The organism is Streptomyces sp. A0592 (assembly GCF_004795115.1).
GTDB classification, from domain to species: Bacteria; Actinomycetota; Actinomycetes; order Streptomycetales; family Streptomycetaceae; genus Streptomyces; species Streptomyces erythrochromogenes.
Genome location: NZ_SSBM01000047.1, coordinates 1 through 43,608 on the forward strand (window position 1 = coordinate 1; position 43,608 = coordinate 43,608).

At 71.7% G+C, this 43,608-nt stretch carries 45 protein-coding genes; 24 read left to right on the top strand and 21 right to left on the bottom strand.

Going from position 1 to position 43,608, the window contains the following annotated elements:
* Window positions 1-43 precede the first annotated feature (43 nt).
* The gene (locus tag E6U81_RS35285) at window positions 44-538 is read right to left on the bottom strand and encodes an inorganic diphosphatase (protein WP_008742522.1); all 495 of its coding nucleotides are present in this window, start codon (window positions 536-538) and stop codon (window positions 44-46) included.
* Between the two features lie 163 nt (window positions 539-701).
* On the opposite strand from E6U81_RS35285, the gene dacB reads away from it, so the two are divergent.
* The 6 genes from dacB to folE all read left to right on the top strand — a co-directional run bounded on the left by dacB (window position 702) and on the right by folE (window position 8,282).
* On the top strand, window positions 702-2,144 hold the full coding sequence (gene dacB / locus E6U81_RS35290) for a D-alanyl-D-alanine carboxypeptidase/D-alanyl-D-alanine-endopeptidase (protein ID WP_346766196.1): 1,443 nt from the start codon (window positions 702-704) through the stop codon (window positions 2,142-2,144).
* Between the two features lie 38 nt (window positions 2,145-2,182).
* Entirely contained in the window at window positions 2,183-3,334 is a 1,152-nt protein-coding gene (locus tag E6U81_RS35295) for a zinc-dependent metalloprotease (RefSeq protein ID WP_136234092.1), read from the top strand.
* Between the two features lie 310 nt (window positions 3,335-3,644).
* Window positions 3,645-4,715 carry a tRNA lysidine(34) synthetase TilS gene (gene tilS / locus E6U81_RS35300; protein WP_136234093.1) on the top strand — a complete coding sequence of 357 codons (1,071 nt, stop codon included), beginning with the start codon at window positions 3,645-3,647 and terminating at the stop codon, window positions 4,713-4,715.
* Window positions 4,716-4,780: 65 nt separating this feature from the next.
* Window positions 4,781-5,341, top strand: a complete 561-nt coding sequence (gene hpt, locus E6U81_RS35305) for a hypoxanthine phosphoribosyltransferase (protein WP_030228417.1) — start codon at window positions 4,781-4,783, stop codon at window positions 5,339-5,341.
* A 202-nt stretch (window positions 5,342-5,543) separates the two neighbouring features.
* Window positions 5,544-7,568: an ATP-dependent zinc metalloprotease FtsH gene (gene ftsH / locus E6U81_RS35310; RefSeq protein WP_136234094.1), complete on the top strand. Its 2,025-nt coding sequence runs from the start codon at window positions 5,544-5,546 to the stop codon at window positions 7,566-7,568.
* A 105-nt stretch (window positions 7,569-7,673) separates the two neighbouring features.
* Window positions 7,674-8,282: a GTP cyclohydrolase I FolE gene (gene folE, locus E6U81_RS35315; protein WP_136234095.1), complete on the top strand. Its 609-nt coding sequence runs from the start codon at window positions 7,674-7,676 to the stop codon at window positions 8,280-8,282.
* A 21-nt stretch (window positions 8,283-8,303) separates the two neighbouring features.
* On the opposite strand, the gene E6U81_RS35320 is transcribed toward folE, so the two are convergent.
* The 6 genes from E6U81_RS35320 to E6U81_RS35345 form a co-directional block, all read right to left on the bottom strand.
* Window positions 8,304-8,792 carry a DUF3180 domain-containing protein gene (locus E6U81_RS35320; protein ID WP_136234096.1) on the bottom strand — a complete coding sequence of 163 codons (489 nt, stop codon included), beginning with the start codon at window positions 8,790-8,792 and terminating at the stop codon, window positions 8,304-8,306.
* Between the two features lie 52 nt (window positions 8,793-8,844).
* Window positions 8,845-9,453, bottom strand: coding sequence for a 2-amino-4-hydroxy-6-hydroxymethyldihydropteridine diphosphokinase (folK, locus tag E6U81_RS35325; RefSeq protein ID WP_136234097.1), 609 nt, complete (start codon window positions 9,451-9,453; stop codon window positions 8,845-8,847).
* On the bottom strand, window positions 9,450-9,809 hold the full coding sequence (folB, locus tag E6U81_RS35330; protein ID WP_030010912.1) for a dihydroneopterin aldolase: 360 nt from the start codon (window positions 9,807-9,809) through the stop codon (window positions 9,450-9,452). The genes folK and folB overlap by 4 nt, the downstream gene beginning before the upstream one ends.
* 131 nt (window positions 9,810-9,940) lie before the next feature.
* Window positions 9,941-10,384 (bottom strand): nuclear transport factor 2 family protein, encoded by a 444-nt coding sequence (locus E6U81_RS35335; RefSeq protein ID WP_136234098.1) that lies wholly within the window; start codon window positions 10,382-10,384, stop codon window positions 9,941-9,943.
* Between the two features lie 25 nt (window positions 10,385-10,409).
* On the bottom strand, window positions 10,410-11,210 hold the full coding sequence (folP, locus tag E6U81_RS35340; RefSeq protein ID WP_136234125.1) for a dihydropteroate synthase: 801 nt from the start codon (window positions 11,208-11,210) through the stop codon (window positions 10,410-10,412).
* 180 nt (window positions 11,211-11,390) lie between these two features.
* On the bottom strand, window positions 11,391-13,241 hold the full coding sequence (locus E6U81_RS35345) for a phosphatidylglycerol lysyltransferase domain-containing protein (protein WP_136234099.1): 1,851 nt from the start codon (window positions 13,239-13,241) through the stop codon (window positions 11,391-11,393).
* 152 nt (window positions 13,242-13,393) lie between these two features.
* Here E6U81_RS35345 and E6U81_RS35350 point away from each other — a divergent pair, with 152 nt between their 5' ends.
* Window positions 13,394-14,503 (top strand): alpha/beta hydrolase-fold protein, encoded by a 1,110-nt coding sequence (locus tag E6U81_RS35350; RefSeq protein WP_136234100.1) that lies wholly within the window; start codon window positions 13,394-13,396, stop codon window positions 14,501-14,503.
* Between the two features lie 74 nt (window positions 14,504-14,577).
* On the opposite strand, the gene E6U81_RS35355 is transcribed toward E6U81_RS35350, so the two are convergent.
* Window positions 14,578-15,540, bottom strand: coding sequence for an ATP-binding cassette domain-containing protein (locus tag E6U81_RS35355; protein WP_136234101.1), 963 nt, complete (start codon window positions 15,538-15,540; stop codon window positions 14,578-14,580).
* A 150-nt stretch (window positions 15,541-15,690) separates the two neighbouring features.
* Here E6U81_RS35355 and E6U81_RS35360 point away from each other — a divergent pair, with 150 nt between their 5' ends.
* From E6U81_RS35360 to E6U81_RS35375, 4 genes are all read left to right on the top strand, one after another.
* Window positions 15,691-16,389 carry an ABC transporter permease gene (locus tag E6U81_RS35360; protein ID WP_136234102.1) on the top strand — a complete coding sequence of 233 codons (699 nt, stop codon included), beginning with the start codon at window positions 15,691-15,693 and terminating at the stop codon, window positions 16,387-16,389.
* Between the two features lie 4 nt (window positions 16,390-16,393).
* Window positions 16,394-17,062 (top strand): ABC transporter permease, encoded by a 669-nt coding sequence (locus E6U81_RS35365; RefSeq protein ID WP_136234103.1) that lies wholly within the window; start codon window positions 16,394-16,396, stop codon window positions 17,060-17,062.
* A gap of 32 nt (window positions 17,063-17,094) precedes the next feature.
* Complete coding sequence (locus E6U81_RS35370; protein ID WP_136234104.1) at window positions 17,095-18,075, top strand: ABC transporter substrate-binding protein; 981 nt, start codon at window positions 17,095-17,097, stop codon at window positions 18,073-18,075.
* A gap of 97 nt (window positions 18,076-18,172) precedes the next feature.
* Window positions 18,173-19,168 (top strand): hypothetical protein, encoded by a 996-nt coding sequence (locus E6U81_RS35375; RefSeq protein WP_136234105.1) that lies wholly within the window; start codon window positions 18,173-18,175, stop codon window positions 19,166-19,168.
* Between the two features lie 11 nt (window positions 19,169-19,179).
* Here E6U81_RS35375 and E6U81_RS35380 read toward each other — a convergent pair whose 3' ends face one another.
* The 3 genes from E6U81_RS35380 to E6U81_RS35390 all read right to left on the bottom strand — a co-directional run bounded on the left by E6U81_RS35380 (window position 19,180) and on the right by E6U81_RS35390 (window position 21,323).
* Window positions 19,180-19,773, bottom strand: coding sequence for a TetR/AcrR family transcriptional regulator (locus tag E6U81_RS35380; protein ID WP_136234106.1), 594 nt, complete (start codon window positions 19,771-19,773; stop codon window positions 19,180-19,182).
* 82 nt (window positions 19,774-19,855) lie between these two features.
* On the bottom strand, window positions 19,856-20,065 hold the full coding sequence (locus tag E6U81_RS35385) for a hypothetical protein (RefSeq protein WP_031147780.1): 210 nt from the start codon (window positions 20,063-20,065) through the stop codon (window positions 19,856-19,858).
* Window positions 20,066-20,180: 115 nt separating this feature from the next.
* Window positions 20,181-21,323, bottom strand: coding sequence for an NADH-quinone oxidoreductase subunit D (locus E6U81_RS35390; RefSeq protein ID WP_136234107.1), 1,143 nt, complete (start codon window positions 21,321-21,323; stop codon window positions 20,181-20,183).
* A 31-nt stretch (window positions 21,324-21,354) separates the two neighbouring features.
* On the opposite strand from E6U81_RS35390, the gene E6U81_RS35395 reads away from it, so the two are divergent.
* From E6U81_RS35395 to E6U81_RS35405, 3 genes are all read left to right on the top strand, one after another.
* Window positions 21,355-21,846: a PH domain-containing protein gene (locus tag E6U81_RS35395; RefSeq protein ID WP_136234108.1), complete on the top strand. Its 492-nt coding sequence runs from the start codon at window positions 21,355-21,357 to the stop codon at window positions 21,844-21,846.
* Window positions 21,843-23,195 (top strand): PH domain-containing protein, encoded by a 1,353-nt coding sequence (locus tag E6U81_RS35400; RefSeq protein WP_136234109.1) that lies wholly within the window; start codon window positions 21,843-21,845, stop codon window positions 23,193-23,195. The genes E6U81_RS35395 and E6U81_RS35400 overlap by 4 nt, the downstream gene beginning before the upstream one ends.
* Window positions 23,196-23,546: 351 nt before the next feature.
* Window positions 23,547-23,726: a hypothetical protein gene (locus E6U81_RS35405; RefSeq protein WP_136234110.1), complete on the top strand. Its 180-nt coding sequence runs from the start codon at window positions 23,547-23,549 to the stop codon at window positions 23,724-23,726.
* Window positions 23,727-23,769: 43 nt separating this feature from the next.
* Here E6U81_RS35405 and E6U81_RS35410 read toward each other — a convergent pair whose 3' ends face one another.
* Window positions 23,770-24,444: a response regulator transcription factor gene (locus tag E6U81_RS35410; protein ID WP_136234111.1), complete on the bottom strand. Its 675-nt coding sequence runs from the start codon at window positions 24,442-24,444 to the stop codon at window positions 23,770-23,772.
* 17 nt (window positions 24,445-24,461) lie between these two features.
* On the bottom strand, window positions 24,462-25,664 hold the full coding sequence (locus tag E6U81_RS35415; RefSeq protein ID WP_136234112.1) for a sensor histidine kinase: 1,203 nt from the start codon (window positions 25,662-25,664) through the stop codon (window positions 24,462-24,464).
* Between the two features lie 106 nt (window positions 25,665-25,770).
* Here E6U81_RS35415 and E6U81_RS35420 point away from each other — a divergent pair, with 106 nt between their 5' ends.
* Window positions 25,771-26,790: an SAM-dependent methyltransferase gene (locus tag E6U81_RS35420; protein WP_136234113.1), complete on the top strand. Its 1,020-nt coding sequence runs from the start codon at window positions 25,771-25,773 to the stop codon at window positions 26,788-26,790.
* A gap of 98 nt (window positions 26,791-26,888) precedes the next feature.
* On the opposite strand, the gene E6U81_RS35425 is transcribed toward E6U81_RS35420, so the two are convergent.
* Window positions 26,889-28,442: a M28 family metallopeptidase gene (locus tag E6U81_RS35425; protein ID WP_136234114.1), complete on the bottom strand. Its 1,554-nt coding sequence runs from the start codon at window positions 28,440-28,442 to the stop codon at window positions 26,889-26,891.
* A 260-nt stretch (window positions 28,443-28,702) separates the two neighbouring features.
* Window positions 28,703-29,827, bottom strand: coding sequence for a DUF5937 family protein (locus tag E6U81_RS35430; RefSeq protein WP_136234115.1), 1,125 nt, complete (start codon window positions 29,825-29,827; stop codon window positions 28,703-28,705).
* A gap of 197 nt (window positions 29,828-30,024) precedes the next feature.
* Here E6U81_RS35430 and E6U81_RS35435 point away from each other — a divergent pair, with 197 nt between their 5' ends.
* Window positions 30,025-30,234 (top strand): hypothetical protein, encoded by a 210-nt coding sequence (locus tag E6U81_RS35435; protein WP_136234116.1) that lies wholly within the window; start codon window positions 30,025-30,027, stop codon window positions 30,232-30,234.
* Between the two features lie 66 nt (window positions 30,235-30,300).
* Here the strand turns inward: E6U81_RS35435 and E6U81_RS35440 are convergent, their stop codons facing one another.
* The 5 genes from E6U81_RS35440 to E6U81_RS35460 are packed head-to-tail and all read right to left on the bottom strand — an operon-like array spanning window position 30,301 to window position 35,718.
* Window positions 30,301-31,110, bottom strand: coding sequence for a type III pantothenate kinase (locus E6U81_RS35440; RefSeq protein WP_136234117.1), 810 nt, complete (start codon window positions 31,108-31,110; stop codon window positions 30,301-30,303).
* Window positions 31,111-31,113: 3 nt separating this feature from the next.
* Window positions 31,114-32,082: a carboxylating nicotinate-nucleotide diphosphorylase gene (gene nadC / locus E6U81_RS35445; RefSeq protein ID WP_136234118.1), complete on the bottom strand. Its 969-nt coding sequence runs from the start codon at window positions 32,080-32,082 to the stop codon at window positions 31,114-31,116.
* A 2-nt stretch (window positions 32,083-32,084) separates the two neighbouring features.
* Window positions 32,085-33,821, bottom strand: a complete 1,737-nt coding sequence (locus E6U81_RS35450) for an L-aspartate oxidase (protein ID WP_136234119.1) — start codon at window positions 33,819-33,821, stop codon at window positions 32,085-32,087.
* Window positions 33,818-34,810, bottom strand: coding sequence for a pantoate--beta-alanine ligase (gene panC, locus E6U81_RS35455; protein ID WP_136234120.1), 993 nt, complete (start codon window positions 34,808-34,810; stop codon window positions 33,818-33,820). The genes E6U81_RS35450 and panC overlap by 4 nt, the downstream gene beginning before the upstream one ends.
* Window positions 34,807-35,718 carry a DUF2520 domain-containing protein gene (locus E6U81_RS35460; protein ID WP_206310104.1) on the bottom strand — a complete coding sequence of 304 codons (912 nt, stop codon included), beginning with the start codon at window positions 35,716-35,718 and terminating at the stop codon, window positions 34,807-34,809. The genes panC and E6U81_RS35460 overlap by 4 nt, the downstream gene beginning before the upstream one ends.
* A 108-nt stretch (window positions 35,719-35,826) precedes the next feature.
* Between E6U81_RS35460 and E6U81_RS35465 the strand changes: the two genes are divergently transcribed.
* The 7 genes from E6U81_RS35465 (at window position 35,827) to E6U81_RS35490 (ending at window position 40,023) form a co-directional block, all read left to right on the top strand.
* Window positions 35,827-36,963: a beta-eliminating lyase-related protein gene (locus E6U81_RS35465; RefSeq protein ID WP_136234121.1), complete on the top strand. Its 1,137-nt coding sequence runs from the start codon at window positions 35,827-35,829 to the stop codon at window positions 36,961-36,963.
* A 229-nt stretch (window positions 36,964-37,192) separates the two neighbouring features.
* Complete coding sequence (locus tag E6U81_RS35470; RefSeq protein ID WP_030817586.1) at window positions 37,193-37,378, top strand: DUF397 domain-containing protein; 186 nt, start codon at window positions 37,193-37,195, stop codon at window positions 37,376-37,378.
* 84 nt (window positions 37,379-37,462) lie between these two features.
* The gene (locus E6U81_RS35475; RefSeq protein ID WP_136234122.1) at window positions 37,463-38,047 is read left to right on the top strand and encodes a hypothetical protein; all 585 of its coding nucleotides are present in this window, start codon (window positions 37,463-37,465) and stop codon (window positions 38,045-38,047) included.
* A gap of 86 nt (window positions 38,048-38,133) precedes the next feature.
* Window positions 38,134-38,301: a hypothetical protein gene (locus E6U81_RS40240; RefSeq protein WP_030961778.1), complete on the top strand. Its 168-nt coding sequence runs from the start codon at window positions 38,134-38,136 to the stop codon at window positions 38,299-38,301.
* A 115-nt stretch (window positions 38,302-38,416) separates the two neighbouring features.
* Entirely contained in the window at window positions 38,417-38,977 is a 561-nt protein-coding gene (locus E6U81_RS35480) for a BlaI/MecI/CopY family transcriptional regulator (RefSeq protein ID WP_276615839.1), read from the top strand.
* An 11-nt stretch (window positions 38,978-38,988) separates the two neighbouring features.
* Complete coding sequence (locus E6U81_RS35485) at window positions 38,989-39,519, top strand: amino-acid N-acetyltransferase (RefSeq protein ID WP_031147806.1); 531 nt, start codon at window positions 38,989-38,991, stop codon at window positions 39,517-39,519.
* 165 nt (window positions 39,520-39,684) lie between these two features.
* The gene (locus E6U81_RS35490; protein ID WP_037921217.1) at window positions 39,685-40,023 is read left to right on the top strand and encodes an Lsr2 family protein; all 339 of its coding nucleotides are present in this window, start codon (window positions 39,685-39,687) and stop codon (window positions 40,021-40,023) included.
* On the opposite strand, the gene E6U81_RS35495 is transcribed toward E6U81_RS35490, so the two are convergent.
* Window positions 40,002-40,586, bottom strand: a complete 585-nt coding sequence (locus tag E6U81_RS35495) for an SCO3374 family protein (RefSeq protein WP_136234124.1) — start codon at window positions 40,584-40,586, stop codon at window positions 40,002-40,004. The two genes, E6U81_RS35490 and E6U81_RS35495, sit on opposite strands and share 22 nt — an antisense overlap.
* Window positions 40,587-41,048: 462 nt before the next feature.
* Here E6U81_RS35495 and E6U81_RS35505 point away from each other — a divergent pair, with 462 nt between their 5' ends.
* Window positions 41,049-43,574, top strand: a complete 2,526-nt coding sequence (locus E6U81_RS35505; RefSeq protein ID WP_033219171.1) for an ATP-dependent Clp protease ATP-binding subunit — start codon at window positions 41,049-41,051, stop codon at window positions 43,572-43,574.
* The last annotated feature ends 34 nt before the right edge of the window (window positions 43,575-43,608 follow it).

Here is a 43,608-nt window from a genome sequence, read left to right on the forward strand (position 1 = left end):
GGGCGCGGGGGAGTGCCCCGGCCCGTCACCGCCGAGCGTCAGCTCAGTGGTGGCCGCCCTGCGCCTCAAGGCGCTTGTAGGAGGCCTCGATCTCGGCCTCGGCCTCGGTGCGGCCCACCCAGTTCGCACCCTCGACCGACTTGCCCGGCTCCAGGTCCTTGTAGACCTCGAAGAAGTGCTGGATCTCCAGGCGGTCGAACTCGGACACGTGGTGGATGTCGCGCAGGTGCTCGACACGCGGGTCGGAGGCCGGCACGCACAGCAGCTTGTCGTCGCCGCCCGCCTCGTCCGTCATGCGGAACATGCCGATGGCGCGGCACTTGATCAGGCAGCCCGGGAAGGTCGGCTCGTCAAGGATGACCAGCGCGTCCAGCGGGTCGCCGTCCTCGCCGAGGGTGTTCTCGACGAAGCCGTAGTCGGCCGGGTAGCTGGTCGAGGTGAAGAGGCGACGGTCCAGACGGATCCGGCCGGTCTCGTGGTCCACCTCGTACTTGTTCCGCGAACCCTTGGGGATCTCGATGGTGACGTCGAACTCCACGTCCTGCTCCTCCATGATCAGCTTCATTGCTTCGAGACGGCATTGATTCAACTGCGTGCGCGTCCGGCCCGTCCCTGTCGGGTGGGGTGCCATGCTCGCGGCAAGACGCAGTGGTTAAGTGTCCCTCACGCATATGTGTGATCGCGAAAGGGGCTGGTCCGAGGTGCCATTGGTCAAGACGTGGCAGCTCACCGCGGGTGCGGCCGTCGCCGGCCTCGCCCTGTCGGTGGCAGCGGTGACCGCCGCCGGTCCATGGGACTCCGGCCAGCGTAAGGCCGAGCGGGACAGGGCCGCCTCCTGGGGCCGTACGGGTGGCGCAGATCACGGTGGCACGACCGGCGCCGGGTCCCTTCCGCAGGCCGCGCCCAGCGCCCCCGGAGTGCTCGGCGCCGTCGGCCCCGGCGTCCCGCGGGGGCAGGCCGCGGCGGCCACGCCGTCCGACACGCTGGCCGCCAGGCTGAAGCCGCTGCTGGCCGACCCGGCGCTCGGCACCCTCCGTACCGCCTCCGTCGTGGACACCGCCACCGGGCAGGTCCTCTACGCGTCCGGGGCCCGTGACGCCATGACCCCCGCCTCCACCGTCAAGATCGCCACCGCGGCGGCCGTACTGGCCGCCCTCGGACCCGAGCACCGGATCAGGACCACCGTCGTGCCCGGCGCCGCCCCCGGCCAGGTCGTCCTCGTCGGCGGCGGGGACCCCTCCCTCACCGCGAAGAAGAAGAGCCCCGCCGGATCCGGCGGCAGCCTCGTCGCCCTCGCCGCCGACGCCGCCCAGGCCCTCAAGGCCGCCGGCACCGACACCGTGACCCTCGGGTACGACGACAGCCTCTACAGCGGCCCCGTCCGGCACCCGATCGGCGTCAACCCCAACATCGCCCCCGTGACCGCCCTGGCGGCCGACGAGGGCCGCCCCGACGACTCCACCTCCGGGCCGGTCGACCGCGCCGACGACCCGGCCAGGGCGGCCGCCCGCGCCTTCCGCACCCTGCTGACCGAACGCGGCATCAAGGTCACCGGGGAACCCGCCCGGGCCAAGGCGGCCGCCGACGCCCAGCCGCTGGCCGTCACCCAGTCCACCCCGGTGGCCGGGCTCGTCGAGCGGATGCTGACCAACAGCGACAACGACATCGCCGAGGCCCTCGCCCGGCAGACCGCCCTCGCCTCCGGACAGCCCGCCAGCTTCGAAGGAGCCGAGAAGGCCGTCGCCTCCCGGCTCGCCGGCCTCGGCATCGACATGACCGGCTCCCGCTTCGCCGACGGCAGTGGCCTGAACCGCGCCGACAAGGTCAGCGCCGGCCTGCTGACCGGCCTGCTCGCCAAGGCCGCCGACCCCCGGCACCCCGAGCTGCGGCCGGTCCTCACCGGGCTGCCCGTCGCCGGATTCACCGGGACCCTGCGCGCCCGCAACGCGGGCACCTCACCGGCCGCCGGCCTGGTCCGCGCCAAGACCGGCACCCTCACCGGAGTGAACTCCCTGTCCGGCACCGTCGTCGACCCGACGGGCAGGCTCCTCGCCTTCGCCTTCCTGACGGCCAACAGCCCCGGCCCCGAGGGCGCCGAGAAGGGCCTCGACAAGCTGGCCGCGGCCGTCGCGGGCGCTCCGTAGGGGGTCCGCCGGACGGCTCGCCCACGTACGGTTGACGCATGACGAGCATCAGTGGTGCGGAGATGGTCGACTGGAACCTCGCGGTGGCGACCGCGACCCGGCTGGTACGGCCCGGCCCGGAGGTCACCCGGGACGAGGCGCGGGCCGTCGTCGCCGAGCTGCGCGGGCACGCCAGGACCTCCGAACGGCATGTGCGCGAGTTCACCCGGATGATCCCCGAGGGGGCCTCCGTCCCCGACACCCCCGTCCTGGTCGTCGACCGGGCCGGCTGGGTCAAGGCCAACGTCGCAGGATTCCGGGAGCTGCTCATGCCGCTCCTCGGCAAGATGCAGGACCGCCGCGCGAGCGCCCCCGGCGGAGCCGTCCTCGGCGCGGTCGGCGGCAAGGTCACCGGCGTCGAGCTGGGCATGCTCCTGAGCTTCCTGGCCTCCAGGGTCCTGGGACAGTACGAGACCTTCGCCCCTGTCTCCCGCGACCTGCCGGCCTCCGCGGCGGGCGGCCGGCTGCTGCTCGTCGCCCCCAACATCGTGCACGTCGAGCGCGAGCTGGAGGTGGCCCCGCACGACTTCCGGCTGTGGGTGTGCCTCCACGAGGAGACGCACCGTACCCAGTTCACGGCCGTCCCGTGGCTGCGCGCCCACCTCGAAGGCGAGATCCAGACGTTTCTCGGCGCCACCGAAGTGGATCCGACGACGGTCCTCGAACGGATCCGGGAGGCCGCCCAGTCCTTCGCCGGCGCCCGCCCGGACGCCGAGCGCGGGGACGAGGGCCGCTCCCTGGTCGAGCTCGTACAGACCCCCGAGCAGCGCGAGATCCTCGCCCGCCTCACCGCCGTCATGTCCCTCCTGGAGGGACACGCCGACTTCGTCATGGACGGCGTCGGCCCCCAGGTGGTCCCCTCGGTCGCCGAGATCCGCGAGAAGTTCCAGCAGCGCCGCGCCAGCGGGGCCGGCCGGCTCGACGCCGCCCTGCGCAAGCTGCTCGGCCTCGACGCCAAGCTGCGCCAGTACCGCGACGGCGAGCGCTTCGTGCGGGCCGTCGTCGGCCAGGTCGGCATGGACGGATTCAACCGGGTCTGGACCTCCCCGAACACGCTGCCCACCAAGGCGGAGATCGACCGGCCCGCGGACTGGGTGGCCCGGGTCCACGGCAAGGGGAGCGAGGGGGGCGGAGAGAACCGGGAGGGGTGACGCCGGGAGCACGGGTCCGCCGCACACCGGCGGGCCGGTCCGGCACGGCCCCGGCGCTTCCCTCGCGTTCACCCGCGCCACACGTGACGGAGAGGCCTAAACATGTCTCACTGGGGGAAGCAGCATCACCCGTCCGAGGGACCGTGAGCCTGAGAAGGGCGTGCGATGCTCGGGGAACGGCTCGGCTCTGTCACCATCAACGCACTCTGAGTGACATCCTCTCCGTTTCGCGGGGGCGGCCGGGCGAGCGCCTCCCAGCGCACCACCCGAAGCCTCCGAGGCATCCGAACTCCATCGAAGGGCACCGGACATGGGTCCCCATCCTGCGGTCGCGGCGATACGCCTGGCGGTCCGCCGCGTACTCCACGACGTCCTCACCGAGCTCACCGACCACCCCCGGACCCCCTCCGGAGGCATCCCCCGTGCCGACCGTCGCACCGGCGCGGGCACCCCGCCACTCGTGCTCGTCGCCTGCTCCGGCGGCGCCGACTCCATGGCCCTCGCCTCGGCCCTCGCCTTCGAGGCCCCCAAACTCGGCCTCCGGGCCGGCGGCATCACCGTCGACCACGGACTGCAGGACGGCTCCGACCAGCGCGCGGCCGAGGTCGTCACCCGCATGACCGCCCTCGGCCTCGACCCGGTGGAGTCCGTCGCCGTGCGTGTCGGCCGTGACGGCGGACCCGAAGCCGCTGCCCGCGACGCCCGCTACGGCGCCCTGGACGATGCCGCCGCCCGCCTCGGCGCCGCCGCCGTGCTGCTCGGCCACACCCGGGACGATCAAGCGGAAACCGTCCTGCTGGGCCTCGCCCGCGGATCGGGCATCCGCTCGCTGTCCGGCATGCCCGAGGTGTCGGGCGGACCCGGCGGCCCCGGCCGCAGCCACCGCTACCGCCGCCCCTTCCTCCAGGTCGACCGGCAGACCGCCCGCAAGGCGTGCATGGTCCAGTCCCTGGCCGTCTGGGACGACCCGCACAACATGGACCCCGCCTACACCCGCTCCCGCCTGCGCCACGAGGGACTGCCCGCCCTGGAGAAGGCGCTCGGCAAGGGCGTCGTCGAGGCCCTGGCCCGCACGGCCCAGCTCTCCCGCGACGACGCGGACGCCCTGGACGCCTGGGCCGCCGAGGCCGACCGCGGCGTACGCGACGAGGACGGCCGCCTGGAGTGCGCCAAGCTGTACGCCCTCCCCCCGGCCGTCCGCCGCCGCGTGCTGCGCCGGGCCGTCGTCGCCGCCGGCTCCCCCGCGGGCTCCCTCTTCGCCCGCCACATCGAGGAAGTCGACCGCCTCATCACCGGATGGCGCGGTCAGGGCGCCATCAACCTGCCCGGCCGGGTGGAGGCCCAGCGGCAGGGTGGCAGACTTGTCATCCGGCAGGGCTGATTGGTGCTGAAACACGGCTGAGTCCTCCGGGGGGCACCCCGGAGCCCCGGCCGACAACGAAAGTGATGCGGGTGGACGAGAAGGACATGGGCAGCGACCTCCAGTCGGTGCTCATCACCAAGGAAGAGATCGACGCGAAGCTGGCCGAGCTGGCCGCGAAGATCGACGCGGAGTACGCGGGCAAGGACCTGCTCATCGTCGGCGTGCTCAAGGGCGCCGTCATGGTGATGGCGGACCTGGCGCGCGCCTTGTCCACCCCGCTCACCATGGACTGGATGGCGGTGTCCTCGTACGGCGCCGGAACCCAGTCCTCCGGTGTGGTGCGGATCCTCAAGGACCTGGACACCGACATCAAGGACAAGCACGTCCTGATCGTCGAGGACATCATCGACTCCGGTCTGACGCTGTCCTGGCTGCTGTCGAACCTGGGCTCCCGCCAGCCGGCCTCCCTCGAGGTCGTCACGCTCCTGCGCAAGCCCGAGGCCGCGAAGGTCGCGATCGACGTGAAGTGGGTCGGCTTCGACATCCCCAACGAGTTCGTCGTGGGCTACGGCCTCGACTACGCGGAGAAGTACCGCAACCTGCCGTTCGTCGGCACCCTCGCCCCGCACGTCTACGGCGGCTGACCCCGCCCGCCCCCGGGAATCCCCGGTCCGACCGGGGAACCTGGGGGCGATTCCCGCCGTTGGAGCAGGGGAAGGCGGGTCTGTCACCCGTCCCACGGGCCGCGGGTGACAATTCAGGGGTACATTCCGAAGAACAGTCTTTACTCACACAGCAGCATTTACCTACGGGCAGGAGGGACGGGGTGCCTGGCGCCCCGTATGGATGGACGTGAAGCGATACTTCCGTGGGCCGGTCATGTGGATCGTGCTGGCCGTCCTCGCCGTGGTCGTGTTGATGAATGTCGTCGGCTCCGGCGGCGGCTACAAGTCGGTGGACACCAGCGAGGTCATCAAGGCGATCAACACTGGCCAGGTGGAGACAGCCAAGCTGACCACCGGCGACAGCCAGATGATCAAGATCGAGCTGAGCGAAGGCCAGAAGCTCGGCAAGCATGACGGCACCAAGTTCCAGGCCAACTACATCGGGGATCAGGGCGTCCAGCTCGCCCAGAGCCTCCAGACCAAGTACGACGCCGGTCAGATTCCGGACGGGTACACCGTCACCCCGGACAAGACCAGCCCGTTCCTGAGCGTGCTGCTCTCGCTCCTGCCCTTCGTCCTCATCGTCGTTGTCTTCCTGTTCCTGATGAACCAGATGCAGGGCGGCGGCTCCCGAGTCATGAACTTCGGGAAGTCCAAGGCCAAGCTCATCACCAAGGACACACCGAAGACGACGTTCGCCGACGTCGCGGGCTCGGACGAGGCCGTCGAGGAACTCCACGAGATCAAGGAGTTCCTCCAGGAGCCGGCGAAGTTCCAGGCCGTCGGCGCCAAGATCCCCAAGGGCGTGCTCCTCTACGGCCCGCCCGGCACCGGAAAGACCCTGCTGGCGCGTGCCGTCGCGGGCGAGGCCGGTGTCCCCTTCTACTCGATCTCCGGTTCCGACTTCGTCGAGATGTTCGTCGGCGTCGGCGCCTCGCGTGTCCGTGACCTGTTCGAACAGGCCAAGGCCAACGCCCCGGCGATCGTCTTCGTCGACGAGATCGACGCCGTCGGCCGGCACCGCGGTGCGGGCCTCGGCGGCGGCCACGACGAGCGCGAGCAGACCCTCAACCAGCTGCTCGTCGAGATGGACGGCTTCGACGTGAAGGGCGGCGTCATCCTGATCGCCGCCACGAACCGGCCCGACATCCTCGACCCGGCGCTGCTGCGCCCGGGCCGCTTCGACCGGCAGATCGCGGTCGACCGTCCCGACATGCAGGGCCGTCTGGAGATCCTCAAGGTCCACCAGAAGGGCAAGCCGGTCGCCCCGGACGTCGACCTGGGCGCGGTCGCCCGTCGCACCCCCGGCTTCACGGGTGCCGATCTCTCCAACGTCCTGAACGAGGCCGCGCTCCTCACGGCCCGCTCGGACAAGAAGCTGATCGACAACCACTCGCTGGACGAGGCGATCGACCGTGTCGTGGCGGGCCCGCAGAAGCGGACCCGGATCATGTCGGACCGCGAGAAGAAGATCACCGCGTACCACGAGGGCGGACACGCCCTGGTCGCGGCGGCTTCGCCGAACTCCGACCCGGTCCACAAGATCACGATCCTGTCCCGCGGCCGGGCCCTGGGCTACACCATGGTCCTGCCCGACGAGGACAAGTACTCGACCACGCGCAACGAGATGCTCGACCAGCTGGCGTACATGCTGGGCGGGCGCGCGGCCGAGGAGCTGGTCTTCCACGACCCGACCACGGGCGCGGCGAACGACATCGAGAAGGCCACCGCCACGGCGCGGGCCATGGTCACGCAGTACGGCATGACCGAGCGTCTCGGTGCGATCAAGTTCGGCGGCGACAACACCGAGCCGTTCCTGGGCCGCGAGATGTCGCACCCGCGGGACTACTCGGAAGAGGTCGCGGCGCTGGTCGACGAAGAGGTCAAGAAGCTCATCGAGACCGCGCACAACGAGGCCTGGGAGATCCTCGTCGAGAACCGCGACGTCCTCGACAACCTGGTCCTCGCGCTGCTGGAGAAGGAGACGCTGGGCAAGGAGGAGATCGCCGAGATCTTCTCGACCATCGTCAAGCGTCCGGCCCGCCCCGCGTGGACCGGATCCTCCCGCCGTACCCCCTCCACCCGCCCGCCGGTGCTCTCCCCCAAGGAGCTGCAGCTGACGAACGCCGCGAACGGCACGTCCGCCGTCGCGCCGGTCTCCACGGAGAAGGGCATCGAGGTGGCTCCGGAGGACCGCCCCGAGTAACCGGAGGGTCGCCCCACCCGGAATGGAAGCCGCGCCCCCCAGGTTCTAGCCTGGGGGGCGCGGCACATTTGTATGACCGCGTGTGCGGACAGGAACGAGGATGAGATGACCGACCCAGTGACCCTGACCGGCGACGAGGGCACGATCGGCGTGTTCGACGAGAAGCGCGCCGAGGCGGCGGTCCGTGAGCTCCTGATCGCGGTCGGCGAGGACCCGGACCGCGAAGGTCTCCTGGAGACGCCGGCGCGCGTGGCGCGCGCCTACCGGGAGATATTCGCCGGCCTGTACCAGAAGCCCGAAGAGGTCCTGACGACGACGTTCGACCTGGGTCACGACGAGATGGTCCTCGTGAAGGACATCGAGGTCATGAGTTCATGTGAACATCATCTGGTTCCGTTCCACGGGGTGGCGCACGTCGGCTACATCCCGTCCACCGACGGCAAGATCACTGGCCTTTCGAAGCTGGCCCGCCTCGTGGACGTGTTCGCCCGCCGCCCCCAGGTGCAGGAACGCCTGACCACGCAGATCGCGGACTCCCTGATGGAGATCCTGGACCCGCGCGGCGTCATCGTGGTCATCGAGTGCGAGCACATGTGCATGACCATGCGCGGGGTCCGCAAGCCCGGCGCGAAGACCATCACCTCGGCGGTCCGCGGCCAGCTCCGCGACCCCGCCACCCGCAACGAGGCGATGAGCCTGATCATGGCCCGCTGACCGGCGCCGGCCCCGCCCGGGTCAGGCCCGGGCGGGGGTTTCCGCGGTGGGGTCCTCGTCCTCGGGGAGTTTGAGGACGCGCTCCAGGAAGAGCGCGGCGGCGATGACCGCGATGCCCGCGAGGACCGAGAAGCCGGCATACCAGGCCTGGTCGCGGCGGGCTGGGACGTCGAGGGCGTCGGTCAGCAGGAAGACCCCCACACCGCCGTACATGCCCGCCACCAGCGCCGCCACCAGCGCGCTGGCCTGGCCGAAGACCACCGCGCGGGCGGCCATCAGCGGCTCCACGCCCTTCGCGCCCGGGCGGCGCTCCCGCTGGGCCTTGAGACGGGCCTTCAGGGACAGCGCGGTGGCCAGCAGCACCACGGCGATGACCCCCAGGACGATCGGCGCGGCCAGCGGAACGCCCGGCAGGGTGCCGTACGCGTTCCACAGCCGGGCGCCGGCCCAGGACAGGACCCCGGCGACCACGAAGATGCCCGCCAGGACCCCCGGCCTCAGTTGCTTCACTTGCCCGCTCCCCGCCTTCCGCACAGTCCGTCAGCAGTCCACAGGCTAACGACTAGTCGGGGAGGTGGAGTTCCAGGTCGGGGCGCGGCGTGACGCCGCTCAGGCCGATTCCGGCCAGGAGGGTGGAGACCGGGCCCCGGCCCGGGAGCTGGGCCTCCGGGTCGATGTCGTGCCACGGGGCCAGCACGAAGGCGCGCTGGTGGGCGCGGGGGTGCGGCAGGGTGAGGACCGGGTCGTCGGAGACGCGGTCGGCGTACGCGACGATGTCGACGTCGATCGTGCGCGGGCCCCAGCGCTCCTCGCGGACGCGGTCGAAGGCCTCCTCGACGGCGTGCGCGCGCTCCAGGAGCGAGGACGGCGGCAGGGTGGTCTTCACGGCGACGACCGCATTGAGGTACGAGGGCTGCGAGCCGGGCTCGACGCCCCACGGCTCGGTCTCGTAGACGGGGGAGACGGCCTTGACCCGCATGCCCGGGGTGTCGCCGAGGGCGTCGATGGCGCCCTGCAGGGTCTCCAGGCGGTTGCCCAGGTTCGCGCCGAGCGCGATGACGGCCCATTTCGGGTTGGACAGGGTGACGTCCGCGGCGTCGACCGCCTCCACGACGGAGGCGGGTACCGGCTGGACCGTGGGGTCGCTCTGGGCGTTCAGTCCGTTGTTCATGCGCGGCTCCGGGTGATCGTGATGGTCACGTCGTCGAAGGGGACGGTGATGGGCGCGTCCGGCTTGTGGACGACGACCTCCACCTGCGCCACCGCTTCGTGCTTGAGGCACTGCTGGGCGATTCGCTCGGCCAGGGTTTCGATCAGGTCGACGGGCTCACCCTGGACGACGTCGACGACCTCTTCGGCTACTACCCCGTAATGCACGGTCTTCGCCAGGTCGTCACCCGCCGCTGCGGGACGGGTGTCGAGGTGCAGCACGAGGTCGACGATGAAGGTCTGGCCCTCCTCGCGTTCCCGGGGGAAGACGCCGTGGTGCCCGCGAGCCTTGAGGCCGCGCAGCGCGACACGATCCACGCGAATCACTCCTGCTTTCGTAGGTGCATCCGGTCCCGGGGCTCCCCGGGGCCATGGGCCTGCGCCGAGTGCGGTCGGCGTCGTCCGACTTCGAATTTACCTGCGAAACAGTCGGGTACCCGCCGTAGGGGTCAGGAGGAGGGGTCCTCGTCGTCCTCGTCGGACTCCGTGAGGACGGGAGAACCGTGGTGGGACCAGAGGAGCCAGCCCTCGGATGTGCGTCGGAACACATTCGTGGCGACGACCAGCTGGCCGACGAGCGGGCCGAGCTCTCCGCCGTCCTCGGCGGGTCCGCCGCTGAGGATGTTCTCCGTGCACGTCACCAGTGCCGTGTCGCCTATGACGGCCACCTTGGTGTCGGTGAGGAAGAACTGGATGTAGTCGGTGTGGGACATGATCAGCGCGTACGAGCGCAGTACCTCGCCCCGGCCCGAGAGCACCGGCCAGCCGGGGTGCACGCAGGAGATCTCGTCCTCCAGCCAGAGCGCCGACAGAGCGTCGAAGTCCCCCCGCTCCATTGCCTCGTAGAAGGCCGTGTTGACCTCTTCGACCGCTTCGATGTCGGTTCTGCTCACTGTTCTCCTTGTCGGTCGATGAAAGTCAGAGTGCCCCTTCCACGGCGCGGGCCACCCGAACCGCGTCGGCGGTCGCCCGTACCTCGTGGACCCGTACGGCCCAGGCGCCCTGGTGCGCGGCGATGGCGGAGACGGCGGCCGTGGCGGCGTCGCGTTCGCGGGCCGGGGGCGGGGTGGCGTCGGTCCCGCCGGCCAGGACCCGGCCGAGGAAGCGCTTGCGGGAGGCGGCGACCAGCAGCGGGAAGCCGAGGGCGCGCAGGTCGGCCATGTGCGCGACCAGGGCCAGGTCGTGCTCGGCGTTCTTCGCGAAGCCGAGGCCCGGGTCGACGAGGAGCCGCTCGGGGGCGATGCCGCCGGCGACGACCGCGTCGATGCGGGCCCGGAGCTCGGCGGTGACCTCGGCGAGTACGTCGTCGTAGACGGCGAGGCTGTTCATGTCGGCGCTGAAGCCGCGCCAGTGCATGACCACGAAGGGGACCTCGGCCGCGGCGACGGCCGGGATCATGCCGGGGTCGGCGAGGCCGCCGCTGACGTCGTTGACCAGGGCGGCGCCGGCGTCGACGGCCCGGGCGGCGACGGCCGCGCGCATCGTGTCGACGGAGACGGTGACGCCCTCGGAGGCCAGGCCGCGCACCACGGGCACGACGCGGCGCAGCTCCTCCTCCTCGTCGACGCGGGAGGCGCCGGGGCGGGTGGACTCGCCGCCGACGTCGACGAGGTCGGCGCCCTCGGCGACGAGGTCCAGCCCGCGCTTGACGGCAGCGGTGGTGTCGAACCAGCGGCCGCCGTCGGAGAAGGAGTCGGGGGTCACGTTGACGACGCCCATGACCGCGCAGCGGTCCCATTCCGGCAGACCTGCGACCCGGCCCCTGCCGGTGGCTCCGCGCTTCGTGTTCATGGCTCAAGGGTAGGGCTGACCTGGATATGACAGCTCCCTGCGGGGTACGCCGAAGGCCCGGCCGGGGTGACCGGCCGGGCCTTCGGGGGTGTCGCGGGAGCGGTGGGCCTACGCGGGCTGGACCTCGCGCTCGGCCTGCTTCGGGACCGACGCCACCAGGTTGTGCGAGCAGGTGCGGACCGGCTTGGGACGGCGGCGGCTGGCGAACAGGCGCGGCAGGGCCAGCGTCACGAAGCCCTCGGCCTGCATGGCGGCGAAGCCGATGCGGGGCAGGTCGCGGGTGGTGCGGAAGACCACGAAGCGCGGCTCCCAGCGGGGGCGGAACTTCGCGTTGAACTTGTACAGCGACTCGATCTGGAACCAGCGGGAGAGGAAGACCAGCAGGCTGCGCCACATCCGCAGGACGGGGCCGGCGCCGATCTTCTCGCCACGGGCCAGGGCCGAGCGGAACATCGCGAAGTTCAGGGAGACCTTCTCGATGCCGAGGGCCGGGCAGGCCTCCAGGGAGGCGACGATCAGCAGCTCGTTCATGCCGGGGTCGGCGCCGCGGTCGCGGCGCATCAGCTCCAGCGACATGCCGTCCTTGCCCCACGGCACGAAGTGCTGGATGGCCTTCAGGTCGCCGAAGGGGCTGGTGTCGCCCTCCTCGACGCGGTGGGCGGTGGCGATGAAGCAGTCGCCGTCGCCCGGGTCGCCGACCCGGCCCAGCGCCATCGAGAAGCCGCGCTCGGTGTCGGTGCCGCGCCAGGCCTCGGCCGCGCCGCGGACCTGCTCCAGCTCCTCCGCGGTCAGCTCGCTGACCCGGCGGACCTTGGTGGTGTAGCCGTTGCGCTCGATGCGCTTCACCATCTGGCGGACATTGCGCATGGCTCGGCCCGAGAGGGAGAAGTCTTTGACATCGACAATCGCCTCGTCACCCAGCTCCAGGGCGTCGAGACCGGTCTCGCGGGTCCAGACCTCGCCGCCGGTCTCGCTGCAGCCCATGACGGCCGGGGTCCAGGAGTGGGCCTTGGCCTCCTCCATGAACCGCTCGATCGCGCCGGGCCACGCCTCGACGTCGCCGATCGGGTCGCCGGAGGCGAGCATCACGCCGGAGACGACGCGGTAGGTGACGGCGGCCTTGCCGCTGGGGGAGAAGACGACGGCCTTGTCGCGGCGGAGCGCGAAGTGGCCGAGGGAGTCGCGGCCGCCGTGCTTGGCGAGCAGCTCGCGCAGCTTGCCCTCGTCGTCGACGGTGAGGCGGGCGGCCGGGTGCTCGGGGCGGAAGGCGAGGTAGATGGTGGTGAGGGCGGTCAGCATGCCGAGGGCGCCGAGGGAGTATCCGACGGTCCAGGACACCCGGCCGGCGTAGGCGACGGGGCCCTCGTAGCCGAAGAGGCCCTGGATGACGTGGGAGAGCTGCTCGGACAGGCCGGGCTTGCCGACGACCTTGCCCGGGTGGACGTTGACGATGACCAGGCCCAGGCCGATGGAGCCGGCGCTCATGAGGACGAAGTTCGCGAGCGCCTTCCAGCGGCTGCGCGGGTCGGGCAGCGCCTTGAACTCGCTCTGGTGGCGCAGGAGCAGCGCGAGGAGCGCCGCCGCGATGACCACGCCGATGATCGAGTTGCGGTAGATGAACTGCGCTGCCGCGCCCGCGGGCAGCAGGACGACGGCGGCCCGCCAGGCACGCCGCTTGTGCCGCTTGAGGCCGTGGGCGAGCAGCAGCAGCAGTACGCCCGCGCTGATGGACAGGGCGGCCGCGAACGGGCCCAGGGACCCCGGCAGCACCTCGGTGACCGCGTGGATCCGGCTGTGCCGGAAGCGCGGGAAGACACCGGCCGCGATGTCCAGAAGGCCGACGATCATGACGGCCGTACCTACCAGGCCGGGCACCGACTCCGGCTGTGGGCCTCGGAGGATTCGGCGGACCCTGCTCGGAACCTGTCCCGACTTATCGCCATCTATCCTGCTAGACATCGCTTCCCGTTGCTCCGCGAGAGATCATGTGGCCGAAGGCCGCGACAGCCTCCGGTGTGTGGTGCGTCCCTTAGGACGACATCGACGGACAGCGGGTTCACTCTTCCGTCGGAAATTTCCAGTCCTGCCATCAGAAAGTCGACTGACTGCTCATGGGTCTCACCAGTAATACGGTCCTGGCGCTGGCCGTCCTCGCCGGTGTGCTGCTGTTCGCGGCCACCATCTGGTTCTGGCCGAAGCTCTCCGGCCGCACCTGGCGGGCGTTCGCCGGCCGTATCGGGCTCCTGCTGGCGACCCAGCTGGCGCTGTTCTCCGCCGTGGGGCTCGCGGCCAACAAGTCGTTCCTGTTCTACGGTTCGTGGGCCGATCTGCTCGGCCGGGAGACGTCGATGGGCAAGGTCGTCGACCACTCGATGAGCAGCAAGGACATCAAGGTCGTCGACAAGCAGAAGCTGGACGTCCCCGGTGGCGCCAAGCCCCAGGTGGGCGGTCAGATCCTGAAGGTTGCCATATCCGGGCAGAAGTCGAAGATAACGAGCCCCGGCTACGTGTGGCTCCCGCCGGAGTACTTCCAGCCGCAGCACAAGGACGAGAACTTTCCGGCGTCCGTCGTCCTGACCGGCTACCCGGGCACCGCCGAGAACCTGATCAAAGGGCTCGACTACCCGATGAAGGCCTTCAGCCTGTCCAAGTCGGGCAAGATGAAGCCGATGATCCTGGTCATGCTGCGCCCGACGGTGGCGCCGCCGCGTGACACCGAGTGCGTCGACGTCCCCGGCGGCCCGCAGACCGAGACCTTCTTCGGGGTGGACCTCCCGCAGGCCATCCAGGACACCTTCCGGGTCGGCAAGAAGCCCGAGAACATGGGCTTCATCGGCAACTCCACGGGTGGTTACTGCGCCCTGAAGATCGCCGCGCACTACCCGCAGACCTTCGGTGCCGCCGCGGGCCTGTCCGCGTACTACGACGCTCCGGACGACCCGACGACCGGTGACCTCTTCCACGGCGACGAGAAGCTGAAGAAGCGCGCGGACATCCTGCACGTCATGGAGAACAAGAAGCCGGCCGGTACGTCCTTCCTCGTCACCAGCAGCGAGAAGGGCGAGCCGAACCTCTCGGACACCAAGAAGTTCATCAAGAAGGTGCAGGGCCCGGACCGGGTCTCGTCCATCATCCTCGACAGCGGCGGCCACAACTTCAACACGTGGCGCCGCGAGATCCCGCCGATGCTGGTGTGGATGAGCGGCCGCATCCAGGCCTGACGGCCGTGCGGTGCGACGGCAGGACCAGGGGCCCGACCGGCAGGTCGGGCCCCTTTCCCGTGCCCGCCGCCTTCTCAGGCCTCCTGCAACTCGGCCCGGCGCAGTGCCCGGTGGACGCCCTCGGGAGTCAGTACGCCGGCCAGCTCGCCGGTGTCCGGGTCCGTGACGCCGATCCGGCCCGAGTCCTCCTGGAGCAGTGCGGCGAGCGCCTCGCGCAGCGTCGCGCCGAGCTCCACCGACGCACCGGGCGCCGGGCCCTCGGCCGGTGCCAGGTCGTCGGTTCCGAGGGTGGTGACGGCGAGCCGCTTGAGTCCCCGGTCGGCGCCGACGAAGGAGGCCACGTAGGGGGTGGCCGGGGCTCCCAGTACCGCCGCCGGCCGGTCGAACTGCTCGATGGTGCCCGTCCCGTACACCGCGATGCGGTCGCCGAGCCGGATCGCCTCCTCCAGGTCGTGCGTGACCAGCAGGATCGTCTTGCGCACGGTCCGCTGCAGGGCCAGGAACTCGTTCTGGAGCCGCTCGCGCACCACCGGGTCCACGGCGCCGAAGGGCTCGTCCATCAGCAGCACCGGCGGATCGGCGGCGAGCGCGCGGGCGACGCCGACGCGCTGGCGCTGCCCGCCGGACAGCTGCTCCGGGTACCGGCTCCCGTACACCGACGGGTCCAGTCCGACCAGTTCCAGCAGTTCGGCCGCGCGGGCGCGGGCCGCGGCCCTGGGGGTGCCGATCAGCTGCGGCACGGTCGCGGTGTTCTCCAGCACGGTCTTGTGCGGGAAGAGCCCGACCTGCTGGATGACGTACCCGATGCGGCGGCGCAGCTCGACCGGGTCGGCGGCCGCGATGTCCTCGCCGCCCAGCAGGATCCGGCCGGACGTCGGGTCGATGAGCCGGTTGACCATCTTCATGGTGGTCGTCTTGCCGCAGCCGGACGGTCCGACCAGCGTGACCAGTTCTCCCTCCGCCACCTCGAAGGACAGGTCCTCGACGGCCGTCGTCCCGTCGGGGTAGCGCTTGGTCACATGCTCGAATCGGATCACGCACCCATCTTTCCTCACCGGCGCCGCGCGATTGTGAAGGGCGTGTTGCCCCCGTGCGAAGGATTCCGGCCATCGGCGGTGATGGGGGTTAGGGTCGTTCGAGGCCGGGTGATCGAGCATGTGTACGTTTGAGGACGGGGGGTGAGGCGCGTGTCGGGGCAGAACTGCCTGGTGGCGAACGACTGGATCTGCTGGGACTACGTCACCTCCCGCTCCCAGGAGCTCACCGACGCCACCGTCGAGCACGTGTGGATCACCGGTGCGTCCGTCCTGATCGGCCTGGTCGTGGCCGTGCCGCTCGCCCTGCTGGCCCGCCGCGGCCGGCGCTGGTCGGCTTCCGTGCTCACCTTCACCACCCTGCTCTACACGGTCCCCTCACTGGCCATGTTCTCCCTGCTCCTGCCCGTCTTCGGGCTCTCGGCGGCGCTGGTCGTGACCGGTCTGGTGCTGTACTCGCTGACCATCCTGGTCCGCAACGCGCTGGCCGGCCTGGAGGCCGTCCCCGAGGAGGTGCGGGAGGCCGCGCGCGGCATGGGATACGGCCCGGGGAGGCTGCTGTGGCAGGTGGAACTGCCGCTGGCGCTGCCCACGCTGCTGGCCGGCGTACGGATCGCCACGGTCTCGACGGTCGCGCTGACCACGGTCGGCTCCATCGTCGGCAAGGGCGGCCTCGGCAATCTCATAGCGCCCGCGGTGAACAGCTCCTTCAAGGCGCAGGTGCTCACCGCCTCGGTGCTGTGCGTGCTGCTGGCGCTCGTCGCGGACCTGCTGCTGCTGGGCCTGCAGCGGCTGCTCACGCCGTGGACCCGGGCCGGTGGCCGGCCCTCCGGCCGGGCGAAGGGGGCCTGAGGGCATGGGTGTGGCGGGAGGGGCCTGGGACTGGCTCGCGAACGGCGCCAACTGGGCCGGGGAGAACGGCGTCTGGCACCGGCTCGGCGAGCACGTCTACGTCAGCGGGCTCGCGCTGGCGATCGCCTGCGCGATCGCGCTGCCGGTCGGCCTGTACCTCGGCCACCTCGGCCGGGGCGGCACCCTCGCGGTCAACGTCTCCAACGTCGGCCGGGCTGTTCCGGTCTTCGCGGTGCTGGCGCTCTTCATGGTCTCCCCGCTGCGCAACGCGGGCTACCTGCCGACGGTGGCCGCCCTCGTGCTGTTCGCTGTCCCGCCGCTGCTGACCAACGCGTACGTCGGTATGCGCGAGGTGGACCGCTCGGTGGTCGAGGCGGCCCGCGGGATGGGCATGTCCGGCGGCCAGCTCTTCTGGCGGGTGGAACTGCCCCTCGCGCGCGGCCTGGTGATGACCGGGCTGCGTTCGGGATCCGTGCAGGTCATCGCCACGGCCACGATCGCCGCCATGGTCGGGCAGGGCGGTCTCGGCCGCATCATCACCGCCGGCTTCAACACCTACAACACCCCGCAGGTCGTCGCCGGGGCCCTGCTCGTGGCCGCCCTGGCCCTGCTGGTGGAGGGCGTGCTGGTGGCGGCCGACCGGCTGCTGCCCCGAGCCGGCGCCCACCGCTGATTCCCGTCCCCCTTCTCGAACGGAGCAACTCCATGACCAAGACCACGCGCGTCCTCGGCGCGTCCCTGGGCGCCCTGGCCCTGACGGTGTCGCTGGCCGCGTGCGGCGGTGACAGCCTGGAGAAGAGCAAGGACGGCGGCTCCTCCGCCGCCCCGGCGGCGGAGGGCAAGGGCAGCCTGGTGATCGGCGCGGCCGGGTTCACCGAGTCGAACGTGCTGGCGGAGCTGTACGCGCAGGTCCTGAAGGACGCGGGCTACAGCACGTCCGTCAAGACGGTCAACAACCGCGAGCTGTACGAGCCGTCGCTGGAGAAGGGCGAGATCGACGTCGTCCCGGAGTACGCGGCGACGCTCGCGGAGTTCCTGAACGCCAAGGTGAACGGTCCGAAGGCGCCCGAGGAGAAGCCGGTCGCCTCCAGCGACGTCGCCGCGACGGTGGCGGGCCTGGAGAAGCTCGCGGGCCCGCTCGGGCTGAAGGCGCTGCCCGCCGGCTCCGCGGTCGACCAGAACGCATTCGCGGTGAGCAAGGAATTCGCCGAGAAGAACAACCTCAAGTCCCTTTCCGATCTTGGCAAGTCGGGGCTGAAGGTGAAGATCGCGGCGGGCGACGAATGCTCGGTCCGCCCCTTCTGCGGGCCCGGACTGACGAAGACGTACGGAATTCAAGTTTCCGGTATTGACCCGAAGGGCGTCGGCACCCCGCAGGCCAAGCAGGCGGTCAAGGACGGCGTCGACCAGCTCGTGCTCACCACGACCACGGACGCCACCCTCGACAGCTTCGGCCTGGTCCTGCTGGAGGACGACAAGAAGCTCCAGAACGCGGACAACGTGCTGCCGGTGGTCAACGCCAAGGACGCCGGAGCCCCCGAGGTCGCGGCCGCGCTCGACAAGCTGACCAAGGTGCTCACGACCGCCGACCTCGTCGACCTGAACCGGAAGGTGGACGCCGAGCGCGCCAAGCCGGCCGACGTCGCGAAGGCCTACTTGGAGTCGAAGGGCCTCGTGAAGAAGTAGTGCCTACTGGTTGATGGAGAAATGTGGGGTAACTGCCCGGGAACAGATTGCCGGGTGGGTACCCCACACGACCTCTACGCCCTGTAAATTTCAGGCCATGCCCCGTGGACGCCACCGCAATCCCGAACCCCTGCACCGGCTGCTCACGCCGACGGCCGTTGCCGGTGTGTCCGTCACCAGCGCCGGCGCCGCCTGGCTGCTCGCCGGCCCCGACGACGGAACTGCGCTGAGGCTGCTCGCGGCACTCGCCGCGGCCGCCGGGATCGCCGGCGCCGTCGTGATGCGCGCCTGGGACCGCAGTGCGGGCCGCCGGGTCGCGGAACTCGCCCGCGAGCGGGTCAAGGACGAGTGGCGCACCGACGAGCGCATAGCCGAGCTGGAGTCCGACCTCGAGGAGGCCCGGATGCTGCGGGCCCGGCTCGATGCCAAGCTCCGCGCCAAGCGCGTCGAACTGGCGGGCCTGCGGGGCGAGCACGCGGCGCTGCTGCGCCGGTACGCCACGGCCGAGACCGAGCGCGCCAGCGCCCTGGAGAAGCGCCGGCTCCTGGCCATCGAGGCCTCGTCGAACACCGCTCCGGCCGACCCCAAGCAGCTTCCGGCCGTCTCCGAGGAGCGCACCTCGGCGGGCGCGCCCACCTCGGTCGGCTACGCCAAGGCCCACGCGGCCATGGCGGCGCTGGCCCGCAAGGCGCAGGAGCGTGCGCTGCCCAAGGCGCGGGCCGTGGGGGAGCTGCCCGTGGCCGCCACCGGCGCCACCTCGGTCCCGGCCCGCCGTCCCGCGGCCGCCGTGGCCCCGTACGCGGCTCAGCGGCGTACGGCCTCCCGTGTCGAGGGCGGCTTCGACTTCTTCGGCACCAAGAACTCGGCGCAGGCCCGTGCGGCGATCGAGGCGGTGCAGAACGAGGACCTGGCCGACGTGGTGGGTGCCGAAGCCCTCGCCGTGCACAAGGCGGAGTCGGCGCAGCAGAGCACCGAGCCGCAGTTCAAGCCGCCGACCGACGAGACCCGCGCGGTGGGCCAGGTCATCGACCTGACGGCCCACGACGAGACCGAGCCGATCGACGTGGTCCGCCTGCGCACCGCGATCTCCTAGGCCGTGTCCGGTCAGGGGCCGTACGAGGCCACCAGCCGGGCCAGGTGCCGGCCCGCCACCGTGAGCGGGGTCCGGCTCCGGGTGACCTGCGAGGTCATCTCCGCGCCCTCCAGGGTGTTGACCACGGTGATCGCCAGATCGCGCGCCTCCTCCTCCGGGTAGCCGGAGGCCAGGAGCTTCGCCGCGACCAGCTCCTGCCAGTGGGCGAAGGCCCGGGCGCAGGCCGCCTGCAGGTCGGGGAGGCGGCCGACCGTCTCCAGGGCGGTGGCCGTCACCGGGCAGCCGTCGCGCCAGTCGGAGGCCTCCAGGGCCTCCGCGAGCAGGCCGGTGACCGCCTCGACCGCCTCCGCCGGGTCCGGGCGGGCGGCGAGTCCCGCGCGCAGGAGCGCGGCGAACTCCTCGTCACCGAAGTGGATCGCGGCCACCGCGAGCTCCTGCTTGCCGCCCGGGAAGAAGTGGTAGAGCGAGCCCAGGGTGGCCTCCGCCTCGCGGACGAGCTGTTTGACCGGGGTGTTCTCGTAGCCGCCGTGCTGCATGAGGCGGGATGCGGTGCGGACCAGCCGCTCGCGCGTCCCCGGTCCCGTCTTCGTCCCTGTCGCTGCCATGGCCGGATTCTATCCGCAGAATTGGATAGAGCGTTCGTTCCAGTCCGGTGCTGCGGGCGCACGGCCGTGTACGCGCGGCGCCTCAGAACAGCGGCAGCTGCCCCGGCACTTCGGGCAGGACGAAGCCGTCCAGCGTCGGTGCGGAGGCGCCGAGCACCACCCGGGCCCGCGACCCGGGGCAGGACACCAGGTCGCCGCGGGATGCGGGCGGGTCGTGGCGGGCGATGCGGCCCGCCGTGACGGCGCAGTCGCGGCCGCAGGCGGGGCAGGCCCGGCGGGGGGAGTGGGACATGCCGCCAAGTCTGCCCTGCCGCACCGACATCAGTCCCGCACCGGTTCCGCCGCGGCCCGCCGCCGGGCCGACCGCGCCTCGCGCACCCGCTCCGCCTGCTCCCTCTGCATCACGGCTACTTGTCGATGTCGCCGACGACGAAGAACAGCGAGCCCAGGATCGACACCATGTCCGCGACCAGCTGCCCCGGCAGCAGCACGGCCAGCGCCTGGATGTTGTTGTAGGAGGCACTGCGCAGCTTCAGCCGGTACGGGGTCTTCTCGCCCTTGGACACCAGGTAGTAGCCGTTGATGCCCAGCGGGTTCTCGGTCCAGGCGTAGGTGTGCCCCTCGGGCGCCTTCAGGACCTTGGGCAGGCGCTGGTTGACCGGACCCGGCGGGAGGTCGTCCATCCGGTCCAGGCAGGCCACGGCGAGGTCGAGGGCGTTGTGGGTCTGCTCCAGCAGGCACTCGAAGCGCGCCAGGCAGTCGCCCTCGGTGCGGGTGACCACCTTCAGGACGTCCTGGAGTTCGCCGTAGGCCAGGTACGGCTCGTCGCGGCGCAGGTCGAAGTCGACGCCGGAGGCGCGGGCGATCGGGCCGGAGACCCCGTACGCGTGCACCGCCTCGGCGGACAGGACCCCGACGCCGCGGGTACGGCCGCGGAAGATCTCGTTCCCGTGGACCAGCTTGTCGTAGACGTCCATCCGGGTGCGGACGTCGGCGATCGCGGCGCGGGCCCGGCCGAGCCAGCCGGCCGGGAGGTCCTCCTTGAGGCCGCCCACGCGGTTGAACATGTAGTGCATGCGGCCGCCGGAGATCTCCTCCATGACGGCCTGGAGCTCTTCGCGCTCGCGGAACGCGTGGAAGATCGGGGTGATCCCGCCCAGTTCGAGCGGGTACGAGCCGAGGAACATCAGGTGGTTCAGCACCCGGTTCAGCTCGGCCAGCAGGGTCCGCATCCACACGGCCCGCTCGGGGACCTCCATGCCGAGCATCCGCTCGACGGCCATGACCACGCCGAGTTCGTTCGAGAACGCCGACAGCCAGTCGTGACGGTTCGCGAGCATCACGATCTGCCGGTAGTCACGGGCCTCGAAGAGCTTCTCGGCACCGCGGTGCATGTACCCGACCACCGGCTCGGCGCTGGCGATCCGCTCCCCGTCCAGGACGAGGCGCAGGCGCAGCACGCCGTGCGTGGAAGGGTGCTGGGGGCCGATGTTGAGCACCATGTCGGTGCTCTCCGCCGCTCCGCCGATGCCGACCGTGGTCTCCGTCATGCGGGCATTGTCTCAGTCCTAAGGTGGGGGGATGGATACGGGGACGAAGGGCGAGACGGGCGAGCCCGGCTGGGTCGGGCTGCCGGGCGGACTGCTCACCCTGCGGCGGACGCTGCTCGTGGGCTGGACCTGTCTGCTGGCGTCGGCGACCGGGCTGCTGCTCGGTCTCCTCGTGGGGCCGGCGTGGGCGGCGGTGGGGGCGTTCTGGCTCGCCGCCGGGGCGTGGGGCTGGGTGCTCATCGGCCGCAACTGGCGGTCCTGGCGGTACGCCGAGCGCGCCGACGACCTGCTGATCAGCCGCGGGGTGCTGTGGCGGGAGCAGACCGTGGTGCCGTACGGCCGGATGCAGCTGGTCGAGGTCACCTCGGGCCCGCTGGAGCGGCGCTTCGGCCTGGCCTCCCTGCAGCTGCACACGGCGGCGGCGGCCACCGACGCCCGGATCCCCGGGCTGGTGCCGGCCGAGGCGGAGCGGCTGCGCGACCGGCTCGCCGCCCTCGGCGAGGCAAGGACGGCGGGCCTGTGACCTCCGGTCCGGCGGGCGACGAGCCCGGTACCCCGGGGCCGGGGACCGAGCGCCGGCTGCACCCCTTCACGCCGCTGCGCCGCGCCTGGGTGCCGATCGCCGCGACCGTCGGCATCCTCGCCCAGCAGGGCGACCGGGCGGCGCGCTGGGTGGCGGACCTCTCCACGCTCCTGCGGCTGGTGACGCTGGTCGGCGTGGTCCTGATGTTCGGCGTGTACGGGTTCCTGAGCTGGTGGTTCACCCACTACGCCGTGACCGACACCGAACTGCGCATCCGTACCGGACTGCTCTTCCGCCGCACCGCGCACATCCGGCTGGACCGGCTCCAGGCCGTGGACGTCACCCGGCCGCTGCTGGCCCGGCTGACCGGAGTCGCGAGTCTGCGGCTCGACGTCATCGGCACCGAGGAGAAGGACCAGCTGTCCTTCCTCGGCGAGCAGGAGGCCGTCGCTCTGCGCGCCGAGCTCCTGGCACGCGCCGCCGGCTTCGCCCCCGAGGAGGCGGTGCGCCTCGGCGAGGCCCCGCAGCGCGAACTGCTGCGGGTGACCCCGAGGGAGCTCGCCCTCTCGCTGGTGCTCAGCCTCGGCGTCTGGGCCGCGCTGGCCGGCGGGATCGTCGCGCCGTTCTTCGTGTGGTGGATCAGCTCCAGCCCGTGGGCGGCCGTCGTCACCCTGCTCCCGATGCTGGGCGGGGTCTGGGCGGCCACTGTCGGCCGCTTCCTCACCGAGTACGACTGGCGGGTCGCCGAGTCCCCGGACGGGCTGCGCCTGGACCACGGGATGCTGGACCGGGCCCACGAGACCGTGCCGCCGGGCCGTGTGCAGACCGTACGGATCGTGGAGCCGCTGCTGTGGCGGCGCAGCGACCGGGTCCGGGTGGAGCTGGCCGTGGCCGGGTCGAAGAACGAGGTCCTGGTGCCGGTGGCCTCCCGGGCCGCCGCGTACGCCGTGATCGCCCGCGTCCTGCCCGGGGTGGACCTGGCGGGCCTGTCCTTCTCGGGCTCCCCGGACACCGGATCGCGCTGGGTGGTCCCGGTGTGGTGGAAGGGCTACGCCCTGGCGCTCTCCCCGGAGGTGTTCGCCGCCCGGCACGGCCGCCTGTGCCGGCGTACGGAGATCGTCCCGCACGCCAAGGTGCAGAGCGTCCGCTTCTCCCAGGGCCCGTGGGCCCGGGCCCGCGGCGTCGCCGACGTCCACGTGGACACCGGCGCGAACGGCACGGTCACCGCCCGGCTGCGGGCGGCCTCCGAGGCCGCGCAGCTCCTGCACGACCAGGCCGCCCGCTCCCACACCTCCCGCGCGAGCGCCCGCCCGGACCGCTGGATGACGGAGACCGGCCCGCAGGAGTGAGACCGGCCCGGCGGCCGGCCGGCGCCGGGTGGCGACCCCGGAGGCCCGGCACCAGGCTCTTTCGCAGAATTCGAGGACTTGGAACCCCTGCAGGGTGACGCCGTGAAGGCCATCGACAAGGCATGACCCCAGTGCTGAGGCGCCCGTACGACCTGGCCTTCTCGGCGCTCAACGAGCGGGACCACGCGCTCGACAAGATCGCGAAGACGTGCCGCGTGATGGTGAAGCTCTACCCTGCCCACTTCCGGTTCGATTTCCAACGGCCGGAGCCGGGGCTCTTCGAGATGGACGTCCGACGCTGCTTCTGGCGCGACTTCTTCGCCCGTCACGACGGTGATGTGCGCGTCCGACGTGAACCTCATGAAGGCGATCGACCCCGCGGTCAGCGGACTGCGCGCCGAGCGGACCTCCCTGCTGTCCCTCAAGGACAGCAGGTGCCGCTTCGCCGTCGTGGAGACCGACGACCCCCTCGACGGCTACGCCGACGCCCTTGAGACGCGGTTCGCCGACGACGAGGATCGCGACGGCTGAGGAGTTCCTCCCCGGTGGAGCCGCCCGGTCGCGGCGCCCGGGGTCAGCCGGTCCCGCCGCCCGCGCGGACCAGGCCCGTCTCGTAGGCAAGGACCACCACCTGGACCCGGTCGCGCAGGCCCAGCTTGGTCAGGATGCGGCCCACGTGGGTCTTGACCGTCGCCTCGGACAGGACCAGCCGCGCCGCGATCTCGCCGTTCGACAGGCCCTGCGCCACCAGCAGCATGACCTCGCGCTCGCGCTCCGTCAGCCGCTCGATCTCCTTGTGCTCCGGCTCCTGCGTCGTCGTCGGCAGCATCGGCGCGAAGCGGTCCAGCAGGCGCCGGGTCGTGGACGGGGCCACCACCGCGTCCCCGCTGTGCACCGAGCGGATGGCGCCGAGCAGTTCGGCCGGCGGCACGTCCTTCAGCATGAAGCCGCTCGCGCCCGCCTTCAGGCCCGAGAAGGCGTACTCGTCCAGGTCGAAGGTGGTCAGGATGATCACCTTCGGGTGTTCCGCGGGCTCGCAGATCCGCCGCGTCGCCTCGACACCGTCGAGCCTCGGCATGCGGACGTCCATCAGCACCACGTCCACCTTCGTGGCCCGCAGCACCTCCAGCGCCTCCAGGCCGTCACCCGCCTCGGCGACGACCTCCATGTCCGGCTGGGCGGCGAGCACCATGCGGAAGCCGGTGCGCAGCAGGACCTGGTCGTCGACCAGCATCACTCGGATGGACATCAGTTACCTCGTCCTCGTCATCTCTTCTTCAGGGGCAGCAGTGCGCTGATCCGGAAGCCGCCACCGGGCCGCGGCCCCGCGTCCAGGGTTCCGCCGACCATACCGATCCGCTCGCGCATGCCGATCAGCCCGTGTCCGGCGCCGTCCGCGCCGCCGTCCTCGTACAGCTCGTGGGCCGCGCCGCGGCCGTCGTCCTCGACCAGCAGGCCGAGCCCGTCGTCGAAGTAGACCAGCCGGACGCTGGCACTGGCCTCGGGGCCGCCGTGCTTGCGGGTGTTGGTCAGGGCCTCCTGCACGATCCGGTACGCCGTCAGCTCGACACCGCTGGGCAGCTGCCGCGGGGCGCCCTCGACCTCGAAGTCCACCGTGAGCCCGGCCGCCCGTACCTGCTCGACCAGGACCTCGATCTGCTCGACGTCGGGCTGCGGGACGTAGTCCTCGGACTCCTGAGGCTCGCCGGTGCGCAGGACGCCGAGCAGTCGGCGCATCTCGGCGAGGGCCTGGCGCCCGGTGCCGGAGATGGTCTGGAGGGCCTCCTTGGCCTGCTCGGGGGCCACGTCCATGACGTACGCGGCGCCGTCCGCCTGGACGACCATCACCGAGACGTTGTGCGCGACGACGTCGTGCAGCTCGCGGGCGATCCGGGCGCGCTCGGCGGCCACGGCCACCTTGGACTGGGCCTCGCGCTCCTTCTCCAGCCGCTGGTTGCGCTCGACCAGCTGGGCGTAATAGGCCCGCCGGGTGCGCAGGGAGTCGCCCAGCACCCAGGCCAGCACGAAGGGGACGATCATGAAGATGGCGAAGAGGACGTTGTCGACGTCGTTGGCGCCCTTGTCCACGCCGTACCGCAGGAAGTAGAGCGGCGCGGCCACCAGCCCCCAGCCCAGCGCGGTGCGCGAGACCCAGCGCGGGACCTCGCTCGCGGCGACCGTGTAGAGGATCACGAACATCGCGATGTCGTAGAACCCCGCGACGATCCCCGCGAGCAGCTGGAGCAGGCCCGCTCCGAGGGTGAGCCAGAACATCGCCTGCGTCCACTTGCGGCGCAGGGCCAGGGCCGTGCTCAGAGCGATCACCACGGGGACGGCGACGATCTTCAGGGGCCTGCTGATGTCGGGCTCGCCCGTGACGTTCAGCATCGAGACCCCGAAGAAGAGCACAGCCCAGAAGCTGTCGACGCCCGTCGGGTGTCTGCGGAGGAAGTCGTAGAGGCGCTGCACGTAACCCAGCGTAGGGAACGGTGATAGGTGCTGGAGTCAACCAGAGGTCCGAACCTGACACCGGGGACATACTCCCCAAGGTGGAGGGTGAGCATAGCCTTCGGTGATGAGCACTCCTGGTGAACCCACCGCCGCGGTCCGGTGGCGCAGTGCGACGGAGGCCGCGCTGTACGGGCCCGACGGCTTCTACGTGCGTCCCGCGGGCCCGGGTCCGGCCGGCCACTTCCGCACCTCCGTGCACGCCTCCGCCCTGTACGCCGGGGCCGTGGCCCGGCTGCTGCGGTGGGTGGACGCGGAGCTCGGGCGGCCGCGGGAGCTCGACCTCGTCGACGTGGGGGCCGGGCGGGCGGAGCTGCTGTCCGGGGTGCTCGCCGCGCTGGACCCGGAGACGGCCGCGCGCGTGCGCCCGTACGCCGTCGAACGCGCCGGGCGGCCCGAGGGGCTCGACCCGCGGATCCGCTGGACCGGGGAGGTGCCCGGGCGGGTGACCGGGCTGCTCTTCGCCAACGAGTGGCTGGACAACGTCCCCCTCGACGTCGCCGAGGACGGGCACTACGTCCTGGTCGCGCCGGACGGTACGGAGAGCCGGGGCGGCCCGCTGGAGGAAGCGGACCGGGCCTGGCTGGAGCGGTGGTGGCCGGGCGGCGGCCGCGCGGAGATCGGCCGCCCGCGCGACGAGGCCTGGGCGGCGGCCGCCGGGAGCCTGGAGCGGGGCCTGGCGGTGGCGGTGGACTACGCCCACACCCGGCAGGCCCGGCCCCCCTTCGGCACCCTGACGGGCTTTCGGGGCGGCCGGGAGGTCGCGGCGGTCCCGGACGGCAGCTGCGACGTCACCGCCCACGTGGCGCTGGACGCCTGCGCCGGGCCGGGATCGGTGCTGCTGACCCAGCGCGAGGCGCTGACCGCCCTCGGGGTCTCGGGCGCCCGGCCCCCGCTCGCCCTGGCCTCCTCGGACCCGGCGGCCTACGTACGGGCACTGGCCGCGGCCGGTGAGGCGGCGGAGCTGACCTCCCGCTCCGGCCTGGGCGCCTTCGGCTGGCTGGTCCAGCCGGTGGGCGTGCCGCCCTGGCCGCATCCGGGGCCGGTACCGGGGCCGGATCCGGAGACCGGGCCGACGCAGGCCTGACCGGCGCGGGACCGGCCGGCCGGTGGCGGACACGGGGGAGGGGCCGGACCCCGATCGGGATCCGGCCCCTCCTCATGACACCGCGCGGGTGCCGGAGGCTACTGCTTCACCTCGTCGTGGCCCGGGTGCAGACCACCGCCACCGCCGCTGCCGCCGGGGGTCGGCTTCGACACGACCGGCTTCGACAGCGGGGCGAGGTCCCAGGCGTAGTGGCCGACCGCGTCCGCGATGACGTCGACGTTGATGTCGAGCGCCTTCTGGTCGATGTTGGTGATGTCGTCACCCTCGCCGTGGTAGTTCACGTCGTAGGCGACACCGGCCTGGCCGCCGAACTTCGCGGCCTCCTCGGGCGTCTTGATGCCCTCGGCGCCGGTGAAGGTGCCGCCGGACGGGATGCCGACCTCGATGAAGGGGCCGTAGTCCGAGCGGCCGGAGAAGTCCGTGCCCGCGTGCGGGATCTTCTTGGAGTCGAGGAAGTCGGTGATCCCCTTCTCCAGCTGGGCGGAGCCCTCCGGGCCGGGGCCCGCGCCGACGCCGTCCGAGTCGTCGCCGTCGTACACGAAGTACGCGGCGTTCGGCGAGCCGATCATGTCGAAGTTGAGGTAGAGCTTGATCTGCTTCTTCTGCGCGTCGGTCAGACCGGCGACGTACGCCTCGGAGCCGAGCAGACCGAACTCCTCCGCCGACCACCAGGCGAACTTGACCTTGTTCTTGATCTTCTTCTGCTCGCTCGCGAGCCGCTGGGCGACCTGGAGGATGCCGGCGGAGCCGGATCCGTTGTCGTTGATGCCCGGGCCGGCCGCGACCGAGTCGAGGTGGGCGCCGAGGAAGACCGTGTTGTTCTCGTCGCCGCCCTTGGTCTCGGCGACCACGTTGAAGGTCTTGCGGTTCTCCCGCAGCTCGCGGATGTCGAGGGTGAGCTCGACCGGGCCCGCGGCGGCTTCGGCGGCCAGCTTCTCGCCGTCCTCCTGGGTGATGCCGCCCGTGGGGACCTTGCCCGCGGCCGGGTCGCCTATGGTGCCGTTCAGGGCGCCCGCGGTGTTGTTGTAGATGACCGCGCCGACCGCACCGGCGTCCGCCGCGTTCTGCTGCTTCACCGCGAAGGTGCAGCCGCCGCGCTTGACCAGGGCGATCTTGCCGGTGAAGGCGCCGGCGGCGAAGTCGCCGGGCTCGCAGCCGTTGGTCCCGTCCGCGTCGACCGGGGCGACGGCGACCGGGGCCGTCACACCGCCCTCGGGGGAGTTCGCCGTGTAGGTCATCAGGTGGATCGGGACGTCGCGCCCGCTCGCACCGTTGACCGTGAGCTTCTCCTCGATGGTCTCGACGAAGACGAAGTCGAACTCGTTGCGGGTGACCTTGTAGCCGGCCGCCTTCATCACGGCCTCGACGTACTTGGCCGACTGCTCGTGGCCCTTGGAACCGGCCGCCCGGTTGCCGTTGTTGTAGTCGGCGATCGACTGCAGGACCTTGAGGTGGTTGAAGGCTCCCTTGCCGGTCGCGTCCTTGACCAGCTTCCGGGCCAGCGCGTCCGCCTTGGCGGCGTCGCTCTGCGGGCTACCGGTGGCACCGGCCGGTCCGGCGAGCAGCAGGGGCGAGACGAGGGCCGCGGCTGCCAGGGCGGCGGTTGCTGCGGCTATACGGCGTGAGGGCATGAAGATCCTTCCACGACAGGCGAGCGGGGCAGGCGTAGCTGGGCACGACAAGGCGGAGCAGGCACAGCGCAGCGGAACGCGGCGGGCCGGTCCTGCGGACGCGGTGCGCGTTACGTGGGGGAACAGTGAGCGCACGTTAGACAGCAAGCGGCCATCATGGCCAGAGTTTTCGCTGATTTCGGTTTATGAATTCCGTATATCGGTGAGTCTGGGCCGGTCAAATCCAGCCATCCACCTGCCGGTTGTCCCCGTCGGAGGGCCTACCGGAGGATGCCCTCGATGAAGTCCGACCCGATGCGGGCGACAGCACCCAGATCCAACTGGTGCTGGGCATAACGGCCTTGCCTCCGCGTATGCATCAGACCGGCCCTTTTCAGGACGGCCAGGTGCCGCGACACCTCCGGCGCGGTGATCCCGTACACGTTCGCCAGTTCGCTCGTCGTGTACGGGGCCCGGGCCAGACTCCGGCACAGCATCATCCGCATCGGGTGCGCCAGCGCCTCCATCCGCCGCTGGAGCAGCTCCACCGAGCCCGGCCCGGCGGCCGGCCGGGGGGTGTCGAGCGGATAGTGGACCACCGGCCGCCACCGCGGTGCGTGCAGCACCAGCAGATGCGGCCAGCCGAAGTCGGTCGGCACGAAGACGAGGCCGCTGCCTATTCGGGGGTCGGTGGCCGTGGTGGCCCCGTGGACCATCTTGTCGGCGGTGATGGTGGTGAGGCCCTCGTCGACGCTCAGCGCCGTCGAGACGTCCTTCAGCGCGGCCTGCAGGCCCCTGCGGCGCAGCAGCTCGGCCTTGTGCCGGGCGTCGGCGCTCTGCCCGGGCTCCAGGCGCTTCCACGTCTCGGCGAAGAACGCCTCGTCGCAGTCCTCCAGCAGCCGCCTGAGCCACACCCGCACGGCCGCGGTGTCGTCCAGCAGCCGCACGGAGAAGTCCAGCTGGTGCGGGCCGCGGGCGGCGGCCGCCTCCAGCGCCCTGGCCCGGGCCGCCGGGTCCTTCAGCGGCGAGGGCCCGCCGCCCTCGTTGTAGAGCCCCAGATGGCAGTGCTCCAGGGCGGCCCCCACGAACCGCTCGTCGTCCAGCCGGTCGACCACGTCGAGCTCCTCGGCGAGCGTCGCCGCCGGCCGCCCGGCCCCACCGGGGACCCCGGCGAAGGCCATGAAGATGTCGGAGAAGGAGCTGCGCCACATGAAGTCGGCCTCCAGCAGGCGGTCCGCGAGGCACGGATCGAGCGAGGCGGAGGTGGCGGTCGTCCAGGAGGCGAGCCGCGGGTGGTGCGACGGCTGCGAGAGAGCGTGCAGGGCCATGCAGAGCTCCGCCAGCGGGGAGGGCGCGAAGGTGATCCGCTCGCGGGGGAGCCCGGCGATGTCGATGGTGACGCTCATCGCCCCATTCTGTCCGTTCCCGCACGTGGGGGAGGTCCGGTCCGGGCGCCCGGGGCGTCCGTACGGGTGGCCGCGCGGGTCCCGGCACGGCCGCCGGACGAGTGATCGTCCCCGCCCGGGGCGGCTCCCGGCCGGGACGATTGACGGGGAACGTCAACCGTCGTGCGGGACGGGGCCGACGGGGTGAGGGTGGAGTCATGACAGCGATCGAGCAGTACCTCATCGACACCTACCGCGCGTCCCAGCACGGGGACCCCATGCCCCCGCCGCCCGGTCGCGACGACGTGGCCGTCGTCCGCGCCATCCGCTCCGACCAGCAGTTCCAGGCCGTCCTGGACGGCGGCGAGGCCCGCCACCCCTGGCGCGCCGCCCTGCGCCGGATACTGACCCGCCCGCACCCGTGCTGAGGCCCGGACCGCCGGCCGCGGCGGGGACCCGGTCCCACCCCTGACGGACGGGACCGGGCCGGCCGGCTACTCGAAGCTCGGCACGTTGCGCTGGTACACCAGCCGCAGCCCGATCAGCGTCAGCCACGGCTCGTGGTCGTCGATCACCGACGACTCGCCCAGCACCATCGGGGCCAGACCGCCGGTCGCGATGACCCGCACGTCGTCCGGATCGCCGTTCGGCCCGGCCAGCTCCTTGGCCATCCGGGCCACGACCCCGTCGACCTGACCCGCGAAACCGTAGATCACGCCCGACTGCATCGCCTCGACCGTGGACTTGCCGATCACGTGGCGCGGCCGGGCCAGCTCGATCTTGCGCAGCTGCGCGCCCCGTACGCCGAGCGCGTCCATCGAGATCTCGATGCCCGGGGAGATCACCCCGCCCACGTACTCGCCCTTCGCGGACACCGCGTCGAAGGTGGTCGCCGTACCGAGGTCCACCACGATCGCCGGGCCCCCGTAGAGCTCGACCACCGCGACCGCGTTCACGATGCGGTCCGCGCCGACCTCCTTCGGGTTGTCCATCAGGATCGGCACGCCCGTCTTCGTGCCGGGCTCCACGATCACCGCGGGCACGTCGCCGTAGTAGCGGCGGGTCACCTCGCGCAGCTCGTGCAGGACCGACGGCACCGCCGAGCAGATCGCGATGCCGTGGATCCCGTCGCCCAGCTCGCTGCCGAGCATCGGGTGCATGCCCATCAGCCCCTGCATCAGCACGGCCATCTCGTCGGCCGTGCGCTGCGGGTCGGTCGAGATGCGCCAGTGCTCGACGATCTCGTCACCGTCGAACAGGCCCAGGACCGTGTGGGTGTTGCCTACGTCGATGGTGAGCAGCACGGGTTACACCGCCTCGCGCAGATCGAGACCGATGTCCAGGATCGGCGAGGAGTGGGTCAGCCCGCCGACCGCCAGGTAGTCCACCCCGGTCTCCGCGTACGCCCGGGCGGTGTCCAGCGTGAGCCGGCCCGAGGACTCCAGCACCGCGCGGCCGGCGACCAGCGTGACGGCCTCCTCGGTCTCCGGAACCGTGAAGTTGTCCAGCAGGATCAGGTCGGCGCCCGCGTCCAGGACCTCGCGGACCTGGTGCATCGTGTCGACCTCGACCTCGATCGGGACCTCCGGGAACGCCTCGCGCACCGCGTTGAAGGCCTGCGCGACGCCGCCCGCGGCCACCACGTGGTTGTCCTTGACCAGCGCCGCGTCCGACAGGGACATGCGGTGGTTGACGCCGCCGCCGCAGCGGACCGCGTACTTCTCCAGCGAACGCAGGCCCGGCGTGGTCTTGCGGGTGTCGCGGACCCTGGCCTTCGTGCCCTCCAGGACGTCGGCCCAGCGGCGGGTGGCCGTCGCGATGCCGGACAGCCGGCACAGGATGTTCAGCGCGCTGCGCTCGGCCGTCAGCAGGTCGCGGGTGCGGGCGCGGACCGACAGCAGCACCTCGCCGGCCTTGACGGCGTCGCCGTCCTCCGCGTGCCGCTCCACCTCGAAGGCCTCCGTGCACACCACGGAGAACACCGCCTCGGCGATGCGCAGGCCCGCCACGACACCGTCCTCGCGGGCGACGAAGTCGGCGACGGCCTCGGCGTCCTCGGGGACCGTGGCCACGGTGGTGACGTCCACGCCGCCGTCGAGGTCCTCGGAGAGCGCCATGTGCGCGATGTCCTCGACCTCGATGGGGTCCAGGCCCGCGTCCGCCAGCAGCTCGGCGAGCGCCGGGTCGAGGCCGCTCTCCTCGCCGTCGCCGCAGGCGCAGTCGTCGCCGCAGCCGCCGTCGTTCTGGTCGATCAGGGGAAGTTCGGGGGTGCTCACGGTCACTGCTCCAGGCTCGGGTTGCTCAGGGGGTGCACGGACGGGAAGTCCGCGGAGTCGGTGGGTACGACGACCAGGGCCCGCTTCTCGGTGGCCGAGAGCCGGACCACCAGGTGGCGGCGCCACCGGGCATCGTCCCGGTCCGGGTGGTCCTCGCGCCAGTGGCAGCCGCGGGTCTCCTCGCGCCGCCGCGCGGCGGCGACCAGGACCCGTGCCACGCACAGCAGGTTCGTGGCCTCCCAGGTGTCCACGCCGGGCTCTGCGGTCTTGCCGTGCGCTTCGAGATCGTTCAGGGCGGTGGCGTACAGCCCTTCGAGGGCCTCGGCCGCCTGCTGAAGCGAACGGGCGGAGCGGAGCACGCCCGCGCCGTCCGTCATGATCCGCTGGACCTCGTACCGGGCACCGGCGGGCTGCAGCGGGCCGGTCGAGGGGACCGGCACGCCGGGGCCGCCCCCGCCGTGCTCCTGCGCGGTGATGTCCTCCGCGATCCGCTCGGCGAAGACCAGCCCCTCCAGCAGCGAGTTGGAGGCGAGCCGGTTCGCGCCGTGCACGCCCGTGCACGCGACCTCGCCGCAGGCGTACAGGCCGGGGACGGTCGTGCGGCCCTGCAGGTCGGTCCGCACCCCGCCGGAGGCGTAGTGCGCGGCCGGCGCCACCGGGATGGGCTCCGTCACCGGGTCGATGCCGTGCGCGCGGCAGGCCGCGAGGATGGTCGGGAAGCGCTGCTCCCACATGGCCGCACCGAAGTGCCGGGCGTCCAGGTACATGTGCTGCGCGCCCTGCTCCTGCATGCGGCGCATGATGCCCTTGGCGACGATGTCGCGCGGGGCCAGCTCGGCGAGCTCGTGCTGGCCCACCATGAAGCGCACGCCGTCCGCGTCGACGAGGTACGCGCCCTCGCCCCGCACCGCCTCCGACACCAGCGGCTGCTGCCCCTCGGCGTCCGGGCCGAGGAACAGCACCGTCGGGTGGAACTGCACGAACTCCAGGTCGGAGACCTCGGCCCCGGCACGCAGCGCGAGCGCCACGCCGTCGCCGGTGGACACCGACGGGTTGGTCGTGGCGGAGAAGACCTGGCCCATGCCGCCCGTCGCGAGGATCACGGCGGGGGCGTGGACGGCGCCGACGCCGTCGTGCTGGCCCTCGCCCATGACGTGCAGGGTGACGCCGGCCGTACGGCCCTGCGCGTCCTGCAGGAGGTCGAGGACGAGCGCGTTCTCCACGGTCTCTATGCCCGCCGCGTGCACGGCCTCGACCAGCGCCCGCGAGATCTCGGCGCCGGTGGCGTCGCCGCCCGCGTGCGCGATCCGCCGGCGGTGGTGGCCGCCCTCCCGGGTCAGCTCTATCTCGCCGGTCGCGGCGGAGGTGTCGAAGACCGCGCCGGTGTCGATCAGCCGCCGCACCGCGTCCGGGCCCTCGGTGACCAGCAGCCGTACGGCCTCCTCGTCGCACAGGCCGGCGCCCGCGACCAGGGTGTCGTCGAGGTGCTGCTCGGGGGTGTCGCCCTCGCCCAGGGCAGCGGCGATACCGCCCTGCGCCCAGCGGGTGGAGCCGTCGTCGAGCCGGGCCTTGGTGACCACGACGGTACGGCGGCCGGCGGCCGCGCAGCGCAGCGCGGCGGTCAGACCCGCCACGCCGGAGCCGACGACCACGACGTCGGCGTCGAGGGACCAGCCGGGCGCCGGCGCGTGCAGCCGTATGCCGGTGCTGCCGGCCGGACCTCTGCCAGGGGTGCTCACGAGTGTGCTCCGAATTCCAATGGGATGTTGTCGATCAGCCGGGTCGTGCCCACCTTCGCGGCGACGGCCAGCACGGCCTGCCCGGTGAAGTCGGGACCGGCCTCGGTGAAGTCCTTCGGGTCCACCAGCGCCAGGTAGTCCAGCACGAGCGGCGGCTCCGAGCGGGCCGCGTCGTCCAGCACGTGCCCTGCCGCGGCCCGGACCGCGTCGGGCAGGCCCGCGCAGGCCGCCGAGACGGCGTGCGCGTCGGCCGAGGCGCGGATCTCGCCCAGTCTGGCCAGGGCGGTGGCCCGCTCGTCGGTGGCCGGGGCGGCCTCGGCGCGGGCCCGCAGAGCCGCCTGGGCGGCGAGCCGGTCGCGCCCGGCGAACAGGGCGCGGGACAGCGCCAGGGCGGTCTGCCGGTCCGCGGGGGAGAGGTAGCGGTTGCGGGACGACAGGGCCAGGCCGTCCTCCTCGCGGACGGTCGGGACACCGACCACCTCGACGGGGAAGTTCAGGTCGGTCACCATCCGCCGGATCAGGGCCAGTTGCTGCGCGTCCTTCTGGCCGAAGAGGGCCAGGTCGGGGCGGGTCAGGTGGAGCAGCTTGGCGACGACGGTCAGCATCCCGTCGAAGTGGCCGGGCCGGGTGGCCCCTTCGAGGCGCTCGCCCATCGGGCCGGCGGTGATCCGCACCTGCGGGTCCCCGCCCGGGTAGACCTCGTCGACGGCGGGGGCGAACACCGCGTCGGCACCGGCCCCTTCGGCGATCGCCAGGTCCGCGTCGAGGGTGCGGGGGTAGCGGTCGAGGTCCTCGCCCGCCCCGAACTGCAGCGGGTTGACGAAGACGGTGACGACGACCTGGCCCTCGGGCCCGGCCAGTTCACGGGCGGTCCGGACCAGGGTGGCGTGGCCCTCGTGCAGGGCGCCCATGGTCATCACCACGGCCCGCCGCCCGGTGCGCGGCAGCTTGTGCAGCTCATCGGCGGTGTGCAGCAGCAGCTCGGTCACTGATCGCCCCCGTCAGGGTCCGTGTCGGCGAGTACGCCGAGCAGGTCCTCGGCGAGTTCGGGCTTGAGCAGACCGTGCGCGAGGGCCCGGTCGGCGGTGGTGCGGGCCATGGCCAGGTACCCGGCGACCGCGCCCGGCGCGTGCCGCCGCAGCTCAGCGACGTGCGCGGCGACCGTCCCCGCGTCACCGCGGGCCACCGGCCCGGTCAGGGCCGCGTCCCCGGAGCGCAGGGCGTTGTCGAGGGCCGCGCCGAGCAGCGGGCCGAGCATCCGGTCGGGGTGCGCCACCCCTGCCTTGCGCAGCAGCTCCAGCGACTGGGCGACCAGCGTGACCAGGTGGTTCGCGCCGAGGGCGAGGGCCGCGTGGTAGAGCGCGCGGTTCTCCTCGGCGATCCACTCGGGCTCCCCGCCCATCTCGATGACCAGGGCCTCGGCGGCCAGCCGCAGCTCGTCGGGGGCGGTGACGCCGAAGGAGCAGCCGGCCAGCCGCTGCACGTCGACCTCGGTGCCGGTGAAGGTCATCGCGGGGTGCAGGGCCAGCGGCAGGGCGCCCGCCCGGCGCGCCGGGTCCAGCACGGCGGTCCCGTACCGGCCGGAGGTGTGCACGAGGAGCTGGCCGGGCCGGACCGCACCGGTCTCCGCGAGCCCCTCCACGAGCGCCGGCAGCGCGTCGTCGGGAACGGTCAGCAGGACCAGGTCGGACACTTCCAGCACCCGCGCGGGCGGCACCAGCGGCACGTCGGGCAGCATCCGCGCGGCGCGGCGGACGGAGGTGTCGGAGACGCCCGACACGGCGACGGGGCGGTGGCCCGCCTGCTGGAGCGCACGGGCCAGCGCCGGGCCGACCCGGCCGGCCCCGACGACGCCGACGGCGAGCCGGGCAGGGCGTGGCTGCTGTGATGGATTCACGCGGGGAATGCCTTCCGTTCCAGTCCGCGGGGGTACCGGACGATACGCCGCCATGCTAGCCCGTGGGGCTCTTGGCCGGTCGGTGACGAGGGGCGAGGATCAGGGGTCATGAGCGACAGCGACGACGAGACGCAGTACACGGCCCGGCTCGTGGCGGCCTGGCGGGCGGCGGACCGGGCCCTGACCCGCAGTCCGCGCGAGGACACGGTGGGTGAAGCCCTGGCACGGCTCGCCGAGGCCCGGTACGACTACGACATGGACGCGCCCGGCGACATCTACGGCGACGGGGTCGTCGCGGAGCTGGAGCGGCGGGTCGCGGAGCTGCTCGGGACGCAGGACGCCGCGTTCTTCCCCAGCGGCACGATGGCGCAGCAGGTCGCCCTGCGCTGCTGGGCCGGCCGGACCGGGAACCCGGCCGTGGCGCTGCACCCGATGAGCCACCCGGAGATGTGGGAGGGCGAGGCCCTGTCGACGGTCTCCGGACTGCGGGTCGTCCACCCGACGACCGGGGCGCAGCAGATGACCGCGGAGGAGGTCGAGGCCGTCCGGGAGCCCTTCGGCACGCTGATGCTGGAGCTGCCGCTGCGCGAGGCCGGGTTCCTGCTGCCCACCTGGGACGAGCTCCGGGCGCTGGTGGAGGCGGGCCGGGAGCGGGAGGCGGCGATCCACTTCGACGGGGCCCGGCTGTGGGAGTCCACCGTCCACTTCGGCCGCCCGCTGCCGGAGATCGCCGGGCTCGCCGACTCCGTGTACGTCTCGTTCTACAAGTCGCTCGGCGGTCTGAGCGGGGCGGCCCTGGCCGGGTCGCGGGAGTTCGTCGAGGAGACCAGGGTCTGGCGCCACCGCTACGGGGGCCAGATCTTCCGCCAGTTCCCGCAGGCCCTGGCCGCGCTGGCAGGGCTGGAGCGGGAGCTGCCGCGGCTGCCGTCGTATGTGGCCCAGGCGCGGGTGGTGGCCGGGGCACTGCGCGAGGCCCTCGCGAAGTCCGGCGTGCCGTGGTCGCGCGTCCACCCCGAGGAGCCGCACACGCACCAGTTCCAGGTGTGGCTGCCGTACGAGCCGGACCGGTTGACGGATGCGGGCCTGCGGCAGGCGGAGGAGACGGGCACGGTCCTCTTCCGCCGCTGGTCGGCCGGGGGGCCGCCGGGCCTCGCGGTGACCGAGGTGGACGTCACGCAGCCGGGCCTGGCATGGACGGAAGCGGACGTCCACGAGGCGGTCTCGGCCTTCGTGTCCCGGATCTGACGCCGCCCGGCGGGGCCGGAAACGGCCCCGCCCCGGCCCGCCGGCCCGGCCGTGCCCGCGGCCCGCCGACAGTCGCCGGCCTGCACCGGACCGCCCCGGCCCGTACCACCCGCACCCCCGGAGGGAAGCGGCGAAACGCCGAATTGCGCGAAAGTCGCCGGTGAGGACCGGCCACGGAGTTACCGTCCTTTGACCGCAATTACCGGCCACCGTGCCCGGAGGAGACACCATGACCGCTCAGCCCGCGTGGCGGAAGTCCTCGTTCTGCGGCGACGGCGACGCCTGCGTCTACGTCGCCGTCACCCCCGGAGCCCTCGTCAAGGTCGCCGACCGCGTCGACCCCGCCCATCTGGTCCTCGCCACGACCCAGGCCGCCTGGGCGGACTTCCTGCGCGCGGTCAAGGAGACCGGCTGAGGCCGGAGCCGGCCTCCGGCCACGCCGCGCCGCAGCTGCCCCTCCTGAGGGGATTTTGTCCGATTAGCGCGTATCTTCGGCCCCATGCCCACGCCCTACGGATCCCGCGGCGGCATGGCGTTCAGCGCTGCTGAGCTGCACGTGCTCAGGCGTTCGCTCGCCCACGCCCTTCAGTCCTCCCCGGCCCCCCTGGCGGCCGAGGAGGTCCAGGACTGCCTGCGCCTCGCGCAGTCGGTGGACGAAGCGGTCCGGGAGGCGGGCCGGCTCAGAGCCTTCGTCCTGGACGATCTGGCCCGCTACCGGGGCGCCCTGCCCGGCAGCCTCTCCGGCTACCTGGAACTGCTCCGGCAGGCCCTCGCCGCCGGCTACGAGCCGACCCCCGACGACCTCGCCGCCCTGCGCGCACTGCGGGCCAATCCGGCTGCCGCCGCGCTGCTGGAGCGGGCCCGGGCCGTCGCGGAGCGCTCCGTACGGCGGCGCCTGAGCACGGCCCCCGCGCCGCGCACCCGACTGCTGACCCTGGCGGGCGGCCGGGAGGAGCCCCCACGCCCGGCGCCCGCGCCCAAGGAGCGCCCGCGCCCCGAACGGCCGGTCCCGACCCCCGGCGAGGTCTTCCCGCCGCGCCGCAAGCCCACCCCGCCCCCGCCGTCCGGGCTCGCCGTCATGTGAGCGCGCCCGGCAGGTCCGGGTGACAGGGCGGGACGCACCCCTCACCCACCCGGCCCGGCCCGGGCGCGTGTGGCTACGCTGGGGGCATGGACTACGTCTCCGCGCTCGTGCCCCCCTTCGTGATGGCCGCGTTCTTCATCGCCCTCGTCGTGACGATCGTGAAGAGCCAGGGCGGCTCCAACAAGTCCAAGGAGGACGCGGCGGTCGACGCCGTGATCGCCCGGGCCGAAGCCACCCGCCAGCAGCAGAACTAGAGCGCGGACCCCTCCGCGCGGGCGCCCGGCCGTACAGGCCGTGCGCCCGATTTTTGTCGCGCGTTGCCGAGTGAATGGTCGGGCAATTCAGCACAACCCGCACTATCGTGCTGTTGTGCCTCGCCCCTTGGGAGAACTCGAAGACGCCGTCATGACGCGGGTGTGGCAGTGGAACCGCCCGGTCACCGTTCGGGAAGTCCTGGAAGACCTCCAGCAGGAACGGTCCATCGCGTACACCACGGTCATGACCGTTATGGACAATCTCCATCAGAAGGGCTGGGTCCGCCGGGAAGCCGAAGGCCGCGCCTATCGATATACGGCGGTCTCCACCCGCGCCGCCTACTCGGCCGCACTGATGAACGAAGCCTGGTCGACGAGCGACAACCCCGCCGCCGCTCTCGTCGCCTTCTTCGGCATGATGTCCGCGGAACAGCGCGAAGCCCTCCGGGACGCCGTCCGCGTCGTGCAGTACGACGACGAGTCCGTCACCGAGGCCCCGGCCGAACCCCGCGCCGAACCCCGCGCCGAAGCCGCCGCAGAACCTCCCGCAGAACCTCCCGCAGAACCTCCCGCAGAACCTCCCGCAGAACCTCCCGCAGAACCTCCCGCAGAACCCCCCGTGCCGTCGGAAGCCGAAGACGAGTCCGCCGGGCCCCCGAGGCCGCCGGGGCGATAGCGTCCGCAGCCATGGGAGAGTTTTCCTCTGCACACGCAGAAACAGTGACGATCCGCCGCGCCCGCACACGCGATGTTCCCGCGCTGCGCCGCCTCCTCGACCAGTACGTGCAGCAGCGGATCCTGCTCGACAAAGCACCGGTCGTCCTTTACGAGGACATCCAGGAGTTCTGGGTCGCGGAACGCGACTCCGATGCACAGGTGGTGGGCTGCGGTGCACTCCACGTGATGTGGGAAGACCTGGCCGAAGTGCGCACTCTCGCCGTCGACCGCGACTTGAAGGGCGCCGGCGTCGGCCATCAGGTGCTCCAGCAGTTGTTGAGCACCGCCCGCGCGCTCGGGGTGAGCCGCGTTTTCTGCCTGACCTTCGAAGTCGAGTTCTTCGCGAAGCACGGCTTCGTCGAGATCGGCGAGACCCCGGTCGAGACCGATGTCTACATGGAGCTCTTGCGTTCCTATGACGAGGGCGTCGCCGAGTTCCTCGGTCTCGAACGAGTGAAGCCGAACACCTTGGGCAACAGTCGGATGCTTCTGCACCTCTGATCGATGGCCTCAGCTTTTCCGGCGCTCGGCGCACCTGTGGCCTATGTCCGAATCGCGTACGTTTCCCGCCCCGTTGCGGTCCTGAACCTCTCCAGGGGGGTTTGTGTTTTCCAGGCAAAAGCGGTTTCCTTTCCGCGTACTGCTTTTCGATGAAAGGAAATCCCGGTGGCACAGAAGGTTCAGGTCCTTCTTGTCGACGACCTCGACGGTGGCGAGGCGGACGAGACGGTGACGTTCGCTCTGGATGGCAAGACCTACGAGATCGACCTCACCACCGCCAACGCTGAAAAGCTCCGCGGTCTGCTCGACCCGTACACCAAGGGCGGCCGCCGCACCGGTGGCCGTGCCACCGCGGCCCGCGCCAAGGGCCGTGCCTCCGCGGCGACCGGCAACCCGGACACCGCCGAGATCCGCGCGTGGGCCAAGGAGAACGGTTACAACGTGAACGACCGGGGCCGCGTCCCGGCCGAGATCCGCGAGGCCTACGAGAAGGCCAAGGGCTGACGGACCCGGTTCGTACGCCGTACCAGGCGCGCCCGGTGGCATTCCGTCGCCGCCGCCGCGACGAGGCGTACGAGATCGGGCCCGTGAGCGGGCCCTGCGGCCCGCCCGGGACCGGGCAGGGCCGGCAGCAGCGCCTCACACCCCTGCTCGGGGGGTCGCAGCCACACGGCGGCCCCCCGGGGGCTTTCTCCCGGGGGCGGCCCCGGAGGAGCCGGGGCGGTGATCCGCCCGCCCGCACCCAGGGCGGTCAGATCCAGGGCGACCCCGCCCCACTCCAGCCAGTCGAGCAGTCCGTCGAGCTCCTCTGCGCTTCCGGGGGCCACCAGGAACCGCATCCGGCGCCCCATCACGGCCACCGGACCCGTGGCGACCGGCCGGCGCAACAGCGCCGTCCCCGCGTCCGACGGCAGCTCCAGGACGTCGAAGCCGATGCCGGTCACGAGCTGCACCGGCGGCCCGCCCGTGACGGTCCAGCCGAGCACCCTCCCGTACCAGGCGGCGTACGCGTCCTCCTCGGGCGCGACGCGGGGCGGCGGGACGGTCGGCAGGACGATTGCGGCCATGCCCGGAGCAACTGCAGAAACGCTTCGGGGTTACGGTAGATGTGACGTTCCGCACTCGCAGATGTGCGGAACGTAAACGTCCGCGGTGGTGGAGTCCCACATTCGAGACGGAACTCTGTTCGCCCTCAGCGGAGGGAACCGGCGTCACCGGCATGGAGTGTCAGCCCTTACGGGTAAGACATTCCTAGTGGATCGGGGCGACACGCTGTTTTGACCGGCTTCCGTTCGCCATCGGCGTACACGCATGACGGGTATCTGCCTGGCCTGCGGGAACATCGTCTCGCACCATCGAGTTGGAGCAGTTGTCGGCTCTTCAAGCCGGTTTTCCCGCTGATGCAGGGGTGAGCCGTGGACGGATGTCGGCAGTTGGAATGAGCTGTCCCGCCCCACGGGACTAGCATGCGGAAGGACAGGGCGGGGACCGACCCCGAACTGCCCGACCGCTCTGAGGAGCGATAAACGATGTTCGAGAGGTTCACCGACCGCGCGCGGCGGGTTGTCGTCCTGGCTCAGGAAGAAGCCCGGATGCTCAACCACAACTACATCGGCACCGAGCACATCCTCCTGGGCTTGATCCACGAGGGTGAGGGTGTCGCCGCTAAGGCCCTGGAGAGCCTCGGGATTTCGCTCGAGGCTGTTCGCCAGCAGGTTGAGGAGATCATCGGTCAGGGGCAGCAGGCCCCGTCCGGCCACATCCCCTTCACCCCGCGGGCGAAGAAGGTCCTGGAGCTTTCGCTCCGAGAGGCCCTCCAGCTCGGCCACAACTACATCGGCACCGAGCACATCCTGCTCGGCCTGATCCGCGAGGGCGAGGGCGTCGCAGCCCAGGTCCTCGTGAAGCTGGGCGCCGATCTCAACCGAGTCCGGCAGCAGGTCATCCAGCTGCTCTCCGGCTACACCGGCGGGGGCAAGGAGTCGGCCACGGCCGGCGGCCCGGCCGAGGGCACGCCCTCGACCTCGCTCGTCCTGGACCAGTTCGGCCGCAACCTCACCCAGGCTGCCCGCGAATCCAAGCTCGACCCGGTCATCGGGCGCGAGAAGGAGATCGAGCGGGTCATGCAGGTGCTGTCCCGCCGTACCAAGAACAACCCGGTCCTCATCGGCGAGCCCGGCGTCGGCAAGACCGCCGTCGTCGAGGGCCTGGCGCAGGCGATCGTCAAGGGCGAGGTCCCCGAGACCCTCAAGGACAAGCACCTCTACACGCTTGACCTCGGCGCCCTGGTCGCCGGTTCCCGCTACCGCGGTGACTTCGAGGAGCGCCTGAAGAAGGTGCTCAAGGAGATCCGCACCCGCGGCGACATCATCCTGTTCATCGACGAGCTCCACACCCTCGTGGGTGCGGGCGCCGCCGAGGGCGCGATCGACGCCGCCAGCATCCTCAAGCCCATGCTGGCCCGTGGTGAGCTCCAGACCATCGGTGCCACGACGCTCGACGAGTACCGCAAGCACCTCGAGAAGGACGCGGCCCTCGAGCGCCGCTTCCAGCCGATCCAGGTGGCGGAGCCTTCCCTCCCCCACACGATCGAGATCCTCAAGGGCCTGCGCGACCGCTACGAGGCCCACCACCGCGTCTCCATCACGGACGAGGCCCTCGTCCAGGCGGCGACGCTGGCGGACCGCTACATCTCGGACCGCTTCCTCCCGGACAAGGCGATCGACCTGATCGACGAGGCCGGCTCCCGGATGCGCATCCGCCGGATGACCGCGCCGCCGGACCTCCGCGAGTTCGACGAGAAGATCGCGGGCGTGCGCCGCGACAAGGAGTCGGCCATCGACTCCCAGGACTTCGAGAAGGCGGCGTCTCTCCGTGACAAGGAGAAGCAGCTGCTGGCGGCGAAGACCAAGCGCGAGAAGGAATGGAAGGCCGGCGACATGGACGTCGTCGCCGAGGTCGACGGCGAGCTCATCGCCGAGGTCCTCGCGACCGCGACCGGCATTCCCGTCTTCAAGCTCACCGAGGAGGAGTCCTCGCGACTGCTCCGCATGGAGGACGAGCTCCACCGTCGTGTCATCGGCCAGAAGGACGCCATCAAGGCGCTCTCCCAGGCGATCCGCCGTACCCGTGCGGGTCTGAAGGACCCGAAGCGCCCGGGTGGCTCGTTCATCTTCGCCGGTCCGTCCGGTGTCGGTAAGACCGAGCTCTCCAAGACGCTCGCCGAATTCCTCTTCGGTGACGAGGACGCCCTGATCTCCCTCGACATGTCGGAGTTCAGCGAGAAGCACACGGTTTCCCGCCTCTTCGGTTCGCCCCCCGGTTACGTGGGCTACGAAGAGGGCGGCCAGCTCACCGAGAAGGTGCGCCGGAAGCCGTTCTCCGTCGTCCTCTTCGACGAGGTCGAGAAGGCCCACCCGGATATCTTCAATTCCCTTCTCCAGATCCTGGAGGACGGTCGCCTGACCGACTCCCAGGGCCGGGTCGTGGACTTCAAGAACACGGTCATCATCATGACGACCAACCTGGGTACCCGGGACATCTCGAAGGGCTTCAACCTGGGCTTCGCGGCGCAGGGCGACACGAAGACCGGCTACGACCGGATGAAGGCGAAGGTCAACGAAGAGCTCAAGCAGCACTTCCGGCCCGAGTTCCTGAACCGTGTCGACGACACGGTCGTCTTCCACCAGCTCACCGAGGAAGACATCATCCAGATCGTCGACCTCATGATCGCCAAGGTCGACGAGCGCCTGAAGGACCGCGACATGGGCATCGAGCTGAGCGGCGACGCCAAGCTCCTGCTCGCCAAGCGCGGCTACGACCCGATCCTGGGTGCCCGGCCGCTGCGCCGGACCATCCAGCGCGAGATCGAGGACATCCTGTCGGAGAAGATCCTCTTCGGCGAGCTGCGTCCCGGTCACATCGTGGTCGTCGGCAAGGAGGGTGAGGGCGAGGACGCCAAGTTCACCTTCCGCGGCGAGGAGAAGTCGGCCCTGCCCGACCTTCCCCCGATCGAGGCCACGGGCTCCGGCCCCGACCTGTCGAAGGGCGCGTAACGCGTAGGTGCGCCGAGCACCACAAGGGGCGGCC

Coding starts and splice junctions, on each gene's coding strand:
- E6U81_RS35345 (WP_136234099.1), bottom strand. CDS start 13,241: ATGTCTAGCAGGATAGATGGCGATAAGTCGGGACAGGTTCCGAGCAGG.
- hpt (WP_030228417.1), top strand. CDS start 4,781: ATGCGGGTGGACGAGAAGGACATGGGCAGCGACCTCCAGTCGGTGCTC.
- E6U81_RS35370 (WP_136234104.1), top strand. CDS start 17,095: ATGACCAAGACCACGCGCGTCCTCGGCGCGTCCCTGGGCGCCCTGGCC.
- ftsH (WP_136234094.1), top strand. CDS start 5,544: ATGGACGTGAAGCGATACTTCCGTGGGCCGGTCATGTGGATCGTGCTG.
- E6U81_RS35465 (WP_136234121.1), top strand. CDS start 35,827: ATGAGCGACAGCGACGACGAGACGCAGTACACGGCCCGGCTCGTGGCG.
- E6U81_RS35430 (WP_136234115.1), bottom strand. CDS start 29,827: ATGAGCGTCACCATCGACATCGCCGGGCTCCCCCGCGAGCGGATCACC.
- E6U81_RS35420 (WP_136234113.1), top strand. CDS start 25,771: ATGAGCACTCCTGGTGAACCCACCGCCGCGGTCCGGTGGCGCAGTGCG.
- E6U81_RS35375 (WP_136234105.1), top strand. CDS start 18,173: ATGCCCCGTGGACGCCACCGCAATCCCGAACCCCTGCACCGGCTGCTC.
- E6U81_RS35495 (WP_136234124.1), bottom strand. CDS start 40,586: ATGGCCGCAATCGTCCTGCCGACCGTCCCGCCGCCCCGCGTCGCGCCC.
- folP (WP_136234125.1), bottom strand. CDS start 11,210: ATGGGCGTCGTCAACGTGACCCCCGACTCCTTCTCCGACGGCGGCCGC.
- E6U81_RS35395 (WP_136234108.1), top strand. CDS start 21,355: ATGGATACGGGGACGAAGGGCGAGACGGGCGAGCCCGGCTGGGTCGGG.
- E6U81_RS40240 (WP_030961778.1), top strand. CDS start 38,134: ATGGACTACGTCTCCGCGCTCGTGCCCCCCTTCGTGATGGCCGCGTTC.
- E6U81_RS35435 (WP_136234116.1), top strand. CDS start 30,025: ATGACAGCGATCGAGCAGTACCTCATCGACACCTACCGCGCGTCCCAG.
- E6U81_RS35485 (WP_031147806.1), top strand. CDS start 38,989: ATGGGAGAGTTTTCCTCTGCACACGCAGAAACAGTGACGATCCGCCGC.
- E6U81_RS35470 (WP_030817586.1), top strand. CDS start 37,193: ATGACCGCTCAGCCCGCGTGGCGGAAGTCCTCGTTCTGCGGCGACGGC.
- E6U81_RS35380 (WP_136234106.1), bottom strand. CDS start 19,773: ATGGCAGCGACAGGGACGAAGACGGGACCGGGGACGCGCGAGCGGCTG.
- E6U81_RS35410 (WP_136234111.1), bottom strand. CDS start 24,444: ATGTCCATCCGAGTGATGCTGGTCGACGACCAGGTCCTGCTGCGCACC.
- folK (WP_136234097.1), bottom strand. CDS start 9,453: ATGAACAACGGACTGAACGCCCAGAGCGACCCCACGGTCCAGCCGGTA.
- E6U81_RS35385 (WP_031147780.1), bottom strand. CDS start 20,065: ATGTCCCACTCCCCCCGCCGGGCCTGCCCCGCCTGCGGCCGCGACTGC.
- E6U81_RS35295 (WP_136234092.1), top strand. CDS start 2,183: ATGACGAGCATCAGTGGTGCGGAGATGGTCGACTGGAACCTCGCGGTG.
- folE (WP_136234095.1), top strand. CDS start 7,674: ATGACCGACCCAGTGACCCTGACCGGCGACGAGGGCACGATCGGCGTG.
- E6U81_RS35390 (WP_136234107.1), bottom strand. CDS start 21,323: ATGACGGAGACCACGGTCGGCATCGGCGGAGCGGCGGAGAGCACCGAC.
- E6U81_RS35425 (WP_136234114.1), bottom strand. CDS start 28,442: ATGCCCTCACGCCGTATAGCCGCAGCAACCGCCGCCCTGGCAGCCGCG.
- E6U81_RS35475 (WP_136234122.1), top strand. CDS start 37,463: ATGCCCACGCCCTACGGATCCCGCGGCGGCATGGCGTTCAGCGCTGCT.
- E6U81_RS35350 (WP_136234100.1), top strand. CDS start 13,394: ATGGGTCTCACCAGTAATACGGTCCTGGCGCTGGCCGTCCTCGCCGGT.
- E6U81_RS35505 (WP_033219171.1), top strand. CDS start 41,049: ATGTTCGAGAGGTTCACCGACCGCGCGCGGCGGGTTGTCGTCCTGGCT.
- E6U81_RS35365 (WP_136234103.1), top strand. CDS start 16,394: ATGGGTGTGGCGGGAGGGGCCTGGGACTGGCTCGCGAACGGCGCCAAC.
- tilS (WP_136234093.1), top strand. CDS start 3,645: ATGGGTCCCCATCCTGCGGTCGCGGCGATACGCCTGGCGGTCCGCCGC.